This is a genomic window from Desulfosporosinus sp. Tol-M2 (genome assembly GCF_059735615.1).
The window spans coordinates 1-57,671 of record NZ_JCAIJG010000039.1; the positions used below are offsets into that span (position 1 = coordinate 1).

The window sequence follows — 57,671 nt, forward strand, 5'->3', positions numbered from 1 at the left end:
ACAAGAACAAGCAGCCTCTTTCTAAACTGAAAGGGGCTGCTTTTGTTGGTGGACACGAGATCGAATGATGCTTCTACTGTTGAGCTTCGTCTTTTTTTTCAGCAATGAAACTGTGAATACTATCTTTGCGTCGATCATTTTTAGCTTTGATAGCTTGCTTCTCATCTTCTGTGATCTGATCTGTATGCACACTCAGGTAATCCTCTGCTTCCCGCAAATTATTAAAAGTGTGGTTGATATGTTGTTGCAGGTGTACCTCGTTATCTGCCCGATTATCCGGTTTAGCCAATGTTATCCCTCCTATTCAATCATTATTATTAGAAAAATCGAAGGATGCTATGCAAAGAAAATCTAAACAAATGATGCTATAGGGGTGATCCTAATGAATGACTTCTGCGCATCCCATCCAGAGGAAGCTACCTTAGAATGGTTCGAAGAGTCTGTCTATGAAATCGTCTTCCCAATATTGCCTCAGAGGGTGAGCATATCCTGAGCACGAAGATTTCAGTGAGGTGATTCTTTGGAGAGGGCAGGATTTCGCACCTGAAATTTTAGAAAGAATTCAGGATCCAATTTCATGCACTTGTTGCTTTTTCTTTGTGGATGAAGTAAAATAACTATTGCGATATCTTTCACAACCCATACAACATAACCCAATGCTTATGTCGGTGTTTGGGCCTCAATTTTTTAACGAGGAGATTGGAGAAGCAACAAATAGAAATAATTAAGGGGTGTAATATGTTTAAGATCAACTATTTAAATCCTATATCAAGTGTCGCGGCAGACATATTGACGGATAATTATGTAAAGGTGGATAACTTCAGTGAAGCTAATGCAGCACTTGTCAGAAGTGCAAGTGTTCATGAATTGGAGTTGCCAAAATCTTTAGAGGCGATTGCGAGAGCCGGAGCCGGCGTAAACAATATCCCTCTTGATAAATGTGCCAAAAACGGGATTGTAGTTTTTAATACTCCGGGTGCTAATGCCAATGGAGTAAAGGAACTTGTTATCGCTGGATTATTACTTGCTTCCCGGGACATTGTCGGAGGAATTAATTGGGTAGATTCAGTTAAAGAAGATCCGGAGGTCGCTAAACTAGTTGAAAAAAAGAAATCTAAGTTTGCGGGAGTAGAAATTAAAGGGAAAAAACTTGGAGTTATCGGACTTGGAGCTATAGGAGTCTTGGTAGCTAATGCAGCGCATGTTTTAGATATGGAAGTTTACGGATATGACCCATTTATTTCGGTTAAAGCAGCCTGGAATCTTTCAAGGGATATTAAGCATTGTAAGTCTTTAGAGGAAATATATAGAGAATGTGATTTTATTACGATACATGTACCTCAAATGGATTCAACTAAGGGAATGCTTAATAAAGAAGCTTTTGCTATCATGAAGGATGGAGTTAGAGTACTGAACTTTTCAAGAGATTCTCTCGTCAATGATGACGACATGATAGAAGCATTAGAGTCTGGAAAAGTTAACAAATATGTAACAGATTTCCCTACTGCAAAGATAGCAGGGGTGAAAGGTGTTATCGCAATTCCTCACTTAGGAGCTTCTACTAATGAATCAGAAGAAAACTGCGCAGTTATGGCAGTTACACAATTAATGGACTATCTTGAAAATGGAAATATCAAAAATTCAGTAAACTATCCAGACTGTGACATGGGGGTATGTACCCAAGTCGGACGGGTTGCCATAAATAATAGTAATATTCCTAACATGCTAAGCCAACTTACATCAGTTTTTGCGAAAGAAAACATCAATATCCCGGACATGATCAATAAGAGCAGAGGACAGTGGGCATATACCATGCTCGATATTGAAGCCCCTGCAACCCCGGAAATTGTTCAGAAGCTTGAAGCAATTGAAGGGGTATTGAAAGTTAGAATTATTAAGTAAGCTTAAAACTACCTATGTTTATTTGACATAGGTAGTTAATTGAACAGTTCAACTGTCTTTTTAGCTATCCTTTCACCAAATATTCTTGCCCTTTCTTTCTGGCCTTCATCCCCTTCTTGAATGCACACAGGACCATAGTGAATAAAAGGCTGTCCCTCAGCAACACCAGACGAATAGACCAACATCCCTACTACCAACAACTCTGCAATTAATGCTAACTCTGCCAACTCTGCTCCACCACCGACAAAACTTGCTGTAGCAAAAACGGCCCCTAGTTTTCCGCCTAACTTGACACTTCTTGCCGTATCCAACCATTGTTTTATTTGCCATGAATAGGTGCCATAAATAGTTGGGGTCCCAAAAATAACTGTTTTGGCCTCCATTAAGAATTCTTTATCAACTTCTTCAATAGACATATATTTTGCTTCGACATTTTCATTTGTGTTTGCACCCTCCGCAATGAGTTCTGCTACCTTTTTGGTATTTCCAGTCTTGCTGTAATAAACGATGGCGATCTTCATAAAATCCTCTTTCATCGTAAATGGCTCCTTTACAATTATATTTTGTTTCTTGATAAGCTTTATGGTATGATTATATTATAAAATCAGTTCAATGCAAGTACGCAGATAATAATGATAAAGTATGAAATACCATACCAAGTTAAAGGAGACTATACATGAGCGAGAAGGTTATGAATGAAACATATGCTGGAGAGAATCTACTTTGCCCGATCCGCTATGCTATAGATGTTGTAGGTGGTAAGTGGAAGTTGCCAATAATCTGTATGCTTGCCAGCGGACTGCCGACAAGGTACAGCAGTATCAAGCGTAAGCTGATGGGTGTAACAAATATGATGTTGTCGCAGTCGCTAAAAGAATTGGAATCATCTGGTATTATCCATCGTGAACAGTACAATGAAGTTCCGCCCAGAGTTGAATACACACTGACTGACAAGGGCAAAAGTATTATCCCACCCTTGGTGAAGTTGGCCGAATGGAGTGCAGGCTATATGCAGGAGGAAAAGACATACGCAGCTTTCTGCGATACATGTCAATCGACGAAATAATAGTCTTGTTTGGTAATGTTCTTGATCCGCTTTTTAATAAGGATAAAAAAAATTACCCTCCACGTTGATTATTCGTAGGAGGGCGTTGGTACTGCTAACAATACTATGAATAGTTCTCCGGATCATTATTAACACCGTATTGGATCTGAATATCATTGACTCGCGGTATCCATTCAAGTAATCTTTCTTTAACTTCACTATCCTTTACCTGATCTACTACCAACACTTGATTTTCACTTAGCTGCACCGCAATCTTATATTGATTATTCTGGGTATCTGCGCTGACCAGAATTCCTTCATAGGGTTCTTTAGTGTAAGGGATATTTTGGAGAAAAGCATCTTTGCTCATTATTTTGCCCTTGACTCGGTCCATCTTTTATCCATCTCCTTTGCATTATTTGGCTAAAGATATGTTTCCCCGATTCGGGAAAAAAATTCGAGGATGTCCACAGAAAATATGATGTATCCGGGATAGCTTCAAGAAAAGACAGGAGATACACGCTATGAATAAGATATTTGAACCTGTTCACCTTAAAAATTTAGTGATAAGGAACCGATTTGTAAGGTCAGCTACATACGACAGACTTGCGGATGTAAACGGTCAGGTTTCTGATGCCCAAATTAAGTATAATTCAGTTCTTGCTGAGGGGGGAGTAGGTTTAATCATCTTTGGCATAACCTGCGTTCATCATAATGGACAAGTATCACGGTTTCAGAACTCCCTTGCGGGGGATGAATACATTGCCGGTTTCAAAAAAATTACCAATGCAGTTCATGAGCGTGGCGCCAAAATTGCTGTGCAACTATTTCATGGCGGAAAGGAGGCTAAAAATGTTAAAAATATGAATTTACTTCCCTTGGCACCATCCGTTATTGAAAATGATCCCTACTACACAGGTGAATATCGAGCAATGACTGAAAGTGATATTTGGGAAGTTATTCAGGCCTTTGGCGATGGAGCAAGAAGAGCCAAGGAAGCTGGGTTTGATGCCGTACAAATCCATGGCGCTCATGGTTATCTATTGAGTCAATTCCTTTCCCCGTATACAAACCGCAGACAGGATCAATGGGGTGGCAGTCTCGGAAATCGTCTGCGGCTTCATTCGGAAATATATAAAGGCATCAGGAAAAAAGTTGGCTCAGACTATCCCATACTAATTAAAATAGGAGTCCAGGATGGTTTTAGGGGTGGGCTGGAATTCAATGAGGGAAAACAAGCTGCCGAATTATTAGCCAACGTTGGTTTTGATGCTTTGGAAATCAGCCAGGGTTTAAGGGGAAAATGCATTGAAGAAACCGAATTCAAAGCTAATATTAATTCCCTTGACAAAGAGGCATACTTCCGTGATTTGTGCCGGGAAATCAAAGGCCAAATAAATATTCCCATCATAATGGTTGGTGGTTTAAGAACCCTGGCACTTATGAAGGAGATTGTGCAAAATCAAGAGGCGGATTTCGTAGCATTAAGTCGGCCGCTGATTTGTGAACCTCACCTCATCAAAGATTGGAAAATAAATGAGCATAAAAAGGCAAAATGTATCTCCTGCAATGCATGCCATGATGCCGTATCTCACGGGAAGCCGATTTATTGTTTCTTAACAACTCGCCCTCTATTACAAAACGGGGGATAGATTAGGTGAAATAATGTAGAATAACCTCAACGGGAAATTGTAGTTCTATCATGCCTATGCTTCTTTCGCACGTTGGGATGTCCTTTTTCGAGGGGTCAAGGTGGATTCCGGTTTTTCTAATTTCCCTTTTTCTTTTTCTGTCAGCTCAATACTTGCCCGCAAAGCTTCCATAAGATCGACTACTTTCGGACCCTTTGTGGGGGCCTCCACTTTAAAGTTCGCACCGGTTACTCTGCTTTCAATTAATTGGGCCATTTGTTCATGTAACTGATCGTGGTATTTCTCAGGTTCAAACGGACGGGCTAAATTATCAATTAATTGACGAGCCATTGTCAATTCTGCCTCCGTCGGAACTACACGCTCCCAAACCGCATCCATATGGCGGATTTCCTTAGGGTAGTGCATCGTTTCCATCACAAGGCCTTGTTCAAAAACACGTAGACAGGCTAAATGCTGTTTGGAGCGCATAGTAACATGTGCCAAGGCGACTTTACCACTCTCTTCCATTGCTTGACAAAGTAAACGATAAGCCTTCTGGGCTGGTTCTTCAGGGGACAGATAATACGATTTTTGATAATATATCGGATCTATTTCTTTTAAGTCAATAAAATCGAGAATATCAATTGATCGACTCATGGGTTGTTCCAAAGACGCAAGGTCTGCATCATTTATAACAACGTAGCGATCCTTTTCGTATTCATATCCCTTAACTAAATCTGCGGGCTCAACTTCCCGATCGCAGGAAGGGCATTTCTTGATCGAACGGATCCTGTGGTGGCACTCTTTATGGAGAAAATTAAATTGAAAATCCTGGGATTCTGTGGCGGCATGCATTTTGACAGGAACATTAACTAAACCAAAACTAATGGAGCCTTTCCAAAGCGTATGCATTTGACATCACTCCTCGTCTTAGTGTGAACATCAAATGTTTAACTTATTCTACCCTGAAGGATGCGGGGTGATATTGAAATTGTGACATAGAACCCTAACTCGACGTTAATTATATGATATAATTTAACCATAATAATTGTTAAATTATATTTTCTTTTCTTTTAGGGGCGATGAGCTACTCACGGTCGGCAAAGAGAAAGTACTAAAATGAGTGATTGGTTTAGTATTTAGAAACCAAGGGGGAAGCAGAAGCATGACATTGACTAACGAGCAACTTGAAAGGTATTCGAGAAACATCCTCTTAAAAGAGGTAGGTACTAAAGGGCAATTAAAACTTCTGGAGGCTAAAGTTCTTGTTATAGGAACGGGAGGGCTTGGTTCACCGGTTGCCCTGTATCTTGCGGCTGTGGGTGTAGGAACGATCGGACTTGTTGATCCGGATGTTGTTGAACTATCTAATCTGCAAAGACAGATTATTCACACCAATAAAGATGTTGGCAGGCTTAAAGTCAGATCGGGAAAAGAAACAATTAATAATTTGAATCCCGATGTCGAGGTTGTAACTTATGAAGATGGGGTTAGTTCAGCCAATATAACGGACATCATTAATGATAGGGACTATGATTTTGTGATTGAAGCGACGGATAGTTTCCCAACAAAATTTCTGATTAACGATGCCTGCGTGCTCTTGCAAAAGCCCTTTTCCCATGGGGGAATTAGTAAGCTTTATGGGCAGACGATGACTTATGTTCCGAGCAAAGGTCCTTGCTATCGGTGCGCTTTTATAAATCCCCCATCGACCAAAGCGTCTCCCGATATTGAAGGGAAAGGGGTTCTAGGTGTTTTACCTGGTATCATCGGTAGTATTCAGGCAACTGAGGCTATCAAATATCTTCTTGGTATAGGGGAACTCTTAACGGGAAAATTATTGGTATTTGATGCCTTGGATATGGAATTCAGGAAAGTAAAGATCGCAGCCCGGATAAATTGCAGCGTGTGTGGGCTTAAGCCGATCCTAGAAAACCTAATTGACTATGAACCATATGTTTCTGAAAAATAAGGTGATATGCACGATACTGTAGTTTACTAAAGTAAAACAAAAGATGGGGAGGGAATTGTGGTGGTTCACCCGGAATTACTGGAGATTGGTAACAGAGCCAAGCAAGCGGCTCGTCAGTTGGCTTTTGCAAGTACCGAGTCAAAAAACAAGGCCTTACTTGCTATGGCTGAGGCCCTTTTGAAAAATGAGCAAGAGATCCTGAAGGCTAATAGCCTCGATGTCCAAGCGGCAGAAGAGAAAGGACTCAAGAAAAGTCTCGTCAATCGTTTAAGGCTGACCTCGGTGAGCATTGCGCAAATCAGTCAATCCCTGAAAGAAGTGGTTGCCTTACGGGATCCCGTGGGAGAAGGGGAAGTATGGACGCGCCCGAATGGACTGCGTATTCAGCAGACGCGTGTTCCGCTGGGGGTGGTGGCGATGATTTATGAAGCTCGCCCCAATGTGACCGTCGATGCGGCTGCCCTGTGTTTAAAATCCGGTAATGTTGTGATCCTGAGGGGCGGCTCCGAGGCCTTAGAGAGTAATAAAATTCTTGCCGACGTGATTGCGGAAGCCGCTGAAGAGAGTGGCTTGCCGTCGGGATGTATCCAACTGATTACAGAGACCGGTCGAGAATGGGTCCAACAACTGATGCGTTTGAATGATTATGTGGATGTCATTATCCCAAGAGGGGGAGCTGGGCTGATACAGACCGTGGTGCAAAATGCCACCGTTCCAGTGATTGAAACCGGGACTGGTATGTGTCATGCGTTTGTTGACCGAGATGCTGATTACGAAAAGGCCATTCCAATCGTCGTTAATGCGAAGACTCAAAACCCCGGGGTCTGTAATGCCCTGGAAACTCTGCTTGTCGATGGAGCGATTGCTGAAGACTATCTTCCCTTGATCGGGGAAGAGCTCAAGCGACATCAGGTCGAAATAAGAGGATGCCCAAAAACGTGCGCCATCTTACCTTATGCCGTCCCGGCAGTTGAGGAGGACTGGGTGGCGGAACATCTGGACTTAATTTTGAGCGTAAAAGTTGTGTCAGACCTTGATGGGGCACTGGATCACATTTATCAATACAACACGAAGCATTCGGAAACTATCATTACTGAGAATTATTCCAGAGCCCAGCGATTTCTAAGGGAAATTGATGCTGCCGCAGTTTATGTCAATGCCTCGACTCGTTTTACGGACGGCGGGCGTTTTGGCTTTGGAGCGGAAATCGGGATTAGTACGCAAAAATTGCATGCCCGTGGCCCAATGGGGCTGAAGGAATTAACCACGATTAAGTATATGGTTTATGGAGATGGACAGATTGTTAAATCGTAAGTTTGAGGGCTTCTTGGGGGGTTTAATAATGCTGCAAAAATTAGTGGCTGACAATGAAGCGAATTATGGTAAGGAAATTCGCGAAAAATATGGTGATGAGACAGTGAACAAGTCCAATCAAAAAGTCCAAGGAATGTCGCAAGAGCAATATGATGAGGTGACGAAGCTTGCGACGGAGGTTCTTGAAACCCTTCGTGCCGCGTTTATAACGGGCGATCCCGCCGGCGAATTAGCCCAAAAAGCAGTAGATTTACATCATCGGTACCTATGCTATTATTGGGATAGCTACTCGAAGGAAGCGCATGCGGGTGTGGCTCAAATGTATGTTGATGATCCAAGATTTACCGCATATTATGACGAGAAACAACCTGGAACGGCAGCATTTTTGCGAGATGCAGTCTTGGTTTATACTGGAACGAAATAAGAAGTTGTTATTGTTTCGGGCAACTAAAAGCGATTGGTAAAAGCCATTCGCTTTTTTCTGCGGAGAATAATTTCTATAGATATGGCGACAGATATAATTTGGCATTTACAAATAACACAAATGGTGTATAATTACACTAGGAGGGGGGTGTTGCTTCTTATGACAAGGGTTGATTTTATAAAAATAGCCTCTGAAAAATTAAAACTCATCCGCATTGAAAGTGACTATACACAGGATAAAATGGCTGAAATACTGGGTATATCCAAGAAGACTCTGGTTCAGATTGAAAAAGGCCGGTCTACCCTTGGCTGGGCAGGTGCCGTATCTTTGTGTACAGTTTTTAGGAATAGTGAGGTCCTGGAGCTGACCTTTGGAGGAGATCCTCAAGATATTATACTTTCTTTAGCCTTTACCGATTATGAAAGTAACGAAAAAACTCTGGGGGGAAAAGTATGGTGGATAAATATTAAGTCAACTGATGAATTTAGAATCCAGCAGAATATAATTTCCGAACACTATCGGATTCTAGATGATCAGGATAGAAGAATTTGTTCTTCCTTTGATTATGAATATATCAAAAAGAGACTGCAGGAGCTTTCAGAAGATTGTGGGGTTTAATGAAGTGCTGAAATTTATTAAGGCTTATCTCAAATCAATGAGGCTTTATTACGCTTTTGTAACAGGGATTGCAGGTTGGATGGGGATGGCATTTTACGAATACATTGCCAAATCTCCCTTTCAGACAGTTGAACTGGTTCCAACAACAGAAAAAAAAGCGTTAGTACTGATCATGCTTTTTCTCAGTTGGGGTATTAACCAGATTATTAATGACTACCTGGGCTTGCAAGAGGACAGGATCAACGCTCCGCACCGGCCCATGGTTACCGGTGAACTGGATCCCGGAAAAGCCCTCGCTTTAACGGGAGTCCTGCTGACCATGACGTTACTGATTACATACACATATCTGGAACCAATTGCCCTTATTCCCATAATCCTGGGAATCGTTTTTAACATTTTATATGAATACGCCAAGGGTTACGGTATTCTTGGAAATATTGTCTTTGGGCTGATGATTTCCATGTGTACTGCCTTCGGGTTTCTGGCAGCGGGTCCAACAGTGCCCCCCTATTTTACGTCCAGCCGGGTTTCGGTACTGATCCTGGTAGCCGTAATGAACGGTCTGATGACTTTTTATACATATTTTAAAGACTATGAAGGGGATAAGGCCGCAAATAAACGAACGATCATAGTCTTGCTGGGGATTGAAAAATCCCGCTATCTTGCGGCGCTCACCGCTTTTTTCCCTGCGGGGATCTTTGCGCTGCTTTATTTAAATCATTTTATTGAAGCCAGGGTTAACACTATGTTCCTCATCCTCGCCGGATTAACAGTTTTTCTAGAATTGTGGACGGGATATCTTTACTTTAAAAACCCCCGGGGCGAGAGAACTTATTATTCTCTGGTGGCTAATTTTCGGGCCTGTATCTGCGGCCAGGCAACCCTCATCGCTTTATTCAATACCGAACTGGCAATGATTCTTTTTTTAGTATCCTATATGTTTGTCGGATTCTTATTTGACCTGCACACCGATCCACAAGCATAAAGGAAGAGTTGCTTCAGTTGGAGTTCAGTTGAACTTATCCAAGGGCTGAGCGCATATTTGAAACTTGAAATTACTCCGAACTTCGGACTCCGAACTTCGGACCTCGCACTTCGGACTTCGCACTCCGAACTTCGGACCCCGCACTTCGGACTTCGCACTTCGCACTTCGGACTTAGGACTTCGCACTTAGGACTTCGCATTTCGGATTTCGTACTTCGGACTTCGCACTTCGGACTTCGCACCTCGGGCTTCGGACTTCGGACTTCGGACTTCGAACCTCGAACCTCGCATTTCGTACCTCGAATTGGAGGGTTGTTATGAAATTATTTGAACCAGCATTGATAGGTTCCTGCCGGTTGAAAAACAGGATTATCCGCTCGGCAACCTTCGAGGGAATGGCTGATCAGCAGGGTCATCCGCTACAAGAATATCGACTTTTGTATAAAGAATTAGCATCAGGAAGCGTGGGAGGGATAATTACAGGCTTTGTGTATATCTCTCCGGATGGAAGAGCGATGCATCCGGGTCAGGTCGGCATAGATCGTCAGGAAATGGTTGAATATCTTTTGCCAGTAACTGATGAGGTCCACAAATACGACTGTAAGATTTTTATGCAGTTGGCCCACACCGGAAGACAGACTAGGAAAAAGGAAACAGGACAGGATATCTGGGGGGTGTCCAAGAAAAAATCCTTATATTTTGGGGGTTCTCCACGGGTGCTGTCGACAGAACAGGTGTATTTACTAATCAAGCGGTTTGCAGAAGCAGCGAGCTATGCTCAAGCAGCCGGATTTGACGGTGTGCAGGTTCATGCTGCACATGGCTACCTTATCCACCAGTTTCTGCTGCCGACTATCAACAGGAGAAACGATGAGTTTGGCATTGATGCTAAGAGCAGGATAGGCACGAGATTCTTAGGTCTGGTTATCGATCAGATCAGGAAGAAGTGTGGACAGGATTTTGCCCTACTGGTCAAGGCAAGCGGGAGTGATGACTATTTTACCAGATTTACCACCGAGCAATTTGTCAGCCTTATACAATTCCTTGATGTCCAAAAAGTTGATGGCATAGAAATCAGTTATGGGACGATGGATAATGCCCTGAATATCTTTCGTGGAGAGATACCCCATAAAGTGGTTATAAAGCATAACCCTGTATTCAAAGCCAACAACGGGATTACTAAAATGCTTTATAATGCCCTGATCTACTGCTTAATGAGGAGAAAACTAAAACCTTTTACACCTGCTTATAATCTTAAGTATGCGGAACTAGCTAAATCATTAACCGGCATTCCGATCATTAGTGTCGGTGGTTTCCGGAAGGGAGAAGAAATGAGGAGGTGTTTAGAAAATGGCGTAATTGATTTTATCAGTATGTGCAGACCCTTTATTTGTGAACCGGACCTGGCAGAAAAGCTTGAGCATGACAGGAACTATTCTGCCAAATGTATAAATTGCAATATTTGTGCCATTATGTGTGATTCCGACCAACCCACACGGTGTTATAGAAATGATTTTGATTTGTAGAAGAAAGGCGTGAACAAAATGGAAAATCGCGTAATTTTAACCTTGAAGCATGTTATCAGCAACAAAACATCTAAGAAAATAACCCTGGAGAGCCGTTTGCGTGAAGACTTAAATGTGGATTCAATAGACTTCCTGATGATTATTGGGGACCTGGAGGATGAATTTTCTATCACGATTGATGAAGATGAATTTCTCGATGTAGTTACCGTCAATGATATTGTTGAAAAACTAAAAGCCAGGGGTTTAACCAAGAGAATAGTATGGTTCTGAGAGATTTCTATAGCCGGTTTAGCTTGGATGAGAGCCTTGCCGAGGTTGTGGGCCATAACCCCTATTACCAAATAATCGATTCCGGATTGGATGGTAAAATACTGGTGAACGGACATGAGATAATTGACCTGGCCTCCAACAACTATCTGGGCTTAGCTGCAGACGGCAGGGTGAAAGGGGCTGCTGTGGGGGCTGTCCACAAGTATGGGGTATCTCTCTGCGGCACGCCCATCGCCACAGGATACATCGATTTGTACCAAAGACTGGCGGAAAAGTTATCCGGTTTTGTCGGGCTGGAGGAGACCATCATCCTCCCTTCGTGTTACCAGGCTAATAATGGCTTATTTAGTTCCATTGCCGGTCCCCAAGACCTGATTGTAGTTGACCGGTTTGCCCATTCTTCCTTGATCCAGGGAATTAAATCCGCCGCATGTAAAATCCGGCCCTTTCTGCATAATAATCTGGAGCATCTGGAAGGGATTCTACAGCGTTCCACGGGATACCGGCAGGTCTTTGTCGTGACCGAGTCTGTGTTTTCGACGGAGGGCAGTATTGCCCCTTTTAAGGAAATCGTGCAATTGTGTGAGAACTATCAGGCTATGCCGGTGATCGATGATTCTCACGGTATTGGAGTGCTGGGGAAATCGGGCCAGGGAATCCTTGAGGAGCAGGGAATCCAAGGATACCGGGGGATTTATACGGCGTCCTTAGGAAAGGCAATGGCCAACTCCGGCGGGATGATCAGCGGAGAAAAAGGGCTGATAGACTATCTTAAATATTACTGCTCGCACCTGGTTTATTCTACAGCCTTAACCCCTGCAGTTCTGGCGGGTATCGGGGCAGTTCTGGATATTATTCAATCTGAATTCGAGGTGATTAAGGGTAGGCTGGTAACCTATCAACAGGAAATATATAAAAGCCTTGTTGAGGGGGGATTTACTGTGGTACCAGGTGCGGCTCCTATTAATTCCATTCAATCCGGAAGTAAAGAAGCTACGTTTATCCTTGCCAAAAAGCTTTATGAAAAGGGGATTCTTTCCACTCCTTTTATTGAACCCTCTGTTCCAATAGGTGAAGGACGGGTTAGGCTGATTGCCGGAGCCAATCTCACCCAGGATACGGTTGCAGAAGCTGTGGAAATAATTAAAAGGATTGGACGCCCATGAGATATTTCTTAATAATGAATCCCGGTTCCGGAGGGGGAAGCAGGGACAAGGTTAAGAAAATCCTGGCCATTTTTCATAAAAATAGGCTTGAGTTTGACTATAAGTTGACAGACACCATGGAAGATGCCTATACCCTATCCGTCGAGGGAAATATTAAGGGCTATGATACAATAGTCGCTGTGGGGGGAGACGGAACGATTAACAGGGTCATCAACGGATTTTATGACCCCTTGGGCAGTAGGATTTCCAGTTCCAAGTTGGGTGTAATTCATACCGGTACCAGCCCTGATTTATGCAAGAGCTATAATGTACCTCTGGACATCGAGCAGGCTCTGAAGACGGTTCTTGCTGGAAAGAGTGGGAAAATTCCCCTAGGAAAAATAACCTATACCAGTGTTTATGACAAGGGGTTGGATGGTCTGCCACTAAGTATGGAAAACGAACATATACAAACCAGCTATTTTGCCTGTTGTGCCAATATCGGTCTGGGGGCCTCCGTGGCCAGAAATGCGAACAGCGGGATCAGAAACTATATCGGGGATTTCGCGGGGACGTTTGTCTCCCTGATTATAACTCTGCTAAAGTATCAACCCGGTAACTACTCCGTTAGTTTTGACGGACAGAAACAGGTTCTCGGAAATGTTTACAATATCGCCGTGGGAAAGACAACTTACATAGCCTCGGGAATTAAGGTAAAAAACCAGTTAACTCCCGGAGACAGCCGTTTTTATACCCTGATAATCAAGGATCTGGGGTTTGCTGATTGGGCCGGTGTCCTGAGAAAAATATACAGCGGGAAGCGGTTTTCTAATAATAAGACGATGTCCCTGCAATATGCTTCATCGATAGAAGTGTACGGCAATAGGAGAAATCCGGAATTGGAGTTTGATGGTGATCCCAGAGGATTTCTTCCTTGTGTGATTGAAACCGCCCGGGACCACTTAGACCTGATCTGTGAGGTTCAGGATGAGTAAAGAACATGAAATGATTGAGGTTATCCATAAGCATCTGCCCAGAAGTGCCGGTCAGCTGAATAAGCTTTTTGAAGCCGACTCGGAAATAGTCGATTTTCATGGCAAAAGTCTGCTCTACAATCTGGACGAGTTTTCGGAAGAAGACCTCTTGCGGGATGAGGACCCCTATGTTCTAGGCTGGAATATGGCAGTAGGCAGTATCAGCGACATCCTGGCCTCGGGGGGAAAACCTAAGTATTATGCTCACAGTCTGGTTATGCAAGATTCCTGGACGAAGGACTATGTTGAAAAATTGTCTCTTGGAATTGCAGAGGTCCTAAAAGAAGCGGGGGCAGCTTTTATTGGCGGGGATTTTGGAACTTCCAAAAGCTGGCGTTATACAGGTTCGGTCATCGGGGATCTGGAGGGACCGCCCATGTTAAGGAGTGGGGCAAAGATTGGCGACGGTATTTTTATTACCGGCCCAATCGGCAGCGGCAATGTTCAAGCCGCCTTAGTTCTCTACGCCGAAAACCCATTAGTCAAATATTTAACGGGGAGTTGGAAAAATTATTTCCAGCTGAGAAGCAAAGAGGCAGAGGTAATAAAACAACACAGCTGCTGCTGCATCGATACCAGTGATGGAGTATTTAATGCTCTCAGCGCTATTTCTGAGATGAGCAGGATAGGTTTTGTCGTGGGCAGCCTGCCCTATGTGAAAAGTGGGTTATTACTGGCCAAAGCCCTTAACGTACCCAAAGAAATGCTGTTCTTAGGGGAATGCGGGGAGTATGAATTGCTTTTTACCCTAAGTAAAGAGGCTGAAGAAGAGTTTATAAATGAAGTCCGGGAGAAGAAGCTGAAGTTTTATAAAATTGGTGAAGTAATAGAACAGGGAAGTAAAGTGCTTAGGAACGGGGGCAGGGAAATTAACTTGGTAACCTACGATCTATGCGCCAGGGATTTCCCAGAGCCCAAAGCATATTTGCGAGCTGTGGTAAATTTTTTTAAGGGAGGGCAATGTGAAACGAAGAGTTGTTATTACCGGGCTAGGACCGGCCACAGCCATAGGGATTGGTAAAAAGGATTTCTCCGCAGGCCTTTATGGTTTAAAACCGTGCATAGCAGAGATACCGAGCAGTTATGAACATAATTATAAGTTCAAATCCCGCTATTTCGTACCCAAGCCGGAATTTACCTTGACCGACATAGGAATCCATAAATCAGTTGAAGGGATGATGGAAGAATCCTCGCGACTCTCGGTATTATGCACGAAGCTGGCTTTGGAGGATGCGGGGTTTCAGATTAGTAATACTGAAAAATACCTGCAGGTTGAGGGCCTGGAAAACTGCGGCATTATAATCGGTACTGGCATGAGCAGCCTGCAGACAGCGCTGGAATCCTACGCCGCTCATATTGCCGGGACGGACAAATCGGCGGCTGAGTCTGACTGTAGATCCGGATCTAATCTTAATTCTAATTCCAATCCTAATTCTAATTCTAATTCCAATCCTAATCCTAATCCTAATCCTAATCTCAATCCTAATCTCAATCCCAATCCTAACCCTAATAAACCTCATTTCAACAGAATGGTAATTCCTAAGCTGATGACCAATGCGCCGGCAGCTTGGATATCGATACTTTTCGGCCTTAAAGGGTTCAGTTATACTCTCAATACTGCTTGTGCCTCGGGAAGCTATGCCATTGGAGAGGCCTACGAAACTATTCTATCCGGCAGATGTGATGTGATCCTGGCGGGTGGAGTTGAAGTCCTGGCAGAAAAGCATGGGGCGATTATGAGAGGGTTTGACATGCTGTCTGCCCTTACCAGGGCAAAGGACGGAAGACCCCTGCCTTTTTCCCGGCAGAGAAGCGGGTTTTTATTCAATGAAGGCGCCGGTTGTGTTTTGGTCCTGGAAGAGCTGGCAAGGGCTCGGAAAAGGGGGGCCGGCATTTATGCGGAGATTGTTGGGTATGAAGCTTGCAGCGATGCTTACAGCATTGTCCAGATGGATCCTTCCGGGGACAGTATCACCAGTCTGTTTCAGAAGATCACTGGTGGGATCAAAGTGGACTATCTCAATGCCCATGGTACGGCGACAATTGCCAATGATGACATTGAGGCCAAAGTAATCCAATGGATCTTTGGGGCTGCCGGTGCTCAACCGTATATCAATTCCACCAAAGGTATTCTTGGGCACAGCATTGGCGCCAGCGGTGCGATTGAGGTTGCTGTAGTAGCCCTTTCAATAAAAAAATCCAGAATCCATGGGAACATCACGACCGATCCATTGGAGAATCTGAATCTGCCCCTGGAGACCCTGACGGCTCCAATTGACTATGCTTTATCCGCTTCCTACGGCTTTGGGGGGCATAATGCCTTGATCCTGCTGAAGAGGTATGAGGACCATGAATAAGGTCATGATTACGGGAGCGACAGGATTTATTGGCAGCCATATTACCAGGGCTTTCTGTGCAAACCAGGTCAGGGTTGGTTGTCTAGTCAGAAAATCCAGCAGCCTTGCCAACCTTGAGGACCTGCCGGTAGAGTATAGAACCGGTGATATCAGGAACACCGGGGACTTGACCGGGGCTTTCACCGGCTATGACTGGGTTATTCATAATGCCGCCAAAGTATCCGACTGGGGGGATTATGAAGAGTTTTATCAGACGAATGTAACAGGCACAGGCAATGTACTGACTGCCTGTGTTCAAACGGGGATTAAAAACATCCTTCTAACAGGGTCCAATTCCGTTTACGGAGAAGAGAACAATTCTACCGTAAAGAACGAAAATTCACCCTATAATGCTCATTACCGGTACTTCGGAGACGGTCTTTTCCCCTGCAAGTTGAATTACTATCGTGATACCAAAGCCCTGGCCAAAAAAGAGGCCCTAACCATTGCCGCAACGCATGATTTGAACCTGACTATTTTGGAGCCTGTTTGGGTTTATGGTGAGGGGGAATTGAACGGAGGATTTTATGAATACCTCAAGACTGTCAAGGCGGGAATTCCCTATGTGCCGGGAGCTAAGCATAACAAATTTCATGTTATCTATGCCGGAGACCTTGCCAGGGCTTACGTCCTGGCTTATACAAAACAGCTGGCAGGTCTTAACTGTATACTAATCGGTAATGAACAGGTTGAAAGCATGGACAAAATTTATGGATTGTTATGTTCTGAAGCAGGATTAAGAAAGCCGGGGAATCTCCCCAAGGTTCTGATCTATCCCATCGCCTTGCTCATGGAACTCTTTTACACTCTGGTTAATTCTTACAGACCTCCGATTCTGACCCGGGGAAGGGTAAACATGTTCTATGACAATCTGGAATTTTCAGTGGAGAAGGCCAGGCAAATTCTCGGGTTCGGAAACTCCATCAGTCTGGAGGAAGGTATCAAACGAACTGTCTTATGGTATCAAGAACAAGGTCTTATTTGAAAGAGGGTTGCCAGTTGATTAAGGTAAGTAATATTACCGGCAGGAAGAAAACTGTCTTTAACCTGAAACTGAAAATAAGCATCTTTTTTCACTATATCCCGCTGCTTTGGAAAGGTGATATTTCTTTCAAAAGGTTTATTCTTTTATTCAAAAGGCTGTTACTTTTTCTGTCCAGGATGCGGCACAATAAATTTGTCAAAATCAACGGCCAAACCAGATTAGGACTTTATATACCGGGTTTTCCATCCCAGGCCTTTTACACGGCCTGTCAGAAATTTAGTCAATTCTCAGAAAAAATGCCCTGTACTACGGTCCTGTTATCGATTACATCCGCCTGCCCTTATCATTGCAATTACTGTTATCAGAAACTTGATAAGGGCAAGGATGTCGATATAGAGACTTTGATCAGAATCGTCAGAAAGCTGCAGGAGATGGGGATTGCTTTTATTAATATTGAGGGCGGAGAGCCCTTTTTAACCTATGATCGCTTGAAGAGGCTTTGTGCAGTCATTGATGCCAGGTCGGAAATCTGGATAAATTCCACAGGGGCTGGGATGACTACGGAAAGGCTTGCGGAACTTAAAGAAATGAATGTGATAGCCATTATGTTTTCCCTGCACAGCCCTGATGCCGATGCTTTCAACCAATTTATGGGGAATACTTCCGCCTGGAATGCTATGGAGGCCGGGGTTAAGATGTGTCATGCAGCAGGCTTGGCCGTGGCTTTTAATACCTGTATGATGCGAGACGACTTTTATGACGGCACTTTTGAAAGGATTATGGAGACGGCAAGGGACTTCAAGGCCTGTCTGATCCAGATGATTAAGCCCAAACCGGCGGGAGGTTGGCTGGCTAAAGGAGATATTGAGTTCACCCCGGAGGACCTGGCTTATATTATGACTAAGGTAAACCAATACAATTTGCAGGAAGAGTTCTCGGAGTATCCAGCAATCTCAGCCCAGATCATGGAAGAAGATAAAGCTGTTTTCGGCTGTACGGCCGGAGGCACAGACCGATTTTATATCAATGCCAAGGGGGATTTGCAACCCTGTGAGTTTCTGAACATATCCTTTGGGAATATCGCGGCGGATAGATTCGAGGATATTTATCAAAAAATGCGCAGTTGCTTCGCCTGGGGCGGAGACTGTTATCTGTGCGAAAGCTGCTCGAAAGAGATTCATCAGCTTTATATGGAAAATAGTCTGAAGTCCCTGCCGCTACCCCCCGAACTGTCGGAAAAAGTCTCCGGTTCCTGGAACCGGGGGAAAAGAACGGATTTATACGAGCGATTGGAGAAAATGAAGTAATTCAGGGTGTGGATGTGTTCGTCTGGAAGGTATGAAAAAAGCCGCTGCAGTAGTCCGCAACGGCTCGTGCGCCCAATCAATTTTGTCATTCTAATATATCATTAGGATCATGTGGCTTTCTATGGTCTGGAGTGGCGAATCAAGCAGTGAGTGAATAAAAAACTGTCTCAATTTATCGGAATGATACAAGTAATATTGACAATAATATTGTTGTTATTATTCCGATCGTGCGGTATACTAAAAAAGACTCGGGAGGTGAAGAGATGGAATACATTACGGTAAAACAGGCGTCGGAGCGGTGGGGCATATCTGACCGCCGTGTTCGCGTACTTTGTGAAGAGGGGCGGATACAAGGTGTCGTAAGAAAAAGACGTTCTTATCTTATTCCGACGGATGCACTGAAGCCAATTGATGGACGCAGTCTGCGCGGCAAGGAGATTCCGGAACAATACGCTGCACTTTTTGCGACTCTCGATGAGATGAAGTCGGAGCTTGACCGCCGTCGCCCTTTGACAAGCGGGGAATTAAAGCGTTTGCAGGATGAATTTCTCGTGGAATTTACCTACAACTCAAATGCTATCGAGGGTAACACGCTCACACTTCAGGAAACTGCACTTGCCTTGGAGGGCGTGACGATTGACCAAAAACCCCTCAAAGATCATCTGGAGGCGGTGGGGCATCGCGATGCGTTTCTTTATGTTGTTTCTCTTGTCAGTGAAAAGGTTCCTGTTTCGGAACGGATTATTCGTGAAATCCATGCTTTAGTTCTGATTGACAGACCGGTAGACAAGGGAGTGTATAGGAAAATCCCGGTGAAGATTATGGGTGCACATCATGAACCCCCGCAACCTTATCTTGTTCCTGTTCAGATGGAACGGTTGATCGCGGAGTTGTCCAGTGACAACCGGCATATCATTGAAACGGCGGCGTTGTTCCATCTGAATTTCGAGGGAATCCATCCGTTCATCGATGGAAACGGGCGTACCGGCCGGTTGATATTGAACCTCATGCTCATGCAGGCGGGCTACCCGCCCATTGATGTGAAATTTTCCGACAAGAGAAAATATTACACCTGTTTTGACAGCTATTATCGGGACAATGATGTGTCGCCGATGGTGAATATGGTCGGAGAGTATGTAAAAGAAAGACTTTTACAGTATTTGAGTCTGTTGCAAGAATAAAAGTGGCCTCGCGGAGAAAAAACCGCGAGGCTGTTTTGTTATGGCTTGGCTCTGCGAATCGCATCGACTTCATTCAAAGCTCTTTTGTGAAGCCGATGAACCCAGCGGATGTCGAGGTGCAAAATCGCTGATATATATTGGCAGCTTTTGACTCCGTAGGTTAACTCTGACCGGAGGAGAAGAACGGATTTATACGCGCGATTGGTGAAGATGAAGTAATTCAGAGTGTGGATGTGTTCGTCTGGAATATGTACGTTTGGGGGTACTTCATTGAAGTTTTTTGGGGCAAACCGTTCCTGCGGACAGGGCATGCGGAGGCGGTAGTATTGATGTTGTATATTATTGGACTTTTCGACTTGTTTTCGAGAACCTTAAAATCGTTGTTTTGTTTCACATACTGCGAAAGCGCTAAAAAACAGTTGACCTGTTCCCGTAAACGCTGATATCAATAATGGCAATTCAGGCAACGCGGAGTGTTTATTAGTGCAATATCGGGGTTGAGTGAAAGCCATAGTATCAGCGGGTTTGAGTTCGGAGTGACAGGGTGTACGTGGAAATATATCAGCTATAAGTTCCGATTTATAATGTACAACTTCTTCATCCAAACGCGACCGTTAATATAGGCAATTGCACAAATTAAATGAGTGAAGAAAATTATTCGGAATTTTATAGGTCGTCTTTTATTGACGGTCTAGCTTTTTGAGTTTTCTTGGATTATTTTTGCTATCTTGGGAGGATATGAGGTTAAATGTAGAATTATTAGAGTGGAATAATATAGGTTCTTTGAAGTCAGTCAACTACAGAGTAGTAATGTCAGGGTGTGTGATAAGCCCTACATTCAATATCGCAACTTCTTGAAATAATCCTCTGTTAAGGCTTGTGTAGAATCAGAACAACTGCCAAAAATAATCTGCCTTAAGGTTCGCTTAAGGCAGATTATTTGCGTCAAGACACATCCTATAAACTCTTTATTAAGGAATTAATCGCATAGTCGACATCCGTGAATCTTTACGTTTTGTTTATGTTTTTCAATGTTTCTTTTACACCATTTTGACGGGATACAGATCTATAATAATAGTGGGGGCCTTGACATTTTTCCCAGCTCTGGCTCTGGGGCCCATTGTCGAGCACCTGTTAATGCTGGCCGGCAAGGCCTTTTAGGAGGAGTGAGCAAATTATGAGTACAAGTTCAAGCATTAACCGTTCGATTTTGGCAAGGGCTATTAAAGAATCCTTTGTAAAATTAAATCCTCGGGCTTTGTGGACTAATCCGGTCATGTTAGTGGTAGAGCTCTTAGCGGTATTGACTTCTTACTTTACTATTAGAGATATGGGCGGACCGATGAAAACCTTTTTGTTTGACGGGCAGATTACGGCGTGGTTATGGATTACCGTCCTTTTTGCCAACTTTGCCGAAGCCCTGGCTGAGGGAAGAGGAAAGGCCCAGGCTGAATCCCTTCGAAAAACCAAGCGTGAAACGATCGCTAAAAAGGTGACCGGAGAAAAAACAGAACACATTTCGGCCGCCAAACTGGTTAAGGGGGATATCGTACTGGTTGAAACAGGGGAGTATATCCCCGGTGATGGAGAAGTCATGGAGGGCATTGCATCTGTTGATGAAAGTGCGGTTACCGGTGAATCTGCTCCGGTGATCCGCGAATCAGGCGGCGACCGCAGTGCCGTAACCGGAGGCACTAAGGTGCTTTCGGATTGGATCAAGGTGAAGATCACTGTTAATCCGGGGGAAACTTTCCTGGATCGTATGATTAGCTTAGTCGAAGGAGCTAAGCGCCAGAAAACGCCGAATGAAATAGCCTTAACCATTCTGTTTAATCAAGCACATCTCCAAAAGTAAGTTTTATGAATAAATTAAAGTTGAAGACTCAGGAGGATAAACATGCTTAACATCTTTATGCAGGGGTTATTATTAAGTGCTTCATTTCTTAACATTTTCATAATTATTGAAATTTTTAGAATAGCTGCCGACAGGGAATTGTTAATTGACAAATTGATAGCATACCTTCAAGTTGTCTATCAAGATTCTGCACCGTTTGACAGCAAAGAAATTGATTGGCTGGGATCAGAGATACCTTTCAAAGGACAGGTAATAAATTTTTCCCTTGAGGATCTAAACAGAAAAAAAGCAAATCTATTAGTATCCAAATAAAGGAAGAAGAATGACTTCAGAGGATTTAGCGTCAGCAAAGTAAGCAGTTAGTCTATTTATCCTGTTATGAGAAGGAAGGCGTCAGTTTCTGATGGCCAATATCAATAAACTTTTCTCCCTCAAACTCCGTACGCTTATTTTCGGCCATCCCCTGGCGACCAAAAATGTCGAGGAGACAAAAGTCGGTGTTGTCGGAGGGGTTCCAATTTTTGGCGCAGACATTATTTCTTCCGAGGGATATGCCCCGGATGAGATCTTGTATGTCCTGCTTTTGCTTGGAACATTGGGATATGCCTATATTTTGAAGATTTCATTTGTCATCGTGCTCTTGGTAATCAGTATCTTCCTTGTTTATCGCAAAACGATCCGGAAATACCCCGAAGGCGGGGGATCTTATACGATCGCTAAAGCTTATCTCGGCGAAAGGTTTGGACTTATTGCCGGGGCAAGTTTAACACTCGACTATATTTTGACGGTAGCGGTCAGTGTTAGTTCGGCGATAGAAAACTTAACGGGAATTATTCCGTGGTTAGCCCTACCCTCCCACAAAGTTTTGGCAGACTGTTTGATCATTATGTTTATGGCCTGGATTAATTTGCGCGGCCTAAAAGAGTCCGCCCGCTTATTTTCTATCCCGGTGTACCTTTATATTGCGACCTTAGCGCTGATGATCGGTTCGGGCTTAGTGGGGATTTTGCTTCATGGGGTAACCCCAACGGCGGCTGCGAGTGAGCAGCTTGCAGCTTCCTCTGTCGGCGGAATGACTTGGTTTATCCTGGCGCGGGCTTTCGCCGGGGGAACAACGGCTTTGACAGGGTTTGAAGCGGTGAGCAATGGGGTTACGGCGTTCAAGAAGCCTTCTCAGCAGCGGGCTGTCCGCACCTTGTTGGTTTTAGCCGTTATTGTTGCTCTTGGGCTGACCGGGTTGACCTATTTAGCGGGTGCTTACCACATTGTCCCGGCCCAAGGAAATACCGTCCTTAATCAGTTAGGACTGATAATTTTCGGGAAAACGGTTCCCTATTTTGTCTTAATGGGAGCTGCCGCAGCCATTCTGATCATTGCCTCTAATACCCCATTTGCCGGATTACCGATCTTATTAAGTTTAATGGCTCGCGATGGCTACACGCCGCGGTATTTTAAGAACTTGGGAGATCGCTTGGTTTACAGCGCCGGTATTTGGACGTTATTCCTCGTTTCCGGCCTGCTCATTATTGTGTTTCACGGAGATACCCACACGATGCTGCCTCTTTACGCTATTGGCGTGTTTATTTCGTTTACCTTGACCGGTACCGGTCTGGCCAAGCATGTTTGGCAGGAAAGAGGAGCAAGGTGGCAGTCGGATTTTGTCATATTTTGTTTTGGCGGGATCGTTTCGTTCCTGGTTTTACTGGTCTTTATTACGACCAAGTTTATGCAAGGAGCCTGGATTATTCTGGTGCTTATGCCACTCCTCGTTTCGATGTTCCGCGGGATCCATTATGTCTACCATACGGAGATCCAAAATTTAGAGATTACCCCGGAAGCCGCAGACGATTTTCACAGGCATGTAAAGAAAATTAAACGCCGCCGGTCGCAAATTGAACTTGCAGACTATCGTAATAAAGTGATCGTTCCGGTTTACGACTTAAACTTAATTGTTTTGAAAACTTTAAAATATGCGTATGCTCTAACCCCACAGGTTACAGCTGTGCATATTGCTTCGGACCCAATTCGAACGGCCAAACTTTTAAGGCATTGGTCGGAACAGCATATGGAAATTCCTTTAGAAATTGTTGAGTCTCCTTATCGGGCAACAGTTCATGATTTGTTGAATTACGTAGATAAAGTTGAGAAGAACAGTAATTTTGAAACCATAACCATTGCGATCCCGGAATATGTCCCGGAAAAATTATGGCAAAACATTCTGCATAATCAAACAGGACAATTGATGAAACTGATGCTGCTTTTCCGAAAAAGTATTCTGGTAACAAGTGTACCTTACCATCCCGTACCGAAAGAAACAGCATTGATTAACGCAAACGCTAACCCAAAAAACTAACTTTAACTTCACCCGCTGAATATTCAAAAGCCTTTGCTTCCGAGTCTGGAAACAAAGGCTTTCTGGTTTTGGGCATCCTTATGTTATATTTATGGTATCTTATATATTTATGGTTTCTCATGGTAAATTTATGATATCTTATGGTATTATTTATTTTTTCTTTATATTATCTTTATGCTCTTGACGCCTATTATATGCCTATTCAGTGAGTAATAGACTATAATATGGCTATATTCTACGTGAAGCGTTTGTCTGGAAAGGTATCCCTTGGAAGAAGAACGCGCAGGATATAAATATAAGACTATGCCGAAAAAAATACTATGCCGAAATGTACAGGACACAGTAAGGGTGAACTATATGGCGACGGGGAAATTGACAATTTTTTTAGGGGCTGCCTCAGGAGTCGGAAAAACTTACGCGATGTTAGAAGCTGCTCTGAGTAGACTATCGGAAGGCATGGATGTAGTTGTGGGTCAAATCGAGACGCATGGGAGAGCGGAAACCGAAGCAATGCTCAAGGAATTGACGGTTATTCCAGCAAGGTCTCTGGTTTATGAAGGCAGAATCGTCGGTGAGCTGGATTTAGATGCTGTCTTAGCCCGCCGCCCGCAGATTGTTTTGATCGACGGATTGGCGCACACTAATATACCAGGTTCGCGGCATAAAAAACGCTATATGGATGTCCAGGAATTACTAACCGCGGGAATCAGTGTTTATACCACTGTAAATATCCAACACCTAGAGACCTTAAAGGATATTGTTGCCCAGATTACAGGTGTTACGGTGCGGGAGACAGTTCCCGATCAAGTCTTAGAAACAGCGTTCCAAATTCAGTTGATTGATATCCCACCCGAAGAGTTAATTCAAAGATTTCAAGACGGTAAGATTAATGTTTCGGATCAGGCTGCAGCGGAGTTAAAAAAATTCCTGCGACCTGGAAATATTAACGCTTTGCGAGAATTAGCCCTGCGCTATACGGCCCAACGTGTGGACCGTCAGTTGGAATCCTATATGCAGGTTCACGGCATAGGCGGACCCTGGCCAACGGGCGAAAAGATTTTAGTCTGTATAAGTGCCAGTCCCTTCTCTACGCAGTTGATTCGGATTGCCAAAAGAATGGCGGAGCGGGTACAGGGAGAATGGTTTGCCGTGCATGTCGAAACCCTTCAACGTTTTCCCATTAGCGAAGCTGAAAAAGACTCTCTGACTCAAAATTTTCGTTTAGCGGAGGAGTTGGGTGCTGAAATTATCGGTCTAACGGGGAATAACGTAGTTGAAGAGATTCTGGAGCTGGCGAGAAAACGTAATGTTTCGCAGATCATTATTGGTAAACCGGAGCATTCGCGCTTCCGGGAGATCATGCATGGCTCGATAGTCGACAAAGTTATCCGGCAGAGTCATGGAATCAGTATTCATGTTATCCCAGGAAGTCGGCAAAAGGCGGAGTTTAGCCGTAATCAGGCAGGAACAAAACGGGATGAAGCCGGAACAAGAACTAAAAGAAGGAAGAGCTTATCCCCAGTATTTCCTTACTTAGCGTCCAGCCTGATAGTAATACTTATGACATGGGGAATTACCCTGATTAGTTCGTTTCTCGGACTCGTTAATATTTCCCTGCTTTATCTCCTGCCGGTCTTAATAAGTGCGGCGCGCTGGGGAACATATCCGGCTATTGTGACAGCGGTGCTGGGGATACTGACTTTCGATATATTTTTTGTGCCGCCTATTTTTAGTATTACGGTAGCAGATCTCCGCTATCTAATCAGCTTTGCTATCTTTATTTTAGTAGGATTAATTATTGGGACTCTTTCTCTGCGCTTAAAAAGACAAGTAACTTATTCACGCCAGCGGGAAAACAGCATTTCAGCACTTTATGCCCTAAGCCGGGATATTGCCGCCGTAGATAACCTGGATGCTGTATTAGAGTGTATCGTCAGTAATGTCTCTAATACACTGGATGGGCAAGTGATGGTGCTGCTACCCAATGAAAAAGCTCAATTAGTGCTCAGAAAAGATTCCGGATATAATAATTTCTATAATGATCATGAACTCGCGGTTGCTGCCTGGGTCTATGCAAGAGGACAAAAAGCGGGGAATGGAACGGAAACCTTTGGCGCCGCTGCCGCGCTTTATTTACCCCTCAGTACGGAGCAGGGAACGCATGGGGTTTTAGGTATTTGTTTTAATGAAGCTGCGGCGCAATTTGACGCTGAGCGTATTCGGATCTTGGAAGCCTTTACCAGGTTGGCCGGCATGGCCATCAACAGAGTAAAATTAACGGAGCAAGCCAGAGAAACTCTTGCTTTGGTCGAGTCCGAACGCTTACGTACAGCATTGTTTAATTCTCTCTCACACGATTTGCGCACCCCGCTGTCTTCAATTATCGGCGCAGTTACCGGACTTCTCGAAGATCAAAACGTCGTTTATAGTCCCGAGGTGCGAAGCGAGTTGCTGCATACTATTCTGCAGGGAGCGGAACGAATGAATCGCTTTGTCAGTAACTTGTTGGATATGGCTCGGCTGGAAAGTGGTATGCTTAGATTAAATAAAGAATGGTGCGACCTTCAAGATATTATTGGGGTTTCGATTAATAGGCTGGGAGTCGCCTTCAATCATCGTCCCCTGGATATTGATATCCAGGATGAATTACCATTGGTGCAAGCAGATGGGATTTTAATCGAGCAAGTATTTATTAATTTGTTGGACAATGCGCTAAAATATTCGGAAAAGGGCAGCATAATTGCGGTTTCGATCAGGCAGCTTGAAAAGAAACTGGTGATCGAGGTAGCTAATCGGAGTCAGGGTATTCCCGAGACGGACTTAAGTAAGATTTTTGATAAATTTTACAGACTGAATTCCCCCCTCCAGGTAAGTGGAACAGGACTCGGCTTAGCTATTTGTAAAGGGTTAATAGAAGCGCATGGCGGAGATATTTGGGCGGAAAATAATAAACTTGGAGGGGTGACCATTACTTTTACTTTGCCGTTAACCAATCAATTTACAGGTAGAGTTCCTGCGATGGATGAAGGAGATTAAGATGGAAAACAAAGGGTCAAGGATTTTAATTATTGATGACGAAACACCGATTCGGCGGTTTTTACGTGTTGCCTTAACAAGTAATGGATATGTGGTAAAAGACGTCGGGACAGGCAGTGAAGGTCTGGACGCGGCAGCAATGTTCAGCCCCGATGTAGTTATTCTGGATTTAGGATTACCCGATATCGATGGACTTGAAGTGCTGCGTCAATTTCGGGAATGGACCAAAGTACCCATCATCATCCTTTCAGTCAAAGAACAGGAAAAAGATAAAATTTCTGCTTTAGACTCCGGAGCGGACGACTATGTGACCAAACCCTTTGGGATGGGTGAATTATTAGCCCGCATTCGGGCGGCTATGCGTCATACTGTTGAGGCAGAAGAACAGCCTAATTTGCAATTTGACGATCTGTCTCTGGATTTAGTTCATCGCCGGATCAGCAGGGATAATAAAGAAATCAAGCTAACCTTAACAGAATATGAGATAGTAAAGTACTTAGCGATTAACGCTGGAAAAGTAATTACCCACAAGGCTTTACTGCATACCGTCTGGGGGAAGGCCTATGAGAAAGAAGTACAATATTTGAGAGTTTATATTGGCCAAATCCGGAGAAAGCTGGAACTTGATCCATCCCGCCCAAGGCATATTATTACCGAATCTGGAGTAGGATATCGTTTGCTTTAACAAAATTTTGCTCTCACCTTCCAACGACTAGATAAATGGTTTAAATTGGAGTAGAATCACTATGTTACAAATAAATGAAGAATCCTAAGGAACATTCACTTCTTTCATAATGTCATAATCTTGTAATCTTGTAATCTCATAATGGATCAAACGTCTCAGTATAACTGTGATATTCGAAGGAGTAAGGAAAATGCATTCTTTATCAAAAAAATTACCACACGTTAGTTTGAGTTCCCTAATTTTTGGGAATCCATTGAAGAGCAAAAGCGCCGAAGAGCATAAGGTGGGCGTGCTGGCTAGTATTCCGGTTTTTGGATCTTCAATTATTTCTTCGCAAGGTTATGCTGTGGATGAGATACTCTATGTCCTGGTCGCTCTGGGAGCGGTTGGTTTTGCACAGGCGTCGAAGGTTTCTTTAGGAGTTATCCTCTTACTCGGCAGTATTATGTTAGTCTATCGAAAAGCGATCCAAAAGTATCCGCAGGGAGGCGGCTCTTACACAATTGCCCGGGAGTTTCTGGGCGTTAATTATGGTTTACTGGCAGGAGCCGGTTTGTCTTTAGACTATATTCTAACAGTTGCCGTCAGTGTCAGTTCCGCTGTTGAAAACATCACCGGCGTAATACCCTGGGTGGCGACAACCCCGAATCATAAAATAGGGGTCATCATTGGGATTATTATATTTATGACGATTGTCAATTTAAGAGGTTTAAAGGAATCTGCCGCTCTCTTTTCCTTACCTGTTTATTTCTATCTATTCAGTGTTTTAACTCTGGTGGGTATTGGGGTTTATAAAACTTTAGTGTTCGGAGTTGACCCAGCGCTGGTCACCCATCCTATGGCAATTACCGGCAATGGACTGACATTATTTATATTTCTTCGAGCATTGGCAGGAGGAACGACGGCCTTAACCGGGATCGAAGCGATTAGTAATGGTGTTGCAGCTTATAAGGTGCCAGCTCAAAAAAGAGCAATTAGCACCCTTTTTATCCTTGGAGTCATTGTAACAGTTGGCTTAAGCGGGCTTGCATTTTTAGCTAGTAATTATCACACTGTTCCTACGCCTCAAAATACCGTTCTGAATCAGTTAGGGCTGATTATCTACGGTCAGACCTTTATGTATTATATTTTAATGGTTTGTTCCGCCGTGATCTTGGTAATTGCAGCGAATACTTCATTTGCAGGGTTACCAATTCTCCTTAATTTGATGGCCAGGGATGGTTATATGCCCCGTTACTTTAAAAACCTTGGGGACCGCTTAGTCTATGATAAAGGGATCTGGCTTTTGACGATCATCGGTATCGTGTTAGTGATCATCTTCAAAGGGAATACTCACCTAATGATTCCACTATATGCTGTTGGCGTGCTTATTGGTTTTGCTTTAACCGGGATTGGTCTGGCAAAACATACTTTTGAAGTAAAAGAACGGAATTGGCTTGGCGATATTATTGTTTTTAGTTTTGGAGGGTTCGTGTCCACTGTTATATTTCTGGTCTTTTTAGTCACGAAATTTAGAGAGGGAGCATGGATCGTTGTAATTATTTTGCCAACAATGATGGGCATATTCAAGCATGTGCATACTGTATATCAAAATGAAAAAGATGTAATCCATCCTTCGATTGCAGATATTGCCCTATTTGCGGAACGAATTACTGAAATTAATCAGCGAAGACAATCCAGTAATCTATCCGAATATCGAAATAAGTGTATAGTGCCCGTATTTGATATAAATAGGGTGGTTCTGAAAGCCTTGCTATATGCCGCTGAAGCAACCCCCCTTGTAACGGCAGTTCATATTGCTTCTGATATGGAGAGAGCTGAAAAGCTACGGAAACACTGGAACGAGAGTCATATCGGGATCGAACTTGAAATCATAGAGTCACCGTATCGAGAGGTTGTCAAAGATATAATTCATTATATCGATCAAGCGGAGTCTGATCCGCGCTGGACATCGATCACGGTTGTTATTCCGGAATACGTACCAAATAAATTCTGGCAGAATTTCCTGCATAACCAGACGGGACAATTACTTAAGCTGCTACTATATCTGAGAAAAAATATCTATGTTACGAGCATACCTTATCACCCACCGGCAAATATGCCAAAATTAAAGTAGATGGAGGAGTAGTTTGCAATATGCCACTACCTGAGAATAACTTGTTGTTTGGGTTTGCCCCAAAATTGACCGTTGAACAACTGGAATATGTTAACGCGATATTTGATAATCAATTAGTCATGGTAGACGCTAAAGCAGGAACTGGAAAAACCACCCTGGCAGTGGCTTGCGCTAAGATTTTTCGTAAACCGCTTACCTATATTTTTAATCCGGTCCAAGAATCCTTAATGGGTTTTCGACCCGGTACACAGTCCGAAAAGGAAAGTATCTATCATCAGCCTCTCATAGACGCTCTCCTGGAGATCAATGAGAACCCCGTTCAGTGTGTATATAATGAGGAAGTATTGGCAAACGAAGCACTGCGGAGAAGGGTAACTCTAAAACGAGTGATGGATAACATTTGGTGTTACCCGAAGAGTCCAATATTCCTGAGAGGAACTAATCTCAAAGACATGACCATTATCATCGATGAATGTCAGAATTTTACGATCATGGAATTGCGGACGATATTTACTCGTATCCATGATTCATGTAAGGTCATCTGTATCGGACATTCAGGACAAATTGACATTCCCGTTGCCAAGAGCGGTTTTGTTCCATATATGGAACACTTTAAGGATCAACCGTATTGCAGGATTATTACCTTAACTAAGAACTTCCGTGGGGAATTGGCGAATTGGGCGGACGCATTGAAAGATTAGTCATATATTTAGTATCTAAAAATTCTTACTGGTGGAGGATGGTATGGGATCACAAGAAGTCAAAAGAATATATGTCGAAAAAAAGCCAGGCTATGACATTGAAGCCCAGGGTCTCTATGACGATTTAGTGGAGAGTTTGGGCATTGAAGGATTAGAGGGCTTAAGAGTCATCAACCGTTACGATATATCCGGTATTTCGGATGAGGAGTTTGCTAAGTCTCGTCCGATTATTTTTGCGGAGCCTCCGCTGGACTTAGTGTTTGACGAGGATTTGAAAATTCCGCCTGAGGACCGGGTTTTTGCTATGGAATACCTGCCTGGTCAGTATGATCAGCGGGCTGATTCCGCCGCCCAATGTGTTCAGATTTTAACCCAAAAAGAGCGACCCAATATTGCTTCGGCTAAAGTGATCGTAATTCAGGGTCAACTCTCGGAGGAAGATTTTCAGAGAATTAAGGCTTATTGCATTAACCCTGTCGAAGCACAGGAGGCTTCTCTGGAAAAACCGGAAAGTCTGGAATTTGAACCTGTGATTCCGCCTGATGTGGAAAGTATCGAGCGTTTTATTGAGAAGTCGCCTGTTGAGCTAAAAGCATTTTTCCAAGAAACCGGTTTAGCGATGAGTTATGAGGATTTGGCGTTTTGCCAGGCTTATTTCCGGGATACAGAGCAACGCAATCCGACGCTTACGGAGATCCGGGTAATTGATACTTACTGGTCGGATCATTGTCGCCATACGACGTTTAATACTGTTATCGAAGAGGTTTCTTTTTCGGAAGGGGATTTTGCGCGCCCACTAGCCACTGCTTATCAGGAATACCTCACCTCCAGGAACTATGTTTATGGTGAAAATCCTTCTCAGAGAGATGTCTGTTTGATGGATATCGCTGTTTTAGCTATGAAAGAACTAAAGAAGAGAGGGGTTTTAGCAGACCTCGATCAATCGGAGGAGATCAATGCCTGTAGTATTGTAGTGAATGTCGATATCAGCGGCCAAAATGAAGAGTGGTTGGTGATGTTCAAGAATGAGACCCATAATCATCCTACAGAAATCGAACCGTTTGGAGGAGCGGCAACCTGTTTGGGTGGCGCTATCCGCGACCCTTTGTCCGGTCGCACTTATGTTTACCAGGCTATGCGTTTGACGGGGAGCGGGGACCCCAGGACAAAACTGGAAGATACTCTAGCCGGTAAGCTGCCTCAAAGAAAGATAACCAGGGGTGCGGCGGCGGGATATAGTTCCTACGGTAATCAAATCGGAATTGCCACAGGACAAGTTACGGAAGTCTATCATGAAGGCTTTGTGGCCAAACGGATGGAAATCGGGGCTGTGATTGCGGCAGCTCCCCGTGAAAACGTGATACGCAAAGTCCCTGAACCAGGTGATGTTGTCGTTTTGGTCGGCGGAAGAACAGGCCGGGACGGGTGTGGCGGGGCTACAGGCTCTTCTAAAGAACACACTTGTGAGTCATTACTGACCTGTGGGGCGGAAGTGCAAAAAGGCAATCCTCCCACAGAACGCAAGATCCAAAGACTCTTTCGTAAGGCGAAGGTAAGTAAATTAATTAAACGCTGTAATGATTTTGGCGCAGGAGGCGTCGCCGTTGCCATAGGGGAATTAACTGATGGCTTGGAAATTTACTTGGATACAGTTCCTAAAAAGTATGATGGACTGGACGGAACAGAACTGGCAATTTCTGAATCTCAGGAACGCATGGCCGTGGTAATTTCAGCTGAAGACTTGGAGACGTTTGTCCGCTATGCTCAGGAGGAAAACCTGGAAGCTACTTTAGTGGCCAGGGTTAGTTCTAACCCCAGGCTCAAAATGTTTTGGCGGGGGAAGACGATAGTCGATGTCAGCAGAGAGTTTCTCAATACCAATGGGGTTAAGCAGAAAACGAAGGTCAAGGTGAATCTTCCTAATGCCGATCGTAACTACTTTAAGAGGCTACCGGAAATAATTGAGCGAAAGTTAGCCGTGATTGACGAAGACGTTTCCTTGCTTAAAGAGGCTTGGTTGGTCAATTTAGCAGACTTAAATGTTTGTAGTCAGAAAGGTTTAGTGGAGAGGTTTGACGGCAGCATCGGCAGGGCATCCGTCCTGATGCCGTTGGGTGGTAAATATCAAACGACTCCGGCGGAAGGCATGGTGGCAAAAATTCCGCTGCTGTCGGGGGAAACAAATACTGCGACCATGATGACTTATGGCTATAATCCGCAATTAGCTCTCTGGAGTCCGTTTCACGGTGCCTTATATGCTGTTATTGATGCTGTCACCAAGATTGTGGCTTTGGGTGGGGATTTTCGCCAGGTGCGGCTTACACTACAAGAGTATTTTGAAAAACTGGGGACTGCTCCGGAAAAGTGGGGGAAACCCTTCAGTGCCTTACTCGGGGCGTTTTATGCTCAGAAAAAACTGGGTATCCCGGCCATTGGCGGCAAAGACAGTATGTCCGGTACCTTTATGGATTTGAATGTTCCGCCAACGTTGGTGGCCTTTGCAGTCAATGTTATCCATACAGATAAGGTTATATCCCAAGAGTTTAAAAGAATTGGCAGTCAAGTTGTCTTGGTATCGGCTGAGCGGGATGAACATGAAGTCCCTAATTTTGAGCAGCTGATCAAAAATTATCTCAGGATTAACGAGTTGATTCATTCCGGGAGAGTCTTGGCAACGCATACCGTGAGGATGGGCGGACTGGCCGCTGCTCTCAGCAAAATGTCTTTTGGCAATCGAATCGGGATAGCTATAAACGCTCAGATGGATATGAAGAGTTTGTTTACTGCGGACTACGGTTCAATTGTCTTGGAAATCGCTGAAGCAGTAAATTTAAAAGATATTTTTGGTGGGGTAGAGTATCAACTGCTGGGTTTTACGCAGGAAAAATCTGTGATTACGGTTAATGGATTAGATATTGAGTTGGATGTTGCTTTACCAGCCTGGGAAAAACCACTCGAAAAAATCTTCCCTACTCAGACGGAAAAGGTTGCCGAGCCGGTCGTGGTCAGTTATGATTTTCGCAATACTCATATACCGTCCACTAAAGTTGCCAAGCCGAGAATCTTTATTCCCGTTTTTCCTGGGACCAATTGCGAATACGATTCCGCAATAGCCTTTGAGCAAGCTGGAGGCTTAGTTGAAACTTTGGTGATCAGAAATCTCAATGCTGTTGACGTGGAACAATCCATCTTAGAGATGGTTAAAAAGATCGGTCAGTCTCAAATTGTGATGATCCCGGGCGGTTTCAGTGCTGGGGATGAACCGGACGGTTCTGGCAAATTTATAGCTACCATGTTCAGAAATCCAAGGATTAAAGAAGCGGTGTTGGAACTATTACAAGAACGTGACGGCTTAATGCTCGGGATTTGCAATGGATTTCAAGCCTTAATTAAACTGGGCCTCGTACCTTACGGCGAAATCAGGGATATAACCGAGGATTCTCCGACTCTTACGTATAACAAAATAGGGCGTCACGTTTCCTGCATGGTTCAAACGAAAGTTGTTTCCACCCTCTCCCCTTGGTTTAGTGGGGTTGAACTCGGTGAAGTTCATACCGTGCCTATCTCCCACGGCGAAGGACGTTTCGTTGCTTCTCACGAAGTAATCCGGACGTTGATTTCTAATGGACAAATTGCTACCCAATATGTCGATTTCCATGGTAACCCCAGTAATGATATTATCTATACTCCGAATGGTTCTTACGAAGCAATTGAAGGAATTACCAGCCCGGATGGACGTATTCTCGGTAAGATGGCCCATTCCGAAAGAACCGGCAGGGGAGTAGCGATTAATGTCCCGGGGAATAAGTACCAACCCATTTTCACCGGGGGAGTAAATTACTTCAGGGGATAAGTAATAAAGTATAAGAAAGAAGAGAGAATTAAATGAGAGTCTGGAACGGAACAATGAGCAGCTCCAACCGGGCAACGGCGATAGGGGTGAGCAAAAGTCAAATCAACCTGAAATGGACGGCGGTAAGCGGGGCAACAAAAATAAAAAAGGAGAGCGTTAAGCCCTCCGCCTCGTTCGTTTCAATAAGATTTAGATGGTAACTGATATTAATACCATCCGTAAGGATATGGTGCATAGGCATAGGGATATGCGGATGGGTAATAGCGAGGTCTCGCTACCGTAGCTCCTAAACCAAAACCCAGAGCAAAGGGAAGAAATCCAAAAAACATAAGATCAACTCCTTCTGTATTTGATGCACCATAATATGGAAAACACGCACGACTTGTGAATAAATTCGATACGTGTGATTAAAGTATCAATCCCTTATTAACAAGATCATCCAATACTCGAACATCTGTAGGAAATGCAAGCACTATGTTTTGTTCTTTGATCTCTGCAGTTGAAAAGAAATCCAATGCTTCGATATCATCCCCCGGAGCTATATTTCCTTGATATTCTTCTACTAAAAACCATATTCCCACAGTGTGTTGGGCTGGATTATGGAAATTTGAATGTATATCAAACACTATGCTTAATTTGATGTCCAGATTTGTTTCTTCTTTAATTTCTCTAATCAAGGCTTCTCTGGCATCCTCGTAATATTCCGCATACCCGCAGGGAATACACCACATATCACTGTAGCTAGCGTTTCTCCTTCCCAGAAGAATCTTTTTATCACGAATAATTATGGCAGCAACTCCTACAGCAGGATTCTGATAGAATATTCTATTGCAATCTACGCATTTCGGTCTGCTAAGCGGAAATGTCTCTTCTAAGGATAGTTTGCCACCACAATGGGGGCAAAACTTGTACCGCAGATTGTTTTCAGATAACTTTAACCCTTCTGAACTCAGATTTCCCACCTTCTCTTTTACAAGATATAGAATTCTGCGCACTTATCCTATATTCATTTGTCGGTACCTTCAAGAGTTAAATTTGGATGAGCCACCAAAAAGAGAGGTTTAATCAAAGCCGCCCGAATCTTCGGGTCCTGTGCCTTGGTGACAAAGTACTGAAGTTGGCATTTTGATGTAGCATTATATAAATATGTTTCCCAGAGACTGCCAATCTCAGATGCAGAAAGCCTTTCATCATGGGGACCATCTATTATAGCGTTGAAAGGGATAGGTTGTTCAGTTGCGTTTTCTGTTACTAATTGAACGTTTTCCATTTTAACCTCCATAAAATTTTTATTTTCATTGTAATTGGCTCGGACTTTCACGATCAGCAGCTTGCGGAATAGTTCCCAGTCAACCACTTTGAAGCATAAGATCAAAAGTATCTTTCGTCCAGCAAAATTATAGAATTTTTCTTCAAGGATACCGAATCTATTAATGTATCTTGACCCCCGAATGGGTCAATTATTCTTAATCAATGTCATCGGATTTCGTCCCATGCCATTAACGGGTTTAATGCTGTGAGGCAAGGAACTGAAACATTAGACTAATCATGGAAAACTAAGCTTAAATTATTCTTCATGATTTCCATTACGATGAAGAGATTTAAATATTTAGCAATTCGAATCAAACTTGCTTCCCACGCTGTAAGACTAAGCTCAACGAGTTTGGAGAAATTGGATCGATTCTGGATAGAGATTTCAATTAAGTAACTTTAAGTATGGTATAGTAGAATAAAAATGCGTCTATCGGCTTTGGACCGTTAGGCGCATTCCTAATGATAAAATAAAACGAAATTAATGATCTGCTAGTTTATCAGTCTTAACTGCAGTGTCCCTAAAAAGAAAAGAGATAGAATAAAGACCTGCAAGGCCAACCAGTGCATAAATTAACCTGCTTAATATAGATGAATTTCTAAATGTGTCTCCTCCAAAAATAGCAGTTACAAGGTCCCATTGAAAGACACCGACCAACAACCAATTTAGGGCTCCGACAATTACAAGTATTAAAGCAGTTTTTGATAACCAATCCATTATATAGCCTCCTTATTGTATTTTATTCTATTATTTACTGAAATATCCGACTTTATACATTATTGTCAGCAGAATATGTTCTCACGGCACTATCGGAGTTTGGATCAGGAAAATTGCCAATTGTTTGTGTCTTTTATTTTAGAAGAAGTCGAAGAGGTGATGAAAGAGATATCAAATAATCGATAATTTCTCTTTTCAAATAATCAAAAAACTAAAGGATGGAGGGCCATATTGATGAAACAAGTTTATAAAGCATCAGAATACGACTATCTAAATGTACTTGAGGGTATTAAACGCAAAACCCTTGTTTTTGGAAGCAACAGTTTAATGACCGAATTCAGGTTGGAAAAAGGGAAAAACCTCCCTCTACATAGACATTCCAATGAACAGACGGGCTACCTGATTTCGGGACATATAATCTTAAACATTGACGGGCAAAATTTTGAAATGCATGCTGGAGATAGTTGGTGTATACCAGGAGATACTGAGCATGGTGCTGAAATTATTGAAAATTCCATTGCGATTGAAGTATTTTGTCCGGTCAGGGAAGATTATTTACTGGGGAGGTCGCTATGATATTTTTCCGTAATTTTACTACCCCGCTCCGGGGGATATTTGCCGGCAATCTGCTGCTTTTGTTTTGCAGTTTGTTTTATCTAATCTGGTGGGCTATTTCCTTTCGGCAAAATTCATCCGGTGGGTTGGCAGGCATGTTGGCTGGCGTGTTCTGCATCACAGCCGCTTTTATTTCAGGAATTGCCGCGATTGTTCTGATGTCAGGCGGCATTTACTCGCTTTCTCAGGATTCAAAAAGTTCGCCGGTGAGGTTTATTTTGCTGGGCGGTGCCGTTTTATTTCTCGTGCTGCTTCTGGTCACAGTCATCGCATTTCACCGGATAGTGACATTGGAACTGCTAATCATACATATCTGGGCGGCGTTGGAGTTGTCCGTGGTTTCTGTACTGTACGGCATAGGGCGCTTTGGCTTGGGACGTGCGGTGATATTGGCGGCTCTTGTGGCAATCGCCACCGTTGTCGCTTTGATCTGCTACGTGCTTTATTACCGTCTAAACGGTACGGCAAGTTACTTGGATGGCATGGTCCCGTTGATGGTGGATGCATTTATAATGGCCTTGTTCCTGGGAGTGTTGGCGGTTTCATAAGAAGCGAATATCAAACACGGGGTTAAGAAGGGTATATAGAAAACTTAGAATAATGTTTTGCGCTTCTGGTAACAATAGCCATAGGAAAAATAGGAGGAATGCTCAATGGAAGCTGGGGTAAGGAATAAGCTATATGGGGTTATTGAAGAGATCCAGGCAGATGATCTTATGGCCTTGGTCAAAATTAGTGTTGAAGGTTGAAGCAATGCACCGGAAGTCGCGTCCGTGATGACGCGGGAAAGTCTCGAAGACGTTGGGTTTAAAAAAGGAGATACCGTAGAAGCTCTAATAAAAGCGATTAATGTTGTATTTGTCAAACACTAATTAAGAGCAAAACAATGATAGCCCCCCGATCCCGGGGGGCTATCATTGACTTATCCTTCTAATGGCTTATCATGTAGGAGTAACCATTAAATCCAGGGATAGTATCTGATTGATTAACGGATAAGGTAAGGATGAAAGCCGTGCAAAAAGCTGTGCAAATAGAACCTAAAAACTATGATTTCGACAAGATTATCGATCGGTATCATACGAGCTGTCTAAAGTGGGATTTTAATCAACGAACGTTCGGCCGCGAGGATATTTTACCGATGTGGGTCGCGGATATGGACTTTCCGGCTCCGGAAGCCGTGGTTGAGGCACTCGTGAACCGAGCGAAACATGGGATATATGGTTATTCTGATGGAATGGAAGGTTATTACGGAGTACTTATCGACTGGATGAAAGAGCGCCATGGTTGGGAGATCCAAAGAGACTGGATCTCTTTTAGCCCTGGAATTGTTCCTGCCTTAAATGAATTGGTGCGGAGTTTAACCAAGGCTGGGGATAAGATCCTGGTACAGTTTCCGGTTTATCCGCCTTTTTTTCAAGCCGTAAAGAACCATGGTCGTGAGCTTGTCGGCAGCCAACTGATCCTGGAAAAAGGTCGCTATACTATGGATTTTGCGGACTTAGAGGAGAAATTCTTCTCTGGGATCAAGATAATGATTCTTTGCAATCCGCACAATCCCGTTGGGCGGGTATGGGAACGGGTTGAACTTGAACGCTTAGGGCAGCTTTGCTTAACCCATGGGGTCCTAGTCATCTCGGATGAAATTCACAGTGATCTTATTTATAAGGGTTACCGTCATATTCCCTTTGCGTCTCTATCCCCGGAATCAGCTCTGCAATCAATTGTTTGTACTGCCCCGAGTAAGACGTTTAATTTAGCCGGTTTACAAACTTCAAATTTGATCATTCCTAATGCCAAATATCGACTCGCCTTTCGAGCGTCGCTTAACTTAACCGGGATTCATTACCCGAATGTGTTTGGCATGACGGCTATGGAAGCGGCCTACCGGCATGGCAGAGACTGGTTGGATCAATTATTGGACTACTTGTCGGGAAACTTGAGATTTCTAAACTCGTTTCTTGATCGGGAACTGCCTCAAATTACGGCAATTCAGCCCGAAGGAACCTATCTCGTCTGGCTTGATTTTAGTGCTTTAGGAATGAACCCAAAAGCCTTACAGAATTTTTTGGTTCATGAGGCGGGTGTAGGTTTAAGCCCAGGCTATCTATTTGGACCGGGCGGAGAAGGCTTTGCAAGACTGAATATAGCTTGTGCCCGTTCTGTGCTCGAAGAAGGGTTACAACGCATCAAAACAGCAGTCAAGGGATTGGAGTAAGTTCAGCCTCTCTTTATTTAAGTGGTTGTAATTCCGCCAGAGTGGAAGTTTCTTGCTGGTTTAATTGAATAAGCTCTGCGCCGTCAATAGAGATATAATTTTCTTCTCCATCGAATTTTATTTCTTTCATTTGCCCGTCTGTGACGATATAAGCAATTTGATGATCATAGACAACTACTTGGCCTTTTGAACCGATGAGCATACGAACATTCTTGAAGGGAATTAAGCCTTCCCACTCAGTTTTCAGAGAAGGGTTATCCGTTAAATCTGAGCGGTCCGAAGTAGTTTTTATCTTTACGAGTTCATCATTTTGGACTTCACCAATATAGACCTTTCCCGCTCTGATTCCCAAGATCCTGTCGTTTGAATTTTTAGAGATGACCCAGCGCTTAGAACCCTTTAAGGCGATAACCTGATGGTTTTTACCAATTTTACTATTAATAAAAAGTGTTCCATAGCGATCTGAGGCAGCCATATTATCAATAGTCTCTCCGGATTTATTCAGTGTACTTACGTCTTTCATGACATCTATTTCTATTAGCTGTTGAGAGGCTGGGCTTTTCACTGTGAGATAGATTAAATTAGTAGATGTAGAGAAAACCAATTGTTCAATTTTTCCGCCTTTTGGTAATTTGTCAATCGTTCGATTAAAACGATCATCTGGAAGGGTCTCATTATCATTACTTTCGGGTAATTCAAGTGAATACAATTCCATAATTTGTGGATTTCCATACCGTTTTTCGATCCGAGGCTCTACAGGAACCACTGGAACTACTTTCGGTTCTACATTCGGTTTAACCGTTGGTCCTGTCTTATCGTTTTTTTGGTTGGGGTCTTCTGTATTTGGTTGATTAGGAGTCGGTTTCTGGGTTGGGGTCTGGACTGTAGTTTTAGGGTATATGGTGACGGTCGTTACTTCATTTGGATTTTTCTTGGCATAAAAATAGAGTAAGGTATTTCTGTCGGGCAGCCATTGGTACGCAATAACCCCTAATGTCTTGTCAGTAGTAGAAGGTGACTTTTTTTCAAAAACTTGCTTACCTTGGATGAGGTTGAAGATTTTAAGTGTACCATTCTCTGTATAGGCTAAATAATCCTTGGCGTAGGATATTTGAATGTTTGTAAGGTCAGCGCCAGGAATAGTGGCCTTGAGTTTAACAGTAATTGGTGGCTCTTCTGATGGGGATATAACTTCTTTAACTTTGTTGTTCAAAAAGAAGTACGCTCCACCTTGCAAGAACAGGGAAACTAAGGTCCAAACTAAAATGATACGCAGTTTTCTCATGCGTAATTGCTCCTTTTTAGCATTAATTACTATATAATTTTCAAGGCGTAACAACAAAGGCCGTAGGAATATAGCGTTCACCAAAAATATTCCAAAGACGATTCAGGACTTTGCCGTTATAGACGAGTTCAGAGGAAGAACCACCATCGAGATTGACAGCGTTCACTGCATGATAATCTTCAAAGACCCGCATGAGGCCACGTAAATCCGCGCCAAGACTCCACGTGGGCTGACGTCCATCTATGACAACAAAGATAACGGTTCCATCCGCCATTTGTCCAATGCCGGTTCGGGGGGCGATACCCCAGCCACCGTCTCCTTGAATCATAGATTTACCTTCGACAATAAGATTAGGTTCAAAGGTAACGACCTCGCGCATGTTTTTCTCAACTAGTTGATTGGCTGTCATTTTACCGAGGACTAATTTACCTTGATCATTAAACCCAACAATGTTGACTGCCTTGTCTCCGACATTGTTGTGGACCAGTTGTCCCTCATGCATGGTTAAACCGTCTGGGAACGCTCCGTTTCCTTTACCGTCCGGGTCATAGAAACCGCCGGCATTTATTCCGGCAATAGCCCCCATATTTTTAACCAAATCGCTGACACGTTCTCCTGTAACCCCAAGTTCTCTGGTAACAGATAATTTAATTCGTTTGGGGTCTTTAATCAGCATGACCTTACCCTTGAAGCTTGAGCCCTTGATATCTTCAATTGTGATTCCCGTACTCGGATCAGAAATTACTTTGGTACGATCGATTACTTCGCTGACGCTTATCCCTCGATAATTATTGAGGTTCATAATCCTATCTATTTCAGCTTGGGATAGAAAAGCCTGCACAACCTGGGGATGTCGTGAAGTGGCAACCGAGCCAACAGCCATTACTTTGAGGGACTCGAAGGGTCCCCAGAACAGCACAAAGGGACATAGTATTGCAGCAAAAATAAGATTATAGCCAATAAAGACTAGAATCATCTTAAATCGGATAGTGCGCTTTGTTTTCATATAACTATTTTTCTCCTTCTTAAGTTATGAGCGTATATGTTTTTCAGGAATATGCGACTCTAAACCTTAAGATATGCTGCTTTAATATGTGAATTTAAGAATATCAACATTTTTCAATAACTCCGCATAAGTATAACAAAACTACCAAACTCTATCAAGGAAAGTAATGTTATTTCGGAATTGATTTAAGGCAGCATTATTTGGAAAATCAAGATTAAAATCTTAGTTTTGAAATAATTTGAAATAAGATTATTAATTACTAATATTTTATGAAGGTATAAAGCATTGGATTAGAGAATAGTTTATCCATTGGGGATTCAAACGAAGTAAAGTGGGTGCTATGATTAAATGGACAATAAGTGTTTTCTTGGCTGCATGATCAAACTTTTTCTTTGACACTTAACGTTGCTCTCTTAGAAGTAGTTTTCTTAAAACCAAAGGTTGAATCGTTAGGTATTGGAGGAACTAAAGTATGTTTTTAGATAAAGAAAATTTTAAGCAGGCCTATTTGAGGGAGTTGTTTGAGGGGGAAGGGGTTGCCCCGGATCAAGCAAGCCCATGGGATAAATTTAATGCCTTAGTCGTATTACTGAAAGAAAGAATGCGTTATTACCGAGCCATAAACAGAAAGTCTGTGTCCCAAGGGAAACATGTTTTTTATTTTTCGATGGAGTTTCTGATTGGTAAGCTGCTGCATAATTATCTGGTCAATTTCCAAATAGAGGATCTCGTCAGGGAAGGTTTGGCAGAGTTGAATATCAATCTAGATGATTTATACGAACAAGAAGTAGATCCGGGCTTGGGTAATGGCGGTTTAGGAAGATTGGCAGCATGTTTCCTCGATTCAATGGCTTTCTTAGGAATTGCGGGATATGGTAATGGGATTCGTTATAAGTATGGGTTGTTTGAACAAAAAATCGTGGACGGCAAGCAGGTCGAAGTAGCGGACAATTGGCTGAAAAATGGTTATCCTTGGGAAATAAGAAAGCCAGATAAGGCAGTTGTTGTAAAATTTAAAGGGTCGGTGAGAACAGAGCAAAGAGAGGGAAAATTATTATTTATCCACGAGAACTATGAAGCGGTGCTGGCCGTACCTTATGATGTCCCTATTATGAGCTATGATAATTTTATGTATATTAATAATCTAAGGTTATGGAGTGCCGAAACGGTCACTTGCGAACTGGATTTAGACAGTTTCAATCGTGGGGAGTTTAAGCAGGCTTCAGGCAATAAATCTGAGGTTGAGGCGATTTCCTATATTCTTTATCCTGACGATAGCAGCCCTGCCGGAAGAGAGTTAAGACTTAAACAGGAATACTTTTTTGTTGCTGCCGGGTTAGGGTCTATCGTATTGAGTTACAAAAAAGGGAATGATACAGATTCGTTGCATAACTTCTCGCGATTAGTTTCAGTTCATATCAATGATACTCATCCAGTTTTGTGTATCCCTGAGCTGATGCGCATCTTAATTGATGAAGAAGGAATGGGATGGGATGAGGCCTGGAATATCACAGTGAATACCATATCCTTTACAAACCATACCATCATGTCTGAAGCCATGGAAAAATGGCCGATTGATTTAGTCAAGAGTCTTTTACCCAGGATTTACCAGATTATTGAGGAAATAGATCGAAGATTTAAGGAAGATCTAAGAGTACGATTATTGGATGATGAGGAGGGGATTCGCAACACAGAGAGTTGGGAAGTGATTCGCAACACTCAGATTATCAAAGATGGGTATGTCTGGATGGCCCATTTGGCGATTATCGGGAGCTCATCAGTGAATGGGGTTGCGCAATTACACACTAAAATCCTTAAGGATGAGGTCTTTAAAGATTATTATCGTATTTTTGGTTATAAATTTAATAATAAAACAAATGGTGTTAATCACAGGAGATTTCTGTTAGCCGCAAACCCTAAACTTGCGGATCTGATCACCGAGGCGATAGGACCATCCTGGAAGGAAGAGGCGGGAAAGCTAAAAAAACTCCAAGCATACAAGGACGATCACAGTTTTCTGGAACAACTCGCGAAAGTAAAGTACGAAAACAAATGCCGCTTTGCCGAGAGGGTTAAGGCAAAACAGGGTCTGATCCTTGATCCTTTGTCCATCTTTGATGTTCAAGTGAAGAGAATCCATGCCTATAAGAGGCAATTGCTTAATGTGCTGAAGATCATGCATTTATATAATAAGGCAATCAACGACCCGGAGTCATTGACAGGTTCCCATACCTTTATCTTCGGGGGAAAAGCGGCGCCAGGTTATCGTTATGCAAAAGTCGTGATTAAGCTGATTCATGCTTTAAGTCAGAAAATAGAGCATGATCCTAAGGTTAGCCAAAAACTAAAGGTCGTATTTATTGAGAATTTTAATGTGTCCCAGGGAGAGTTGATTTATCCGGCAGCAAACATCAGTGAACAGATATCTACCGCCAGTAAAGAGGCTTCGGGGACCGGAAATATGAAATTCATGATGAATGGTGCCCTAACCTTGGGAACCTTAGATGGAGCCAATGTCGAAATTAAGGAGGCGGTGAGTGAGGATAATATCTTCATCTTTGGGCTTACAGCCAAACAAGTTCTGAACTACACTCAAAATGGGGGGTATAAATCATGGGATGAATACCATACCAACTCCGATATTCAAACGTGTGTGGATCAATTAATCAGTGGATTTTTCGATAATATGGGGGAAGAGTTCAAAGTTTTATTCGATTCCCTGATGCTCTATAACGATGAATTCTTCGTTTTAAAAGATTTTCATTCTTACCTTGAAATGTATGACAAGCTTCAAAAACTTTATCTGAATCAAAAAGAATGGAACAGGATTTCCTTAATCAATATCGCCAATTCAGGAAGATTCTCAAGTGACAGGACAATTAGAGAATATGCCGATTGGATCTGGAAAATCAGATACCGGACCATTAATAATATTATTCCTTGTTAAATGGTTGGAAGACAGGTTTAATATTTGTGAGGAAGGTGAACTAAGTTGAAAAAGCAGGAATGTGTGGCACTGCTTTTAGCAGGCGGACAAGGAAGCCGATTGGGTGGCCTAACTCGAAATCGTGCTAAACCGGCAGTTTCCTTTTGTGGTAAGTATAGAATCATCGACTTTAGTTTGAGTAATTGCACAAATTCTAACATTCACACGGTCGGTATTCTTATCCAATATAAGCCTTTTCTACTTAATTCATATATCCGTTTAGGTTCGGCTTGGGATTTAAATAATCCTTTTGGTGGGGTTCATGTTCTTCCCCCTTTTCTTGGGGATGCGGAAGGAAGTTGGTATAACGGTACAGCGAATGCCGTATACCAAAATTATGAATTTATTGATTTTTATAATCCAGAGTATGTGATTATTCTCTCAGGGGATCATGTCTATAAAATGGATTATTCCCTTATGTTAAAATTTCATAAAGAAAAAAATTCGGAAATAACCCTGGCAACGATTGAAGTTCCTTGGGAAGAAGCTTCTCGGTTTGGTATCCTAACCGTTGATGGGGATGCAAGAATTACCAAGTTTACAGAAAAACCAGCTCAACCGGATAGTAATCTTGCTTCCATGGGAGTCTATATTTTTAATTGGTCTACCCTTAAGCAAGCCTTGGTTGAAGATAATAGAGATTATCAGTCTGAAAACGACTTTGGTAAAAATATCATTCCACAGCAAGTTAAACAAGCCAAACGAGTCTATGCCTACAATTTTCATGGTTATTGGCGAGATGTCGGTACAATCGAAAGCTATTATCAGGCCAATATGGAGTCCTTAAGAGAGGACCGCTTCCTTAATATTTTTGATCGAGAGGTCCGAATATTTTCGAATGAAGATATTTTACCCCCCCACTTTGTGGGATCTGCAGCAGAAATAGAAAACAGTCTTATTTGTAATGGGTGTATTGTTCAGGGTAAGGTGGCGAATTCGATCCTGGCGCCAGGAGTATATGTGGGAAAAGATGTAGAAATTATGGATTCAATTTTGTTGCCTTATGCAAAGGTTCAAAATGGATCCGTCATTCATAAGACAATTGTTGGAGAAAATGCAGAAATTATGAGTCATTGCCAGGTTGGTGTTGCGGGGAAAAATATACCTGATCAAGAAGGCATCACGGTTATTGAGGACAATTATATAGTTCCTGAAGATTCTGTGATCGAAGAGGGTAGGAATATTGGCAGGATTCGGGCGATTTGAAAGGCGGGAGCAATAATGGCGAACAATGCAGGGATTGTTTATGCGAATAGCTCAACGGACAATTTACAAGGACTTACCCTGAAAAGGCCAATAGCTGCAGTACCCTTTGGAGGAAGATATCGGATCCTCGATTTCGCGTTATCCAGCATGGTTAACTCAGGGATTAAGACGATTGGAGTGGTTACGCCATACCATTGTAGACCGCTTCTCGATCATTTGGGAGCCGGTAAAGTCTGGTTTCTGGATAGGAAAAATGGCGGGTTGTTTATTTTGCCTGGAGACATCCATGGCTTGTTGGAAAACAATCATACGTTTTGTGTTAAGGATTTACAAAAAAATATCGAGTTTTTGCAGAAGGATTTTGCAGAAAATGTGATCATCTGCAGCGGTGATCAAATATTTAATATAAATTTTCAGAATGCGCTGGAATTTCATAATGACATGCATGCCGATGTGACCTTGATTTATCAAGAGGGTGCTAACTTGGGCGATCTGATCCAGGAGAGGTTTCTTGAGATGGATGAGAATCAAAAAGTTTCTAAGATTATTGACCAAAAGGATCATGCAGGGGCAGAGCCCGGTCACCCTTATTTTGTAAATATATTAATAATTCGGCGCGAGATTTTATTGGATATTGTTGAGAAGTATAGTTTCATTGGGTGTATTGACTTACTGGATATTTTTACTTCAAATCTGGAAGTCCTCAAAATCTACGGTAGTCCAACTTGTTCCTTGATTGGGACGATTCGCACGCTTAAGGATTATTTTCAGAGAAGTATGGATCTTCTGAACCTGGAAGTTCGGAGAAAATTATGGTCGGGAGCGGACAAGATCCATACCAAGATCAAGGACAACCCCCCTGCTCAATACACTTCCCACGCCAAAGTCAGCAACTCATTGATCGCCAGTGGGTGCTCTATCTCAGGAGAAGTTGTCAACTCGATTGTTTTTCGAGATGTGATTATTGAGCAAGGGTGTATAATCAGAAATAGCATAATCATGCCGAAATGTTATATTCATGCCCATGCTCAAACAGACTATGCTATTCTCGATAAATCGGTCAAGGTTAACACAGAAAATGTCTTGAAAGGGAGTTTTAATAATCCTTTGGTTGTCCTCAAAAGAACAGTGATCTAGACTTTGAAAGGAGGGAAAGTATGAAACTGGTTTTTGCGGCTGCAGAAGCGGATCCTTTTATTAAAACCGGTGGCTTGGGAGAAGTAGTTGGTTCATTATCTGCTTACTTGCATAAAAAAGGTGTGGACGTCCGGGTCATTATACCAAGGTATGGAATGATTCCCGAGGATTTCCAAAAACAGTTTAAGCATTTGGCCCATTTTAATGTTCGAGTCGCTTGGCGTCAACAATATTGCGGTTTGGAGGAAATGATCTATCAGGGAGTGCATTATTATTTTATTGACAACGAGTATTACTTTGTGCGCCCGCGCGTTTATGGGGAATTTGATGAGGCGGAGCGTTTTGCTTTCTTTTCCCGGGCCGTTCTGGAAAGTTTAATGCACATACCAGGGTTCAAACCGGATATTATCCATTGCCATGATTGGCATACAGCTTTAATCCCGCTGATGCTTAAGAAGTTTTATGACCGGGAACCCCTTCATTATCCGCTGAAAACTATATTTACGATTCACAACCTGAAATATCAAGGGATTTTTTCCAAGGAAGTTCTGAGCGATATTTTGGGGCTTGGTATGGAGTATTTTGCGGAAGATACCTTGGAATTTCATGGCGCGGTTAATTTCATGAAGGCGGCTCTGCTCTATGCAGATCGGATTACGACAGTAAGTCCAACGTATGCTGAGGAAATCAAAAATCCTTATTTCGGCGAAAAACTTGATGGGCTGTTAAGAAAAAGAAGTGAATTTCTAAGGGGCATCCTCAATGGCATTGACTATGAGGTTTATGATCCGCTGAAGGAACCCGATCAAGTCATGCCAAATAGTAATTTTCCTCATGCTAAAGAAACAAAGAAAAAGCACTTGCAAAGTATTATGGGGCTTCCGGTTCGAGGAGATAGAGCAGTACTGGGGATGGTATCCCGATTTGTAGATCAGAAAGGCATCGATTTATTGCTTCACGTGTTGGAAGAAGTACTGGAGCTGGATGTTCAGTTGGTTATCCTCGGAACAGGAGAGCAGCGCTATGAAGAAATGCTGCGTTATTTCATCGCAAAATATCCTGAAAAACTGGCGCTAAAATTAGAGTTCTCGGATAAACTTGCACATGAAATTTATGGAGGGGCAGACATGTTCTTGATGCCATCGCGTTTTGAACCCTGCGGTATTTCTCAGATGATTGCCATGCGCTTTGGGACGGTTCCGATCGTCCGGGAAACCGGAGGATTAAAGGACACAGTCATGAACTATAATGAACTGACCGGTTCAGGCAATGGATTTAGTTTTGTCAATTATAATGCTCACGAATTGTTATTCGCGGTGCAACGTGCCGTGAGAATTTACTATGCTAATAAGTCGGTATGGGAGAGTATACGGCAGAATGCTTTAACGAGTGATTTCAGTTGGGACAGATCCGCCAATGCTTACATCGAAATCTATGAGTCATTATTATGACGATAATGTTAAAGGCCCATCATGATTCTCACGATTTGTTTTACCGTGAACCATTTGGCGCGGTTACGTGTGGACAGCGGATAACCTTTCGTTTGAGCACGTTTTCAGCGGCACCCGTTGAAGCTTGTCATTTTCGTCTTTGGGAAAAGGACCAGCCGCAAATAACTCTTGTCATGCATAAAACCCTGGAGAAGATAAGTTCCAGTTCTGCTTTAAATCCGGCACCCAAATCCCTTGAAAGCTCTGATAACCGAGAATTATATGAAGTAGAATATGAGGTACCCAACACCCCAGGACTAATCCGGTACTATTTTGTGATTTGGTTAGGAGCTCAAACTTATTATTATGGAAATAACTTAAAGAGACTTGGTGGGGAGGGTAGTCTCTATGAACAAGAACCACCTTTTTACCAAATAACAGTTCATAAGCAGATAACAATCCCCGAGTGGTATAAACGAGGGGTAATGTATCAAGTTTTTGTCGATCGATTTTTCAATGATCAGACAAACGGGTTCACCTACTTTCCCAGGAAAAACACTCTGTTGCATGCCAATTGGTCTGATCCGCCGCTCTATATTAAGGACGAGCAGGGAAGAGTTACCGATTGGGACTTTTTTGGCGGAACTCTGCGGGGGGTGCTTGCCAAGTTGCCCTACTTCCAAGAGTTGGGCATTAGCATTCTTTACTTTAATCCTATTTTTGAGGCTGCGAGTAATCACAAATATGACACGGCGGATTATCTTCGGATTGATCCGATGTTCGGGGATGATGCGGTTTTTGAACAATTGATCGTCACTGCCCAACAGTACGGGATCTCTATTATTCTGGATGGAGTATTCAGCCATACCGGAAGTGATAGTATCTATTTCAATAAATATAACAATTATCCAGGTGTGGGGGCGTACCAATCAGCTGATTCCCCTTATTTTGCTTGGTATAAGTTTAAGCCGAACTGCCAGGAGTATGTATGTTGGTGGGGGGTTGATTCTCTTCCGGAAGTGGACGAAATGAACCCTTCCTATAGACAGTTTATCTATGGCTCGGCAGATAGTGTCATTCATAAGTGGCAAAACCTTGGGGTTGCAGGTTGGCGCTTGGATGTTGCCGATGAACTTCCTGATGAGTTCATTCAGGAACTTCGGGAGGCAATAAAGAGCGTTCGCCCAGATGCTGTTCTGATCGGAGAAGTGTGGGAAGACGCTTCAAATAAAATAAGCTATGGCAGGCAGCGCAACTATTTTTCGGGGGATGAACTGGATTCGACGACGAACTATCCTTTGCGCGCTAGTTTTCTGCGGTTTTTTCTTGGGCAAAGTGATTCCCGAGTCGTTCACCGGGAGGTCATGAGCTTATATGAAAATTATCCCCGTGAAAATTTTTATGCTGCCATGAATTTTATCGGGAATCATGATACGATCCGAATTTTGACGCTTTTAGGAGATACCCCAGCCGAACAGAGTTTGACCCTAACAGAGCGAAGGAACTTTCGACTTTCCCCGAATGCCCGGCAATTGGCTGTCCAAAGGCTCAAGCTCTTTAGTTTGGTGCAAATGACATTTCCCGGAGTTCCTTGTATTTACTATGGTGATGAGGCAGGTGCGGAAGGTTATGCCGACCCTTATAATCGGGGGACTTATCCGTGGGGTAAGGAAGACGGAGAAATCATGGCTTGGTATCGCCGGATTCTTCGTTTGCGCGCTGAATATGAGGTGCTGCAGACGGGTGATTTTCAGTCCATTTTCTTTGAACCGGATGTTTATGGTTTTTTGCGGCTGGGGAACGATGAGAAAATCATCATCCTGATCAATCGTCACAATGAGGAAACAAAAACTGTGGATCTGAGCACAATGCTCCAACCCTCCTCGTTTGGAGTTGATTTAATAAATGGGGATAGGCTTTGGTCAGAAACGTTTAGGACCGTATCCATAAGTCCGTTGGGGGGAAGAGCACTTTTCATCAAAGACAAGCGCCCTCATGATTTTCAACTTGATCGTTCGTGCGGGGTATTATTGCATATAAGTTCTTTGCCTTCTGCTTGGGGCCTTGGAGATTTTGGAACAGAAGCTTACGATTTTGTAGATTTTCTGGCCAACTCCGGCCAATCCTTGTGGCAGGTCTTACCCTTGAACCCGACGGGAGTAGAGGATTGTCCTTATCAAAGTGAATCAGTTTTTGCGGGAAACACGGTGTTTATCAGTCTCGACCACTTGATCAGGGAGGGATTATTAAACCTCGGGGAGACACGTAACAGATTCGAAAAGGTCAGGAGTTTGGGCTTAAGGAAAAGTTTATTATTCCTTGCCTATAAAGATTTGAAACGTGATTTACTCTCCGAAGCTTATCGGAAATTTCTGGAGCAGCTTGAAGGCAACTCACTCAGTTCGGCTGTTTCTGCACAATCAACCTATCTTTCGCAGGAGAACTTTTTAAAATTTAAAACTCATAATCAAATATGGCTCAATGATTACGTTCTTTTCAGGGCTATAAAGACTCATTTCGGAGATGTTCCCTGGTATGATTGGGAGCCGGAGATTGCTTCCCGTGAGACGAAAAAGTTAGCAGAGTATAGGGTGCTCCTCCGAGAAGAAATGGGTTTTCTTGAATTCTTACAATACACTTTTTTCTATGAATGGGCTAAACTCAAAACTTATGCCAAGGTTAAAGGAATTCAAATAATCGGAGATTTACCCCATTTTGTCGCCGCCGATAGCTGTGATGTCTGGGTGAACCGTGGCTTGTTCGTCCTTGATGAGCAGGGTAGACCGACTAAAACTGCAGGGGTACCTCCGGACTATTTTAGCAAGACCGGCCAGTTATGGGGGAATCCGATCTATAACTGGCAGGCTTTGGCCAATACGCAGTATGATTGGTGGAAAAAGCGCATCCAGATGGGCCTGGAATTATTTGACTACCTTCGTCTGGATCATTTCCGGGGGTTTGAAGCCTATTGGGAGGTTGATGCCCGGGAAGAGACGGCCGAAAAGGGCCGTTGGCTCAAAGGTCCGGGGAAACGATTCTTCGAAAGCATGCTGGAAACGTTTGGGAAGCTCCCCTTGATTATGGAGGACTTAGGTTTCATAACTACAGAAGTCAAGATTTTAAAACAGCTAATTGGGTTTCCCGGAATCAAGGTTCTTCAATTTACGCCTTTGCCAGAAATAATGGCTGAGGAAACTAATTTTGTTTATTATACGGGAACCCATGATAATAACACCTTATTGGGCTGGTATGAAAAGAGTCATTTGACTGATGAAGAAACTCTGCTCAACAACCGGCTGGACCAAACCCTAATCAACCAACAAGTATGCCGGAAAATGATCGAAGAAGTATATTCGAGCCAAGCAGCATGGGTTATCTTGCCGTTGCAGGATATTTTAGGTTTGGGTGAGGAAGCCAGAATGAATGTCCCAGGCACTGTCCATGGGAATTGGCAGTGGCAGCTGGCTAAGATACCGGAGACGGAGGAAATAATAGATTGGCTCCGCAGCCTAGCCAAGAAAACAAAGAGAAAGTAAAAATAGAATCCCTATTTTTGGGCTCAAAAATAGGGATTTCTAGTTTATCTTCTGCATTTTATTGATGCCTGCTTCGCGAATTTTCCTTGCCATGAATCTCGCCGTTCTAATTCAGCATCGATAGCATTGAGAACCTCCCATTTTTTACGGCTCCATAGAGGTCCAAGGAGATCATCTGGCGGACCGTCACCTGTTAAGCGATGGATAACCACCTCTGGCGGCAGGATCTCTAAAATATCGACGACAAGCGAAACATACTCTTCTTTCGTCAGAAGATCAAAAGGCACGTTTTGATAAATGGTTGCCAAAGGGGTTCCCCTTAAAACGTGGAGCAAATGAATTTTTATCCCTTGTAACGGCAGCTGAGCAACTGCTTGCGCGGTTTCCACCATCTCCGCTTTCGTTTCTCCAGGCAGTCCAAGGATTATATGGGCACAAACCCGTATTCCTCTGGCCTGCAACTGCTCAAGACCCTTGAGAAATTGGGCATAGTCATGCCCCCTGCCAATCCATTCCATAGTTTTGCTGTGAATGCTTTGCAACCCCAGTTCGACCCACAAATAGGTTCTCCGGTTCAGCTCCTCAAGATAATCAAGCACATCTTCCGGCAGGCAGTCTGGCCTTGTTGAGATGGATAGCCCTACAACGTTTTCCTCTGCCAAGGCCTCTTCATAGACCTCACGCAACCGCTTAACCGCAGCGTAGGTATTGGTATGCGCTTGAAAATAAGCGATATACTGTGCAGAGGGCCATTTATTCTTCATCCGTTCCTTCACTGCAATAAACTGATCGGGAATGGATAACCTCTGATCTCCGGCATAATCCCCGGAACCCCGTTCGCTGCAGTAGACACACCCGCCTATTCCCAGCGTTCCATCCCGGTTAGGGCACGTAAATCCGGCATCCAAAGAGATCTTAACTATTTTTCCTCCGAACCTTTCACGCAATTGTTCATTAAAGGTCCGATATCGCTTTTTTTGCATAGCTTGCTTCCATTCCCATTTGCCATCCTAATTCCAGAGCTTTGATGTTTCGTTCCGTCGTACCTTGAGGAGCCCATTGCCGAGCAGCCTGCAAAACATTGTCCAAAGAAATTCTACCACTTAATGAAGCCACAATTCCCAATGCCACTAGATTAGCGCCTTCCTCGGAACCAAAGTGAGTGCGGGCAGTTTTTGTGATCGGCAGCGCATAAAAATTACTACTACGCGGCGTAAATTCTGTAACCTGGGAATTATCCGCAATCAGGCTTGCATCTTCATGAAGATGCAAGCCGTACTTAATATAGGCTTCTTGGCTGAAGGTTAAGACAAAGTCAGGTTTTTCGACTTTAGGGTAATGAATCGCTTCGTTACTGATGATGACTTCAGCCCGACTGGCCCCTCCCCTGGCCTCGGGGCCATAGCTTTGACTCTGAGCAACATTTTGACCGGCATTAATTCCGGCCTGAGCCAATATTATGGCAGCTAAAATCAGGCCTTGTCCGCCCGCTCCGGTGAACAGAAATTCTTGCTTAGTCATGGAGACTGCCCTCCCTTAACTTCTGTCTGAGCTTCTCGTATTCTCGCGTATACTCCGGCGCCTGTAGTTTAAAAATCTCGCCGATCTGGAAATCTTCTTCATCAACAGCCCGTTGCCCGGCTTTAAAGGCGTGCTCCTTTTGCCAGAGCAGCATATCAACTGGGGTTTTAAACTCATTGCGGCGTCCATAGGAAACAGGACACTGGGAAATAGCCTCCACTAGCGAGAAACCTGGATTGTTATAGGCATCCATAACCAGTTTCGTGAGGAGCAGATTATGGTAAGCCGTGGCTCTAGCTCCATAAGTAGCACCTGCCGCTTTAACCAACTCCAGAATTTGAAAGGGTCTCTCCAGGTTGCCAAAAGGAGAGGTCGTACCCCGTTTGTCACGGGGGGTTAGGGGGGAGGTCTGACCACCCGTCATACCGAAAATACTATTATTTATTATCAAAGCTGTTAGATCAATATTGCGCCTGGCGGCATGAATTAAATGATTACCACCAATGGCAGTTGAATCCCCATCTCCCATGATGACGAAGACAGCCAACTCTGGGCGAGCGGCTTTAATTCCAGTGGCGAAGGGTATAGCTCTCCCATGGGTAGTATGAATGGTGTTAAAGTCTAAGTATCCTGGCATACGAGAGGAACAGCCAATTCCCGAAACAAGGATTACCTTATTTTGGTCAAGCTGCAACGTTTTGATAGCCCCGACGATGGCCGCCATGATGGTTCCCAGACCACAACCTGGGCACCAAATATGCGGTAAAGTCTCGGTCCGGAAATATTTTGCAATATCACTAAACATTTTGGATGGCCTTCCTTATTCTGTCCAAAATTTCCGTGGGAGTTATTAATACTCCGTCCATGCGGTTCAGGCGTTCGACTGTTTTATAGCCAACGATTCTTTCAACTTCGCCGACTAATTGACCGCTGTTCATCTCCACAACTAAGTACTTACAGTCAGCATATTTCGCCAGCTGTTTTTGCGGAAAAGGCCAAATCGTGATGGGGCGAAAGAGTCCAACCTTTAGACCATCGTTGCGGGCAATATGCACTGCCTCCAAGGCTGAACGGGCGGTACAGCCGTAAGCTACCACGATCACCTCCGCATCGTTAAGCTGTATCTCTTCGACTAATTGGATCCGATCTAAATATGGATTTAGCTTCTGGGTTAAACGCTGCAGAAAATTTTTTGTCACTTCCGGGTTCCCTGTTGGCAAGCCCTTTTCATCATGAGTTAACCCTGTTACATGGTAGCGGTATCCGTCGCCAATGTTCGCCATGGCTGGGATCATACTCTCGTCGTTTTCATAAGGGATATATTCGCCAGGCGGTACAGTTGGCTTTTTCCGGTTAACGATGGTTAATTCTTGAGCTAAGACAACATTTTCCCGCAAATGGCCAATCACTTCATCCATGAGTAGAACTACGGGAATGCGAAACTCCTCGGCAAAATTAAAGGCTATTACTGTAAGTTCATAACACTCCTGTACGGAGGATGGCGTTAAGACTATGATTGGATGGTCGCCATGGGTACCCCACCTCGCTTGCATAATGTCAGCTTGGGCGGGGGACGTTGGTAATCCAGTGCTTGGTCCGCCTCTTTGCACATTGACCACGACACAAGGAACTTCCGTAGCTATGGCATACCCCAGATTTTCCTGTTTAAGAGAAAATCCTGGCCCGCTGGTTGCGGTCAGGGTTTTGAGTCCGGTTAAGGAGGCCCCGATAATAGCTGCCATACTCCCTATTTCGTCTTCCATTTGGATAAAAGTACCACCGATAAAAGGCAATCTTTCGGCCATTATTTCAGCTATTTCAGTGGAAGGAGTGATCGGGTATCCTGCGTAAAAAAGAACCCCGGCCGCTAAAGCCCCTTCTGCTACGGCTTCATTTCCTTGCATTAATCTAGCTTTATTCATCTATAGTCACCTCAATATTGATGGCAAAGTCAGGGCAAAGACGTTCACAAATCTTACAGGCTATGCACTGTTCTGGTTTGGCAACCACAACCCTCCCGGATTCGTCGTTTTCCAGCACTTTATTAGGACAAAATGCTATGCATATTCCGCACCTCTTACACCAATTCTCACTGACCAAAACGGTAGCAGTCTGTATCGCCAGTACCAAAACCTTAACATCTCCTTATGCTTTCCGGACATTAATCCTGGAATAAATGCTCTGCGTACGGTCACTTTTCTCAAGTCAACGCTTCTTAACTAATTCACTCACTTTCCAGGGAAGTGGCGCTGCATATTTATTCCTTTATACTTCTAGGTCAACAGAGCGAATACCTTCTTATCTTAGCACCCAAGCGGAGAAAACAAAGAGATCGGAGAAAGGAATCGGAAAAGCTTAACCTATTCCTTCAGATAATCAAGATTTTGCAAATGAAGAGGGGGTGCAACAAACTTAAATATTCGTTACACCCCCTTAAATTCCCGGTTTGGGTAAAAGTTATTGTTACACATATGGGATCTGGTAATTGTTCAGTTACCAATTTCCAGTTGACTGTAACCCAAAAGCTTAGTGGTATAAGGATAACCTGTCCTTAATAATTCAAGACGTTTAAAGAGAGATAGGTCGCACAGTCTGTCATTTCAGAGCTACTGGAGTTACGAGATTGAACTTCGATCTTGTCAGCATGACAATGATCGCCTGAACCATAAAAATGACATGTGTTAACATAACATTTGATCCCACCGTTAGGTTGCGGCATTTTTTTTACTTGATTTGACATTTGGATTCCTCCTTCAAGTTAATTCAACATTTAATATTCCTGGATTGTTTGGTTTTTATGAATAACTTTCAACTTAAATTAATGGTAAGTCCCTTGCGATATACTACTAAGTGCATCGCCTGCTTCATCAATGTGAATTTTTTCAATGGCCAGATCACCCAGGGCTACAATTCCCACTAATTTACTCTTATCTAAGACCGGTAACCTCCTAATTTGATACTTCGACATCAAATTCGCCGCCTCATGTACATCCTGATCAGCGGACACGCAAATAGTATCTGTACTCATAATATCCCCGGCGGATATATTATTGGGATTTCCTCCTGCTGCAACAACTTTCAGAACAATATCCCTGTCTGTAATAATGCCAATCAAGCTATTATCTTGACAAATCGGAATAGAACCTACATCATCTTTCTTCATCAACTGTGCAACTTCAACAACTGAGGTTTCAGGAGTAACCCAATCGACTGAACTTGTCATAACATCTCGAACCTTCATACTTCAGCCCCTCCTAATGATTTTTTCCATAGCTAGTATTAACATTTTGACTAAAAAGCATACAAGATATTCTTGCAGGCTTTTCTAATACTAGTCAGAAAGTATAAACTGACCGGTAACAGTTAGTTTATACTTTCTGGAAGCATAAGTGGTTTGCACAGGTACCCTACATAACTTATACTTTCATTATATACCGAGCTAAATATCTAATACTAAATGATAAATTTGATGTGGGAGAGAAACTATGGCACGAGATAAAGATCGACATACATGGCGTGAAGGATACAGCACAGGAAGTTGTGCAGCCGGTGCTGCCAAAGCAGCCTGTCTGCTCCTCCAAGGGGACGGTTTACCCGAGCGAGTAGAGATTCCCCTGCCGAATTCCGCACGTTTAATAATGCCCATCCACGGGGGTAAAACCGGATATCCTGAAGCCAGGGCATGTATTGTGAAAGACGGCGGGGATGATACGGATATTACGCATGGGCTTGAGATCCATGCAACCGCGCGCTATATTTCTCCTCTGGGAGAGGTTTACATCCGAGGAGGTCATGGGGTTGGGACCATCACTAAAAAAGGCTTAGCCATTGAGGTTGGGGAGAGCGCTATTAACCCTGTGCCACGGAGAATGATCCGTGAAGCGGTTCGGGAGGTCTTTCCAAAAGAAGAACTGGAAATTATTATTGAGGTCCCTGTCGGGGAAGCCGTTGCTATGGGCACCCTTAATCCCAGGCTGGGGATTGTCGGAGGAATTTCTATTCTTGGAACAAGTGGAATAGTCCGGCCGATGTCCGAGGAGGCGTTTAAAACTTCTATTCTACCGGAATTGGACCAGGCAGTGGCTTATGGACATAAAACCATCGTGCTCACTCCAGGACACTATGGATATAGAGTCGCGAGAGAGCGTTTTAAGATCCCAGCTGAAGCTATAATCCAAATGGGTAACTATATAGGCTTTCTATTGGAAGAAGCGGTCTACAGGAGGATTGAACAGGTTATTTTATTGGGTCACATAGGAAAGCTTATTAAAGTATCGGGCGGAATTTTCCAGACCCATAATCGTGTCGCAGATGCTCGAATGGAAATATTACTGGCGCATGCCGCACTAGCAGGGATTAATAAAGATACTT

50 protein-coding genes and 2 pseudogenes (1 of these 52 running past the window's edge) are annotated in these 57,671 nt (G+C 43.3%); 35 read left to right on the plus strand and 17 right to left on the minus strand.

Going from position 1 to position 57,671, the window contains the following annotated elements; translation table 11 throughout:
* Window positions 1-73 precede the first annotated feature (73 nt).
* Window positions 74-289, minus strand: coding sequence for a small acid-soluble spore protein Tlp (locus tag AC6I5A_RS02330; protein ID WP_034611304.1), 216 nt, complete (start codon window positions 287-289; stop codon window positions 74-76).
* 449 nt (window positions 290-738) lie between these two features.
* Between AC6I5A_RS02330 and AC6I5A_RS02335 the strand changes: the two genes are divergently transcribed.
* Window positions 739-1,902: a phosphoglycerate dehydrogenase gene (locus AC6I5A_RS02335; protein WP_034611306.1), complete on the plus strand. Its 1,164-nt coding sequence runs from the start codon at window positions 739-741 to the stop codon at window positions 1,900-1,902.
* A 35-nt stretch (window positions 1,903-1,937) separates the two neighbouring features.
* Here AC6I5A_RS02335 and AC6I5A_RS02340 read toward each other — a convergent pair whose 3' ends face one another.
* Window positions 1,938-2,438 (minus strand): flavodoxin family protein, encoded by a 501-nt coding sequence (locus tag AC6I5A_RS02340; RefSeq protein WP_497900437.1) that lies wholly within the window; start codon window positions 2,436-2,438, stop codon window positions 1,938-1,940.
* A 140-nt stretch (window positions 2,439-2,578) separates the two neighbouring features.
* Between AC6I5A_RS02340 and AC6I5A_RS02345 the strand changes: the two genes are divergently transcribed.
* Window positions 2,579-2,968 carry a winged helix-turn-helix transcriptional regulator gene (locus AC6I5A_RS02345; protein WP_052167838.1) on the plus strand — a complete coding sequence of 130 codons (390 nt, stop codon included), beginning with the start codon at window positions 2,579-2,581 and terminating at the stop codon, window positions 2,966-2,968.
* Window positions 2,969-3,071: 103 nt separating this feature from the next.
* Here AC6I5A_RS02345 and AC6I5A_RS02350 read toward each other — a convergent pair whose 3' ends face one another.
* On the minus strand, window positions 3,072-3,341 hold the full coding sequence (locus AC6I5A_RS02350) for a hypothetical protein (RefSeq protein WP_034611307.1): 270 nt from the start codon (window positions 3,339-3,341) through the stop codon (window positions 3,072-3,074).
* A 130-nt stretch (window positions 3,342-3,471) separates the two neighbouring features.
* Between AC6I5A_RS02350 and AC6I5A_RS02355 the strand changes: the two genes are divergently transcribed.
* Window positions 3,472-4,599 carry an oxidoreductase gene (locus tag AC6I5A_RS02355; RefSeq protein ID WP_052167839.1) on the plus strand — a complete coding sequence of 376 codons (1,128 nt, stop codon included), beginning with the start codon at window positions 3,472-3,474 and terminating at the stop codon, window positions 4,597-4,599.
* A 54-nt stretch (window positions 4,600-4,653) separates the two neighbouring features.
* Here the strand turns inward: AC6I5A_RS02355 and ku are convergent, their stop codons facing one another.
* On the minus strand, window positions 4,654-5,490 hold the full coding sequence (gene ku / locus AC6I5A_RS02360; RefSeq protein ID WP_034611309.1) for a non-homologous end joining protein Ku: 837 nt from the start codon (window positions 5,488-5,490) through the stop codon (window positions 4,654-4,656).
* 253 nt (window positions 5,491-5,743) lie between these two features.
* Here ku and AC6I5A_RS02365 point away from each other — a divergent pair, with 253 nt between their 5' ends.
* The 23 genes and pseudogenes from AC6I5A_RS02365 to AC6I5A_RS02475 all read left to right on the plus strand — a co-directional run bounded on the left by AC6I5A_RS02365 (window position 5,744) and on the right by AC6I5A_RS02475 (window position 34,334).
* Window positions 5,744-6,550 (plus strand): HesA/MoeB/ThiF family protein, encoded by an 807-nt coding sequence (locus AC6I5A_RS02365; RefSeq protein ID WP_034611311.1) that lies wholly within the window; start codon window positions 5,744-5,746, stop codon window positions 6,548-6,550.
* 60 nt (window positions 6,551-6,610) lie between these two features.
* Window positions 6,611-7,864, plus strand: coding sequence for a glutamate-5-semialdehyde dehydrogenase (locus tag AC6I5A_RS02370; protein WP_034611313.1), 1,254 nt, complete (start codon window positions 6,611-6,613; stop codon window positions 7,862-7,864).
* Window positions 7,863-8,288: pseudogene (locus AC6I5A_RS02375) on the plus strand (TipAS antibiotic-recognition domain-containing protein); the annotation flags it as partial. The gene AC6I5A_RS02370 and the pseudogene AC6I5A_RS02375, both read left to right, overlap by 2 nt.
* A gap of 159 nt (window positions 8,289-8,447) precedes the next feature.
* Window positions 8,448-8,906 (plus strand): helix-turn-helix transcriptional regulator, encoded by a 459-nt coding sequence (locus AC6I5A_RS02380; protein WP_034611406.1) that lies wholly within the window; start codon window positions 8,448-8,450, stop codon window positions 8,904-8,906.
* Window positions 8,896-9,891, plus strand: coding sequence for a UbiA family prenyltransferase (locus AC6I5A_RS02385; RefSeq protein ID WP_497900438.1), 996 nt, complete (start codon window positions 8,896-8,898; stop codon window positions 9,889-9,891). Before AC6I5A_RS02380 ends, AC6I5A_RS02385 begins: the two co-directional genes overlap by 11 nt.
* Before the next feature lie 317 nt (window positions 9,892-10,208).
* Entirely contained in the window at window positions 10,209-11,417 is a 1,209-nt protein-coding gene (locus tag AC6I5A_RS02390; RefSeq protein WP_034611314.1) for an oxidoreductase, read from the plus strand.
* Window positions 11,418-11,435: 18 nt separating this feature from the next.
* Window positions 11,436-11,687, plus strand: coding sequence for an acyl carrier protein (locus AC6I5A_RS02395; RefSeq protein WP_034611316.1), 252 nt, complete (start codon window positions 11,436-11,438; stop codon window positions 11,685-11,687).
* Window positions 11,678-12,853 carry an aminotransferase class I/II-fold pyridoxal phosphate-dependent enzyme gene (locus AC6I5A_RS02400; protein ID WP_034611317.1) on the plus strand — a complete coding sequence of 392 codons (1,176 nt, stop codon included), beginning with the start codon at window positions 11,678-11,680 and terminating at the stop codon, window positions 12,851-12,853. Before AC6I5A_RS02395 ends, AC6I5A_RS02400 begins: the two co-directional genes overlap by 10 nt.
* On the plus strand, window positions 12,850-13,827 hold the full coding sequence (locus tag AC6I5A_RS02405) for a diacylglycerol/lipid kinase family protein (RefSeq protein ID WP_034611318.1): 978 nt from the start codon (window positions 12,850-12,852) through the stop codon (window positions 13,825-13,827). The genes AC6I5A_RS02400 and AC6I5A_RS02405 overlap by 4 nt, the downstream gene beginning before the upstream one ends.
* Window positions 13,820-14,887, plus strand: a complete 1,068-nt coding sequence (locus tag AC6I5A_RS02410) for a thiamine-phosphate kinase (RefSeq protein ID WP_497900439.1) — start codon at window positions 13,820-13,822, stop codon at window positions 14,885-14,887. Before AC6I5A_RS02405 ends, AC6I5A_RS02410 begins: the two co-directional genes overlap by 8 nt.
* A complete protein-coding gene (locus AC6I5A_RS02415) occupies window positions 14,829-16,223 on the plus strand; it encodes a beta-ketoacyl-[acyl-carrier-protein] synthase family protein (protein ID WP_034611319.1) in 1,395 nt (464 codons plus the stop codon). The genes AC6I5A_RS02410 and AC6I5A_RS02415 overlap by 59 nt, the downstream gene beginning before the upstream one ends.
* Window positions 16,216-17,247: an NAD-dependent epimerase/dehydratase family protein gene (locus AC6I5A_RS02420; RefSeq protein WP_034611320.1), complete on the plus strand. Its 1,032-nt coding sequence runs from the start codon at window positions 16,216-16,218 to the stop codon at window positions 17,245-17,247. The genes AC6I5A_RS02415 and AC6I5A_RS02420 overlap by 8 nt, the downstream gene beginning before the upstream one ends.
* Window positions 17,248-17,261: 14 nt before the next feature.
* A complete protein-coding gene (locus AC6I5A_RS02425) occupies window positions 17,262-18,554 on the plus strand; it encodes a radical SAM/SPASM domain-containing protein (RefSeq protein WP_034611321.1) in 1,293 nt (430 codons plus the stop codon).
* Window positions 18,555-18,817: 263 nt separating this feature from the next.
* Window positions 18,818-19,735 (plus strand): Fic family protein, encoded by a 918-nt coding sequence (locus AC6I5A_RS02430; RefSeq protein WP_034611323.1) that lies wholly within the window; start codon window positions 18,818-18,820, stop codon window positions 19,733-19,735.
* Window positions 19,736-20,782: 1,047 nt separating this feature from the next.
* Complete coding sequence (locus AC6I5A_RS02435) at window positions 20,783-20,896, plus strand: potassium-transporting ATPase subunit KdpA (RefSeq protein ID WP_497900443.1); 114 nt, start codon at window positions 20,783-20,785, stop codon at window positions 20,894-20,896.
* Window positions 20,897-20,912: 16 nt separating this feature from the next.
* A pseudogene (locus tag AC6I5A_RS02440) lies at window positions 20,913-21,563 on the plus strand (HAD-IC family P-type ATPase); the annotation flags it as partial.
* A gap of 69 nt (window positions 21,564-21,632) precedes the next feature.
* Window positions 21,633-21,902, plus strand: a complete 270-nt coding sequence (locus tag AC6I5A_RS02445) for a hypothetical protein (protein ID WP_034611327.1) — start codon at window positions 21,633-21,635, stop codon at window positions 21,900-21,902.
* A gap of 91 nt (window positions 21,903-21,993) precedes the next feature.
* Window positions 21,994-23,943 (plus strand): APC family permease, encoded by a 1,950-nt coding sequence (locus AC6I5A_RS02450; RefSeq protein ID WP_034611329.1) that lies wholly within the window; start codon window positions 21,994-21,996, stop codon window positions 23,941-23,943.
* A gap of 357 nt (window positions 23,944-24,300) precedes the next feature.
* Window positions 24,301-26,979 carry an ATP-binding protein gene (locus AC6I5A_RS02455; RefSeq protein ID WP_034611412.1) on the plus strand — a complete coding sequence of 893 codons (2,679 nt, stop codon included), beginning with the start codon at window positions 24,301-24,303 and terminating at the stop codon, window positions 26,977-26,979.
* Between the two features lies 1 nt (window position 26,980).
* Entirely contained in the window at window positions 26,981-27,664 is a 684-nt protein-coding gene (locus tag AC6I5A_RS02460; RefSeq protein WP_034611331.1) for a response regulator, read from the plus strand.
* Window positions 27,665-27,854: 190 nt separating this feature from the next.
* Window positions 27,855-29,780, plus strand: a complete 1,926-nt coding sequence (locus AC6I5A_RS02465) for an APC family permease (protein WP_034611333.1) — start codon at window positions 27,855-27,857, stop codon at window positions 29,778-29,780.
* A gap of 20 nt (window positions 29,781-29,800) precedes the next feature.
* Window positions 29,801-30,481 carry a PhoH family protein gene (locus AC6I5A_RS02470; RefSeq protein ID WP_034611336.1) on the plus strand — a complete coding sequence of 227 codons (681 nt, stop codon included), beginning with the start codon at window positions 29,801-29,803 and terminating at the stop codon, window positions 30,479-30,481.
* 43 nt (window positions 30,482-30,524) lie between these two features.
* Entirely contained in the window at window positions 30,525-34,334 is a 3,810-nt protein-coding gene (locus AC6I5A_RS02475) for a phosphoribosylformylglycinamidine synthase (RefSeq protein ID WP_034611338.1), read from the plus strand.
* Window positions 34,335-34,540: 206 nt separating this feature from the next.
* On the opposite strand, the gene AC6I5A_RS02480 is transcribed toward AC6I5A_RS02475, so the two are convergent.
* The 4 genes from AC6I5A_RS02480 to AC6I5A_RS02495 form a co-directional block, all read right to left on the minus strand.
* On the minus strand, window positions 34,541-34,663 hold the full coding sequence (locus AC6I5A_RS02480; RefSeq protein ID WP_497900440.1) for a hypothetical protein: 123 nt from the start codon (window positions 34,661-34,663) through the stop codon (window positions 34,541-34,543).
* Between the two features lie 78 nt (window positions 34,664-34,741).
* Complete coding sequence (locus AC6I5A_RS02485) at window positions 34,742-35,329, minus strand: NUDIX domain-containing protein (protein ID WP_497900441.1); 588 nt, start codon at window positions 35,327-35,329, stop codon at window positions 34,742-34,744.
* 11 nt (window positions 35,330-35,340) lie between these two features.
* Window positions 35,341-35,604: a DUF3231 family protein gene (locus AC6I5A_RS02490; protein WP_497900442.1), complete on the minus strand. Its 264-nt coding sequence runs from the start codon at window positions 35,602-35,604 to the stop codon at window positions 35,341-35,343.
* Between the two features lie 522 nt (window positions 35,605-36,126).
* Window positions 36,127-36,363: a DUF378 domain-containing protein gene (locus tag AC6I5A_RS02495; RefSeq protein ID WP_034611343.1), complete on the minus strand. Its 237-nt coding sequence runs from the start codon at window positions 36,361-36,363 to the stop codon at window positions 36,127-36,129.
* A 234-nt stretch (window positions 36,364-36,597) separates the two neighbouring features.
* Between AC6I5A_RS02495 and AC6I5A_RS02500 the strand changes: the two genes are divergently transcribed.
* The 3 genes from AC6I5A_RS02500 to AC6I5A_RS02510 all read left to right on the plus strand — a co-directional run bounded on the left by AC6I5A_RS02500 (window position 36,598) and on the right by AC6I5A_RS02510 (window position 39,193).
* Window positions 36,598-36,939, plus strand: a complete 342-nt coding sequence (locus AC6I5A_RS02500) for a cupin domain-containing protein (RefSeq protein WP_034611344.1) — start codon at window positions 36,598-36,600, stop codon at window positions 36,937-36,939.
* On the plus strand, window positions 36,936-37,526 hold the full coding sequence (locus AC6I5A_RS02505) for a hypothetical protein (protein ID WP_034611345.1): 591 nt from the start codon (window positions 36,936-36,938) through the stop codon (window positions 37,524-37,526). Before AC6I5A_RS02500 ends, AC6I5A_RS02505 begins: the two co-directional genes overlap by 4 nt.
* A gap of 455 nt (window positions 37,527-37,981) precedes the next feature.
* A complete protein-coding gene (locus AC6I5A_RS02510) occupies window positions 37,982-39,193 on the plus strand; it encodes a PatB family C-S lyase (RefSeq protein WP_052167840.1) in 1,212 nt (403 codons plus the stop codon).
* A gap of 13 nt (window positions 39,194-39,206) precedes the next feature.
* On the opposite strand, the gene AC6I5A_RS02515 is transcribed toward AC6I5A_RS02510, so the two are convergent.
* Both AC6I5A_RS02515 and AC6I5A_RS02520 read right to left on the minus strand, forming a co-directional pair.
* Window positions 39,207-40,478 carry a hypothetical protein gene (locus AC6I5A_RS02515; RefSeq protein ID WP_034611347.1) on the minus strand — a complete coding sequence of 424 codons (1,272 nt, stop codon included), beginning with the start codon at window positions 40,476-40,478 and terminating at the stop codon, window positions 39,207-39,209.
* A gap of 40 nt (window positions 40,479-40,518) precedes the next feature.
* Window positions 40,519-41,484, minus strand: a complete 966-nt coding sequence (locus AC6I5A_RS02520) for a phosphodiester glycosidase family protein (protein ID WP_034611349.1) — start codon at window positions 41,482-41,484, stop codon at window positions 40,519-40,521.
* Window positions 41,485-41,956: 472 nt separating this feature from the next.
* Here AC6I5A_RS02520 and AC6I5A_RS02525 point away from each other — a divergent pair, with 472 nt between their 5' ends.
* Genes AC6I5A_RS02525 through AC6I5A_RS02545 form a run of 5 tightly spaced genes read left to right on the plus strand, consistent with a single transcriptional unit; the run spans window position 41,957 to window position 51,779 of the window.
* Window positions 41,957-44,431 (plus strand): glycogen/starch/alpha-glucan phosphorylase, encoded by a 2,475-nt coding sequence (locus AC6I5A_RS02525; RefSeq protein ID WP_034611350.1) that lies wholly within the window; start codon window positions 41,957-41,959, stop codon window positions 44,429-44,431.
* Window positions 44,432-44,476: 45 nt separating this feature from the next.
* Window positions 44,477-45,676: a glucose-1-phosphate adenylyltransferase gene (locus AC6I5A_RS02530; protein WP_034611352.1), complete on the plus strand. Its 1,200-nt coding sequence runs from the start codon at window positions 44,477-44,479 to the stop codon at window positions 45,674-45,676.
* Between the two features lie 15 nt (window positions 45,677-45,691).
* Window positions 45,692-46,813, plus strand: coding sequence for a glucose-1-phosphate adenylyltransferase subunit GlgD (gene glgD / locus AC6I5A_RS02535; protein WP_034611354.1), 1,122 nt, complete (start codon window positions 45,692-45,694; stop codon window positions 46,811-46,813).
* A 20-nt stretch (window positions 46,814-46,833) separates the two neighbouring features.
* Complete coding sequence (gene glgA / locus AC6I5A_RS02540; RefSeq protein ID WP_034611357.1) at window positions 46,834-48,264, plus strand: glycogen synthase GlgA; 1,431 nt, start codon at window positions 46,834-46,836, stop codon at window positions 48,262-48,264.
* The gene (locus tag AC6I5A_RS02545) at window positions 48,261-51,779 is read left to right on the plus strand and encodes a bifunctional glycogen debranching protein GlgX/4-alpha-glucanotransferase (protein WP_034611359.1); all 3,519 of its coding nucleotides are present in this window, start codon (window positions 48,261-48,263) and stop codon (window positions 51,777-51,779) included. Before glgA ends, AC6I5A_RS02545 begins: the two co-directional genes overlap by 4 nt.
* Window positions 51,780-51,823: 44 nt before the next feature.
* On the opposite strand, the gene mnmL is transcribed toward AC6I5A_RS02545, so the two are convergent.
* The 7 genes from mnmL to AC6I5A_RS02580 all read right to left on the minus strand — a co-directional run bounded on the left by mnmL (window position 51,824) and on the right by AC6I5A_RS02580 (window position 56,541).
* Window positions 51,824-52,762: a tRNA modification radical SAM protein MnmL/YtqA gene (gene mnmL / locus AC6I5A_RS02550; RefSeq protein ID WP_034611362.1), complete on the minus strand. Its 939-nt coding sequence runs from the start codon at window positions 52,760-52,762 to the stop codon at window positions 51,824-51,826.
* On the minus strand, window positions 52,734-53,300 hold the full coding sequence (locus tag AC6I5A_RS02555; RefSeq protein ID WP_034611363.1) for a 2-oxoacid:acceptor oxidoreductase family protein: 567 nt from the start codon (window positions 53,298-53,300) through the stop codon (window positions 52,734-52,736). Before AC6I5A_RS02555 ends, mnmL begins: the two co-directional genes overlap by 29 nt.
* Complete coding sequence (locus AC6I5A_RS02560; RefSeq protein ID WP_034611364.1) at window positions 53,293-54,105, minus strand: 2-oxoacid:ferredoxin oxidoreductase subunit beta; 813 nt, start codon at window positions 54,103-54,105, stop codon at window positions 53,293-53,295. Before AC6I5A_RS02560 ends, AC6I5A_RS02555 begins: the two co-directional genes overlap by 8 nt.
* Window positions 54,098-55,222: a 2-oxoacid:acceptor oxidoreductase subunit alpha gene (locus AC6I5A_RS02565; protein ID WP_034611365.1), complete on the minus strand. Its 1,125-nt coding sequence runs from the start codon at window positions 55,220-55,222 to the stop codon at window positions 54,098-54,100. Before AC6I5A_RS02565 ends, AC6I5A_RS02560 begins: the two co-directional genes overlap by 8 nt.
* Complete coding sequence (locus AC6I5A_RS02570; protein ID WP_034611366.1) at window positions 55,215-55,430, minus strand: 4Fe-4S dicluster domain-containing protein; 216 nt, start codon at window positions 55,428-55,430, stop codon at window positions 55,215-55,217. The genes AC6I5A_RS02565 and AC6I5A_RS02570 overlap by 8 nt, the downstream gene beginning before the upstream one ends.
* A 421-nt stretch (window positions 55,431-55,851) precedes the next feature.
* On the minus strand, window positions 55,852-56,040 hold the full coding sequence (locus tag AC6I5A_RS02575; protein ID WP_034611369.1) for a DUF1540 domain-containing protein: 189 nt from the start codon (window positions 56,038-56,040) through the stop codon (window positions 55,852-55,854).
* A gap of 78 nt (window positions 56,041-56,118) precedes the next feature.
* Entirely contained in the window at window positions 56,119-56,541 is a 423-nt protein-coding gene (locus AC6I5A_RS02580) for a CBS domain-containing protein (protein WP_034611370.1), read from the minus strand.
* 244 nt (window positions 56,542-56,785) lie between these two features.
* Between AC6I5A_RS02580 and cbiD the strand changes: the two genes are divergently transcribed.
* Window positions 56,786-57,671 carry the 5' portion of a cobalt-precorrin-5B (C(1))-methyltransferase CbiD gene (gene cbiD, locus AC6I5A_RS02585; protein ID WP_034611372.1) on the plus strand. The gene runs 254 nt beyond the window's last position, so only the first 886 of its 1,140 coding nucleotides appear in the window; its start codon is at window positions 56,786-56,788; its stop codon lies beyond the right edge, outside the window.

Bases quoted from the DNA above. Each gene is read 5' to 3' on its own strand.
- AC6I5A_RS02335 (WP_034611306.1), top strand. From the start codon at position 739: ATGTTTAAGATCAACTATTTAAATCCTATATCAAGTGTCGCGGCAGAC.
- AC6I5A_RS02340 (WP_497900437.1), bottom strand. From the start codon at position 2,438: ATGAAAGAGGATTTTATGAAGATCGCCATCGTTTATTACAGCAAGACT.
- AC6I5A_RS02345 (WP_052167838.1), top strand. From the start codon at position 2,579: ATGAGCGAGAAGGTTATGAATGAAACATATGCTGGAGAGAATCTACTT.
- AC6I5A_RS02350 (WP_034611307.1), bottom strand. From the start codon at position 3,341: ATGGACCGAGTCAAGGGCAAAATAATGAGCAAAGATGCTTTTCTCCAA.
- AC6I5A_RS02355 (WP_052167839.1), top strand. From the start codon at position 3,472: ATGAATAAGATATTTGAACCTGTTCACCTTAAAAATTTAGTGATAAGG.
- ku (WP_034611309.1), bottom strand. From the start codon at position 5,490: ATGCATACGCTTTGGAAAGGCTCCATTAGTTTTGGTTTAGTTAATGTT.
- AC6I5A_RS02365 (WP_034611311.1), top strand. From the start codon at position 5,744: ATGACATTGACTAACGAGCAACTTGAAAGGTATTCGAGAAACATCCTC.
- AC6I5A_RS02380 (WP_034611406.1), top strand. From the start codon at position 8,448: ATGACAAGGGTTGATTTTATAAAAATAGCCTCTGAAAAATTAAAACTC.
- AC6I5A_RS02390 (WP_034611314.1), top strand. From the start codon at position 10,209: ATGAAATTATTTGAACCAGCATTGATAGGTTCCTGCCGGTTGAAAAAC.
- AC6I5A_RS02395 (WP_034611316.1), top strand. From the start codon at position 11,436: ATGGAAAATCGCGTAATTTTAACCTTGAAGCATGTTATCAGCAACAAA.
- AC6I5A_RS02400 (WP_034611317.1), top strand. From the start codon at position 11,678: ATGGTTCTGAGAGATTTCTATAGCCGGTTTAGCTTGGATGAGAGCCTT.
- AC6I5A_RS02405 (WP_034611318.1), top strand. From the start codon at position 12,850: ATGAGATATTTCTTAATAATGAATCCCGGTTCCGGAGGGGGAAGCAGG.
- AC6I5A_RS02410 (WP_497900439.1), top strand. From the start codon at position 13,820: ATGAGTAAAGAACATGAAATGATTGAGGTTATCCATAAGCATCTGCCC.
- AC6I5A_RS02420 (WP_034611320.1), top strand. From the start codon at position 16,216: ATGAATAAGGTCATGATTACGGGAGCGACAGGATTTATTGGCAGCCAT.
- AC6I5A_RS02430 (WP_034611323.1), top strand. From the start codon at position 18,818: ATGGAATACATTACGGTAAAACAGGCGTCGGAGCGGTGGGGCATATCT.
- AC6I5A_RS02445 (WP_034611327.1), top strand. From the start codon at position 21,633: ATGCTTAACATCTTTATGCAGGGGTTATTATTAAGTGCTTCATTTCTT.
- AC6I5A_RS02450 (WP_034611329.1), top strand. From the start codon at position 21,994: ATGGCCAATATCAATAAACTTTTCTCCCTCAAACTCCGTACGCTTATT.
- AC6I5A_RS02455 (WP_034611412.1), top strand. From the start codon at position 24,301: ATGGCGACGGGGAAATTGACAATTTTTTTAGGGGCTGCCTCAGGAGTC.
- AC6I5A_RS02460 (WP_034611331.1), top strand. From the start codon at position 26,981: ATGGAAAACAAAGGGTCAAGGATTTTAATTATTGATGACGAAACACCG.
- AC6I5A_RS02465 (WP_034611333.1), top strand. From the start codon at position 27,855: ATGCATTCTTTATCAAAAAAATTACCACACGTTAGTTTGAGTTCCCTA.
- AC6I5A_RS02470 (WP_034611336.1), top strand. From the start codon at position 29,801: ATGCCACTACCTGAGAATAACTTGTTGTTTGGGTTTGCCCCAAAATTG.
- AC6I5A_RS02475 (WP_034611338.1), top strand. From the start codon at position 30,525: ATGGGATCACAAGAAGTCAAAAGAATATATGTCGAAAAAAAGCCAGGC.
- AC6I5A_RS02480 (WP_497900440.1), bottom strand. From the start codon at position 34,663: ATGTTTTTTGGATTTCTTCCCTTTGCTCTGGGTTTTGGTTTAGGAGCT.
- AC6I5A_RS02490 (WP_497900442.1), bottom strand. From the start codon at position 35,604: ATGGAAAACGTTCAATTAGTAACAGAAAACGCAACTGAACAACCTATC.
- AC6I5A_RS02495 (WP_034611343.1), bottom strand. From the start codon at position 36,363: ATGGATTGGTTATCAAAAACTGCTTTAATACTTGTAATTGTCGGAGCC.
- AC6I5A_RS02500 (WP_034611344.1), top strand. From the start codon at position 36,598: ATGAAACAAGTTTATAAAGCATCAGAATACGACTATCTAAATGTACTT.
- AC6I5A_RS02505 (WP_034611345.1), top strand. From the start codon at position 36,936: ATGATATTTTTCCGTAATTTTACTACCCCGCTCCGGGGGATATTTGCC.
- AC6I5A_RS02510 (WP_052167840.1), top strand. From the start codon at position 37,982: ATGAAAGCCGTGCAAAAAGCTGTGCAAATAGAACCTAAAAACTATGAT.
- AC6I5A_RS02515 (WP_034611347.1), bottom strand. From the start codon at position 40,478: ATGAGAAAACTGCGTATCATTTTAGTTTGGACCTTAGTTTCCCTGTTC.
- AC6I5A_RS02520 (WP_034611349.1), bottom strand. From the start codon at position 41,484: ATGAAAACAAAGCGCACTATCCGATTTAAGATGATTCTAGTCTTTATT.
- AC6I5A_RS02525 (WP_034611350.1), top strand. From the start codon at position 41,957: ATGTTTTTAGATAAAGAAAATTTTAAGCAGGCCTATTTGAGGGAGTTG.
- glgD (WP_034611354.1), top strand. From the start codon at position 45,692: ATGGCGAACAATGCAGGGATTGTTTATGCGAATAGCTCAACGGACAAT.
- glgA (WP_034611357.1), top strand. From the start codon at position 46,834: ATGAAACTGGTTTTTGCGGCTGCAGAAGCGGATCCTTTTATTAAAACC.
- AC6I5A_RS02545 (WP_034611359.1), top strand. From the start codon at position 48,261: ATGACGATAATGTTAAAGGCCCATCATGATTCTCACGATTTGTTTTAC.
- mnmL (WP_034611362.1), bottom strand. From the start codon at position 52,762: ATGCAAAAAAAGCGATATCGGACCTTTAATGAACAATTGCGTGAAAGG.
- AC6I5A_RS02555 (WP_034611363.1), bottom strand. From the start codon at position 53,300: ATGACTAAGCAAGAATTTCTGTTCACCGGAGCGGGCGGACAAGGCCTG.
- AC6I5A_RS02560 (WP_034611364.1), bottom strand. From the start codon at position 54,105: ATGTTTAGTGATATTGCAAAATATTTCCGGACCGAGACTTTACCGCAT.
- AC6I5A_RS02565 (WP_034611365.1), bottom strand. From the start codon at position 55,222: ATGAATAAAGCTAGATTAATGCAAGGAAATGAAGCCGTAGCAGAAGGG.
- AC6I5A_RS02575 (WP_034611369.1), bottom strand. From the start codon at position 56,040: ATGTCAAATCAAGTAAAAAAAATGCCGCAACCTAACGGTGGGATCAAA.
- AC6I5A_RS02580 (WP_034611370.1), bottom strand. From the start codon at position 56,541: ATGAAGGTTCGAGATGTTATGACAAGTTCAGTCGATTGGGTTACTCCT.